Annotated in this window: 54 protein-coding genes; 32 read left to right on the top strand and 22 right to left on the bottom strand. The window is 73.1% G+C overall.

The window, feature by feature from the left end:
* Nucleotides 1–13 precede the first annotated feature (13 nt).
* The 5 genes from ABZ714_RS02205 to ABZ714_RS02185 all read left to right on the top strand — a co-directional run bounded on the left by ABZ714_RS02205 (nt 14) and on the right by ABZ714_RS02185 (nt 3,653).
* Nucleotides 14–607 carry a hypothetical protein gene (locus ABZ714_RS02205; protein ID WP_358823200.1) on the top strand — a complete coding sequence of 198 codons (594 nt, stop codon included), beginning with the start codon at nt 14–16 and terminating at the stop codon, nt 605–607.
* A gap of 14 nt (nt 608–621) precedes the next feature.
* Nucleotides 622–948, top strand: coding sequence for a hypothetical protein (locus ABZ714_RS02200; RefSeq protein WP_358823199.1), 327 nt, complete (start codon nt 622–624; stop codon nt 946–948).
* Nucleotides 949–1,053: 105 nt separating this feature from the next.
* Entirely contained in the window at nt 1,054–1,731 is a 678-nt protein-coding gene (locus ABZ714_RS02195) for a hypothetical protein (RefSeq protein ID WP_358823198.1), read from the top strand.
* Nucleotides 1,732–1,824: 93 nt separating this feature from the next.
* A complete protein-coding gene (locus tag ABZ714_RS02190) occupies nt 1,825–2,313 on the top strand; it encodes a MarR family transcriptional regulator (RefSeq protein ID WP_358823197.1) in 489 nt (162 codons plus the stop codon).
* The gene (locus ABZ714_RS02185) at nt 2,310–3,653 is read left to right on the top strand and encodes an MFS transporter (protein ID WP_358823196.1); all 1,344 of its coding nucleotides are present in this window, start codon (nt 2,310–2,312) and stop codon (nt 3,651–3,653) included. Before ABZ714_RS02190 ends, ABZ714_RS02185 begins: the two co-directional genes overlap by 4 nt.
* A gap of 103 nt (nt 3,654–3,756) precedes the next feature.
* Here the strand turns inward: ABZ714_RS02185 and ABZ714_RS02180 are convergent, their stop codons facing one another.
* The 5 genes from ABZ714_RS02180 to ABZ714_RS02160 form a co-directional block, all read right to left on the bottom strand.
* Nucleotides 3,757–4,950, bottom strand: a complete 1,194-nt coding sequence (locus ABZ714_RS02180; RefSeq protein ID WP_358823195.1) for a serine hydrolase domain-containing protein — start codon at nt 4,948–4,950, stop codon at nt 3,757–3,759.
* A complete protein-coding gene (locus tag ABZ714_RS02175; RefSeq protein ID WP_358823194.1) occupies nt 4,947–6,296 on the bottom strand; it encodes a serine hydrolase domain-containing protein in 1,350 nt (449 codons plus the stop codon). Before ABZ714_RS02175 ends, ABZ714_RS02180 begins: the two co-directional genes overlap by 4 nt.
* Complete coding sequence (locus ABZ714_RS02170; protein ID WP_358823193.1) at nt 6,293–7,570, bottom strand: serine hydrolase domain-containing protein; 1,278 nt, start codon at nt 7,568–7,570, stop codon at nt 6,293–6,295. Before ABZ714_RS02170 ends, ABZ714_RS02175 begins: the two co-directional genes overlap by 4 nt.
* A 117-nt stretch (nt 7,571–7,687) precedes the next feature.
* Nucleotides 7,688–8,905, bottom strand: a complete 1,218-nt coding sequence (locus ABZ714_RS02165) for a serine hydrolase domain-containing protein (RefSeq protein ID WP_358823192.1) — start codon at nt 8,903–8,905, stop codon at nt 7,688–7,690.
* 4 nt (nt 8,906–8,909) lie between these two features.
* The gene (locus ABZ714_RS02160) at nt 8,910–10,214 is read right to left on the bottom strand and encodes a serine hydrolase domain-containing protein (protein ID WP_358823191.1); all 1,305 of its coding nucleotides are present in this window, start codon (nt 10,212–10,214) and stop codon (nt 8,910–8,912) included.
* A 198-nt stretch (nt 10,215–10,412) separates the two neighbouring features.
* Here ABZ714_RS02160 and ABZ714_RS02155 point away from each other — a divergent pair, with 198 nt between their 5' ends.
* A complete protein-coding gene (locus ABZ714_RS02155; RefSeq protein WP_358823190.1) occupies nt 10,413–12,281 on the top strand; it encodes a bifunctional metallophosphatase/5'-nucleotidase in 1,869 nt (622 codons plus the stop codon).
* A gap of 173 nt (nt 12,282–12,454) precedes the next feature.
* Here the strand turns inward: ABZ714_RS02155 and ABZ714_RS02150 are convergent, their stop codons facing one another.
* Nucleotides 12,455–12,697: a helix-turn-helix transcriptional regulator gene (locus tag ABZ714_RS02150; RefSeq protein WP_358823189.1), complete on the bottom strand. Its 243-nt coding sequence runs from the start codon at nt 12,695–12,697 to the stop codon at nt 12,455–12,457.
* Complete coding sequence (locus ABZ714_RS02145; protein ID WP_358823188.1) at nt 12,697–13,281, bottom strand: DUF2975 domain-containing protein; 585 nt, start codon at nt 13,279–13,281, stop codon at nt 12,697–12,699. The genes ABZ714_RS02150 and ABZ714_RS02145 overlap by 1 nt, the downstream gene beginning before the upstream one ends.
* A 348-nt stretch (nt 13,282–13,629) precedes the next feature.
* Between ABZ714_RS02145 and ABZ714_RS02140 the strand changes: the two genes are divergently transcribed.
* Nucleotides 13,630–14,070 (top strand): hypothetical protein, encoded by a 441-nt coding sequence (locus tag ABZ714_RS02140; RefSeq protein ID WP_358823187.1) that lies wholly within the window; start codon nt 13,630–13,632, stop codon nt 14,068–14,070.
* Between the two features lie 47 nt (nt 14,071–14,117).
* On the opposite strand, the gene ABZ714_RS02135 is transcribed toward ABZ714_RS02140, so the two are convergent.
* The 4 genes from ABZ714_RS02135 to ABZ714_RS02120 all read right to left on the bottom strand — a co-directional run bounded on the left by ABZ714_RS02135 (nt 14,118) and on the right by ABZ714_RS02120 (nt 18,704).
* The gene (locus ABZ714_RS02135) at nt 14,118–15,539 is read right to left on the bottom strand and encodes a HAMP domain-containing sensor histidine kinase (RefSeq protein WP_358823244.1); all 1,422 of its coding nucleotides are present in this window, start codon (nt 15,537–15,539) and stop codon (nt 14,118–14,120) included.
* A gap of 104 nt (nt 15,540–15,643) precedes the next feature.
* On the bottom strand, nt 15,644–16,417 hold the full coding sequence (locus ABZ714_RS02130; protein WP_358823186.1) for a response regulator transcription factor: 774 nt from the start codon (nt 16,415–16,417) through the stop codon (nt 15,644–15,646).
* Between the two features lie 109 nt (nt 16,418–16,526).
* A complete protein-coding gene (locus tag ABZ714_RS02125) occupies nt 16,527–17,525 on the bottom strand; it encodes a trypsin-like peptidase domain-containing protein (protein WP_358823185.1) in 999 nt (332 codons plus the stop codon).
* 201 nt (nt 17,526–17,726) lie between these two features.
* Nucleotides 17,727–18,704 (bottom strand): AraC family transcriptional regulator, encoded by a 978-nt coding sequence (locus tag ABZ714_RS02120; protein WP_358823184.1) that lies wholly within the window; start codon nt 18,702–18,704, stop codon nt 17,727–17,729.
* Nucleotides 18,705–18,890: 186 nt separating this feature from the next.
* Between ABZ714_RS02120 and ABZ714_RS02115 the strand changes: the two genes are divergently transcribed.
* The gene (locus ABZ714_RS02115; RefSeq protein ID WP_358823183.1) at nt 18,891–19,208 is read left to right on the top strand and encodes a DUF1330 domain-containing protein; all 318 of its coding nucleotides are present in this window, start codon (nt 18,891–18,893) and stop codon (nt 19,206–19,208) included.
* 133 nt (nt 19,209–19,341) lie between these two features.
* On the top strand, nt 19,342–20,250 hold the full coding sequence (locus tag ABZ714_RS02110; protein ID WP_358823182.1) for an NAD(P)H-binding protein: 909 nt from the start codon (nt 19,342–19,344) through the stop codon (nt 20,248–20,250).
* A gap of 434 nt (nt 20,251–20,684) precedes the next feature.
* Here ABZ714_RS02110 and ABZ714_RS02105 read toward each other — a convergent pair whose 3' ends face one another.
* Complete coding sequence (locus ABZ714_RS02105; protein ID WP_358823181.1) at nt 20,685–21,707, bottom strand: LacI family DNA-binding transcriptional regulator; 1,023 nt, start codon at nt 21,705–21,707, stop codon at nt 20,685–20,687.
* Nucleotides 21,708–21,894: 187 nt separating this feature from the next.
* The gene (locus tag ABZ714_RS02100; RefSeq protein ID WP_358823180.1) at nt 21,895–22,671 is read right to left on the bottom strand and encodes a response regulator transcription factor; all 777 of its coding nucleotides are present in this window, start codon (nt 22,669–22,671) and stop codon (nt 21,895–21,897) included.
* Nucleotides 22,672–22,887: 216 nt separating this feature from the next.
* Between ABZ714_RS02100 and ABZ714_RS02095 the strand changes: the two genes are divergently transcribed.
* From ABZ714_RS02095 to ABZ714_RS02080, 4 genes are all read left to right on the top strand, one after another.
* Nucleotides 22,888–23,745 (top strand): alpha/beta fold hydrolase, encoded by an 858-nt coding sequence (locus ABZ714_RS02095; RefSeq protein ID WP_358823179.1) that lies wholly within the window; start codon nt 22,888–22,890, stop codon nt 23,743–23,745.
* A gap of 119 nt (nt 23,746–23,864) precedes the next feature.
* Nucleotides 23,865–24,119 (top strand): MoaD/ThiS family protein, encoded by a 255-nt coding sequence (locus tag ABZ714_RS02090; RefSeq protein WP_358823178.1) that lies wholly within the window; start codon nt 23,865–23,867, stop codon nt 24,117–24,119.
* A 10-nt stretch (nt 24,120–24,129) separates the two neighbouring features.
* Nucleotides 24,130–26,316, top strand: a complete 2,187-nt coding sequence (locus ABZ714_RS02085) for a hypothetical protein (protein ID WP_358823177.1) — start codon at nt 24,130–24,132, stop codon at nt 26,314–26,316.
* 152 nt (nt 26,317–26,468) lie between these two features.
* Nucleotides 26,469–27,221 carry a DUF2993 domain-containing protein gene (locus tag ABZ714_RS02080; protein ID WP_358823176.1) on the top strand — a complete coding sequence of 251 codons (753 nt, stop codon included), beginning with the start codon at nt 26,469–26,471 and terminating at the stop codon, nt 27,219–27,221.
* 67 nt (nt 27,222–27,288) lie between these two features.
* Here ABZ714_RS02080 and ABZ714_RS02075 read toward each other — a convergent pair whose 3' ends face one another.
* Entirely contained in the window at nt 27,289–27,945 is a 657-nt protein-coding gene (locus ABZ714_RS02075) for a TetR/AcrR family transcriptional regulator (protein ID WP_358823175.1), read from the bottom strand.
* Between the two features lie 228 nt (nt 27,946–28,173).
* Between ABZ714_RS02075 and ABZ714_RS02070 the strand changes: the two genes are divergently transcribed.
* The 4 genes from ABZ714_RS02070 (at nt 28,174) to ABZ714_RS02055 (ending at nt 30,360) form a co-directional block, all read left to right on the top strand.
* Nucleotides 28,174–28,257, top strand: coding sequence for a putative leader peptide (locus ABZ714_RS02070; protein WP_350807544.1), 84 nt, complete (start codon nt 28,174–28,176; stop codon nt 28,255–28,257).
* 305 nt (nt 28,258–28,562) lie between these two features.
* Nucleotides 28,563–29,408 (top strand): sulfurtransferase, encoded by an 846-nt coding sequence (locus tag ABZ714_RS02065; protein ID WP_358823174.1) that lies wholly within the window; start codon nt 28,563–28,565, stop codon nt 29,406–29,408.
* Nucleotides 29,409–29,462: 54 nt separating this feature from the next.
* Nucleotides 29,463–29,750 carry a DUF1416 domain-containing protein gene (locus ABZ714_RS02060; protein ID WP_004986406.1) on the top strand — a complete coding sequence of 96 codons (288 nt, stop codon included), beginning with the start codon at nt 29,463–29,465 and terminating at the stop codon, nt 29,748–29,750.
* Between the two features lie 283 nt (nt 29,751–30,033).
* On the top strand, nt 30,034–30,360 hold the full coding sequence (locus ABZ714_RS02055) for a DUF3099 domain-containing protein (RefSeq protein ID WP_358823173.1): 327 nt from the start codon (nt 30,034–30,036) through the stop codon (nt 30,358–30,360).
* Between the two features lie 25 nt (nt 30,361–30,385).
* On the opposite strand, the gene ABZ714_RS02050 is transcribed toward ABZ714_RS02055, so the two are convergent.
* Nucleotides 30,386–30,748, bottom strand: coding sequence for a DsrE family protein (locus ABZ714_RS02050; protein ID WP_358823172.1), 363 nt, complete (start codon nt 30,746–30,748; stop codon nt 30,386–30,388).
* A 96-nt stretch (nt 30,749–30,844) separates the two neighbouring features.
* Here ABZ714_RS02050 and ABZ714_RS02045 point away from each other — a divergent pair, with 96 nt between their 5' ends.
* From ABZ714_RS02045 to ABZ714_RS02020, 6 genes are all read left to right on the top strand, one after another.
* Entirely contained in the window at nt 30,845–31,687 is an 843-nt protein-coding gene (locus ABZ714_RS02045; protein WP_358823171.1) for a hypothetical protein, read from the top strand.
* Nucleotides 31,684–32,421, top strand: coding sequence for a hypothetical protein (locus tag ABZ714_RS02040; RefSeq protein ID WP_358823170.1), 738 nt, complete (start codon nt 31,684–31,686; stop codon nt 32,419–32,421). The genes ABZ714_RS02045 and ABZ714_RS02040 overlap by 4 nt, the downstream gene beginning before the upstream one ends.
* The gene (locus ABZ714_RS02035) at nt 32,418–33,299 is read left to right on the top strand and encodes a hypothetical protein (protein WP_358823169.1); all 882 of its coding nucleotides are present in this window, start codon (nt 32,418–32,420) and stop codon (nt 33,297–33,299) included. Before ABZ714_RS02040 ends, ABZ714_RS02035 begins: the two co-directional genes overlap by 4 nt.
* 285 nt (nt 33,300–33,584) lie before the next feature.
* Complete coding sequence (locus ABZ714_RS02030) at nt 33,585–34,157, top strand: FABP family protein (RefSeq protein ID WP_358823168.1); 573 nt, start codon at nt 33,585–33,587, stop codon at nt 34,155–34,157.
* A 168-nt stretch (nt 34,158–34,325) separates the two neighbouring features.
* On the top strand, nt 34,326–34,862 hold the full coding sequence (locus ABZ714_RS02025) for a transcriptional repressor (RefSeq protein ID WP_358823167.1): 537 nt from the start codon (nt 34,326–34,328) through the stop codon (nt 34,860–34,862).
* A gap of 82 nt (nt 34,863–34,944) precedes the next feature.
* Nucleotides 34,945–35,937, top strand: coding sequence for a folate-binding protein (locus ABZ714_RS02020; RefSeq protein WP_358823166.1), 993 nt, complete (start codon nt 34,945–34,947; stop codon nt 35,935–35,937).
* Nucleotides 35,938–36,098: 161 nt separating this feature from the next.
* On the opposite strand, the gene dtd is transcribed toward ABZ714_RS02020, so the two are convergent.
* Nucleotides 36,099–36,536, bottom strand: coding sequence for a D-aminoacyl-tRNA deacylase (gene dtd / locus ABZ714_RS02015; RefSeq protein ID WP_358823165.1), 438 nt, complete (start codon nt 36,534–36,536; stop codon nt 36,099–36,101).
* A gap of 152 nt (nt 36,537–36,688) precedes the next feature.
* Here dtd and ABZ714_RS02010 point away from each other — a divergent pair, with 152 nt between their 5' ends.
* From ABZ714_RS02010 to ABZ714_RS02000, 3 genes are read left to right on the top strand one after another with little or no spacing between them, the layout of a single operon-like run.
* Entirely contained in the window at nt 36,689–37,405 is a 717-nt protein-coding gene (locus tag ABZ714_RS02010; protein ID WP_358823164.1) for a hypothetical protein, read from the top strand.
* Between the two features lie 52 nt (nt 37,406–37,457).
* Nucleotides 37,458–38,459 carry an asparaginase gene (locus ABZ714_RS02005; protein ID WP_358823163.1) on the top strand — a complete coding sequence of 334 codons (1,002 nt, stop codon included), beginning with the start codon at nt 37,458–37,460 and terminating at the stop codon, nt 38,457–38,459.
* 23 nt (nt 38,460–38,482) lie between these two features.
* Nucleotides 38,483–39,808: a GNAT family N-acetyltransferase gene (locus ABZ714_RS02000; RefSeq protein WP_358823162.1), complete on the top strand. Its 1,326-nt coding sequence runs from the start codon at nt 38,483–38,485 to the stop codon at nt 39,806–39,808.
* A 155-nt stretch (nt 39,809–39,963) separates the two neighbouring features.
* On the opposite strand, the gene ABZ714_RS01995 is transcribed toward ABZ714_RS02000, so the two are convergent.
* Complete coding sequence (locus ABZ714_RS01995; RefSeq protein WP_358823161.1) at nt 39,964–40,131, bottom strand: hypothetical protein; 168 nt, start codon at nt 40,129–40,131, stop codon at nt 39,964–39,966.
* Between the two features lie 323 nt (nt 40,132–40,454).
* On the opposite strand from ABZ714_RS01995, the gene ABZ714_RS01990 reads away from it, so the two are divergent.
* From ABZ714_RS01990 to ABZ714_RS01965, 6 genes are all read left to right on the top strand, one after another.
* Nucleotides 40,455–41,453, top strand: coding sequence for a winged helix-turn-helix domain-containing protein (locus ABZ714_RS01990; protein WP_358823243.1), 999 nt, complete (start codon nt 40,455–40,457; stop codon nt 41,451–41,453).
* Nucleotides 41,454–41,569: 116 nt separating this feature from the next.
* Nucleotides 41,570–42,340 carry an HAD family hydrolase gene (locus ABZ714_RS01985; protein ID WP_358823160.1) on the top strand — a complete coding sequence of 257 codons (771 nt, stop codon included), beginning with the start codon at nt 41,570–41,572 and terminating at the stop codon, nt 42,338–42,340.
* A gap of 483 nt (nt 42,341–42,823) precedes the next feature.
* A complete protein-coding gene (locus tag ABZ714_RS01980; protein ID WP_358823159.1) occupies nt 42,824–43,909 on the top strand; it encodes a phosphotransferase in 1,086 nt (361 codons plus the stop codon).
* 180 nt (nt 43,910–44,089) lie between these two features.
* Nucleotides 44,090–44,824, top strand: coding sequence for a TetR family transcriptional regulator (locus tag ABZ714_RS01975; RefSeq protein ID WP_358823158.1), 735 nt, complete (start codon nt 44,090–44,092; stop codon nt 44,822–44,824).
* 165 nt (nt 44,825–44,989) lie between these two features.
* Nucleotides 44,990–47,080 carry an AAA family ATPase gene (locus ABZ714_RS01970; RefSeq protein WP_358823242.1) on the top strand — a complete coding sequence of 697 codons (2,091 nt, stop codon included), beginning with the start codon at nt 44,990–44,992 and terminating at the stop codon, nt 47,078–47,080.
* A 670-nt stretch (nt 47,081–47,750) separates the two neighbouring features.
* On the top strand, nt 47,751–48,860 hold the full coding sequence (locus ABZ714_RS01965) for a selina-4(15),7(11)-diene synthase (protein ID WP_358823157.1): 1,110 nt from the start codon (nt 47,751–47,753) through the stop codon (nt 48,858–48,860).
* A gap of 206 nt (nt 48,861–49,066) precedes the next feature.
* Here the strand turns inward: ABZ714_RS01965 and ABZ714_RS01960 are convergent, their stop codons facing one another.
* The 5 genes from ABZ714_RS01960 to ABZ714_RS01940 form a co-directional block, all read right to left on the bottom strand.
* Nucleotides 49,067–49,486 carry a VOC family protein gene (locus ABZ714_RS01960; RefSeq protein ID WP_358823156.1) on the bottom strand — a complete coding sequence of 140 codons (420 nt, stop codon included), beginning with the start codon at nt 49,484–49,486 and terminating at the stop codon, nt 49,067–49,069.
* Nucleotides 49,487–49,496: 10 nt separating this feature from the next.
* A complete protein-coding gene (locus ABZ714_RS01955; protein WP_358823155.1) occupies nt 49,497–49,988 on the bottom strand; it encodes a helix-turn-helix transcriptional regulator in 492 nt (163 codons plus the stop codon).
* Nucleotides 49,989–50,069: 81 nt separating this feature from the next.
* Nucleotides 50,070–50,666 (bottom strand): DinB family protein, encoded by a 597-nt coding sequence (locus ABZ714_RS01950; protein WP_358823154.1) that lies wholly within the window; start codon nt 50,664–50,666, stop codon nt 50,070–50,072.
* Between the two features lie 65 nt (nt 50,667–50,731).
* Nucleotides 50,732–51,655, bottom strand: a complete 924-nt coding sequence (locus tag ABZ714_RS01945; RefSeq protein WP_358823153.1) for an aminoglycoside phosphotransferase family protein — start codon at nt 51,653–51,655, stop codon at nt 50,732–50,734.
* Between the two features lie 195 nt (nt 51,656–51,850).
* Entirely contained in the window at nt 51,851–55,114 is a 3,264-nt protein-coding gene (locus ABZ714_RS01940; protein WP_358823152.1) for an FG-GAP-like repeat-containing protein, read from the bottom strand.
* Between the last annotated feature and the right edge of the window lie 156 nt (nt 55,115–55,270).

Genomic DNA, 55,270 nt, shown 5'->3' with positions numbered 1-55,270 from the left:
TCAGGGGCGCGTCGTGCCCTGGATAACCCCCTGGTCCGGGGGCCCGACCCTGCCCGAGCCGCTGGTTCTCGCGCCCGGTGGGCGGGGGATCGCGTACGCGGACGAGGGCGTGCGCGACCGGACGTACGACGGTGTACTCCTCGGCCGGGGACGGGCCCGGCGCTCCATGGGCGGCGGTGGGCGGCCCCTCTACGACCAGGTCGACCCCCGCCGCCAGCACCACGCCGCCGATCTGCTGCTCTGCCAGGTCTGCGGGCGCCGGCCGCCGCCCTCGCCGCGCGGGCTGTTATGGCTGCTCCCCGGGGCGGCGGACCGCCCGGCGGAGGACGAGCTGGTACTCGGGCCGCCCCTCTGTCCCGATCCGTGCGCGCTGCTGGCCGTCGCTCAGTGCCCGGCCCTCGCGCGGGGGCATACGGCGGTACGGGTCCGCTATCCCCGTCCCTGGGGCTACCGGGGCGTCCTGCACACCCCGGCCCTCCGGCCCGCCGGGGAGCCCGTACAACTGCCCCACGAGGACCCCCGGCTGCCCTGGCTGCTCGCCGATCTCGCCGTGACCCGGCTGATGGGGTGTGCCGTGGTCGACCTGGCCGCCGAAACCGCTCAGTGATCCGGAGGAGAACCTTGCGCACCACCCATGTCACCGGCGGCTACGACATCGAGCCCCCGCTCCCCCCGGAGTCGGCCGCCGTCACTCCGTACGGTCCCGGTGTTCCCGAAGCCCCGCCGTACGGCTGCGATCTCGTGCTCCGGTACGACGAATCCGGCTCGGCGGCCCGGCTGGTGGCCAGGCGCGGGGAGACGTACGGGCTGCTCGGTCAGGTCCGGGCCGCCGTCGCCCGGTTCCCCGGGCACTCGTTCACCGGGGCCCTCCACTGTGCCGACCGTACGACCGGGGACGGTTGGCAGATCGCGGTCGCGGGGCGACGCGTCGCTCTGCTCCGGTTTTGAGCCAGTGGCGATATCCCGCCGAACCCCCACGGAACCGTTTACCCCGCCAAGCCTTAATCGCGTAACCACGGACAGCGCGCTCCCCCCTCTGGTAGGACAGGGAGAGTGACCGCACAGGACGAACATGCTCCCCCGGTCGAAGATCTCGTGTGCTGGGTCGGGCTCGGCCCCGGATGGGTCGACCTGACACTCACGACGGGTGTCCGCACCGAGGCGGAGGCGCTGGCCAGGCGGGCCGTGGAACTCTACGGGCCGCGCGGGCTGAGGATCGAGGAGCAGGTGCTCTTCGACGATGTGGCCGACCGGGCGATGGCGTTGAACGCCGAAGCGCCCGTGATGGCCGCCGCCTTCTATACAGGCACCGGCGAGGCCCTCGCCGACTTCGTGATCGACATCTATCTCGATCAGCAGGAGCCGGGTATCGCCGACGGTGACGCCGCGGACGACCCGGATCCGCCGCGACCCGGGCTCGACGAGGCCAGGACGCTGCTGCTGGACTGGGCCGGCGGCGGTACCGCGGGAACGCCCGAAGTGACGTATCCCGATCTGCCCGCCGGGCCCGCCGTACGGGTCCGTTCCCAGGTCCGGACCCGGCAGCTCCTCGGCCTGGTCCGGCACGACACCGGGTCCCTGACGTACGCGGTGCTCCCGCCGGGCGTCCGCAGTCTGGCGCTCGCCTCCTTCACCTGGCGCAATATGGCGCAGACCGAGAAGGTGACGACCCTGGCGGACGAGCTGATGTCGACCCTGCGCGTGGTGCGCCGAGGGCAGCCGCTGGGCTGACCGGCCGACTGGTGACCCGCCCCCTGACCCATGCAGGGGGCGGGTCATTCTTATGACCGGAAGTAAATCTCACAGCGCTGTTATATTAGCGCTGTGACAGTTCCCGATCCCACCGAACTGCCCGACCCCTGGCACGCCCTGCACGAGCTGCTGGCCGCCATGGACGCCGAGATCGAGCAGGTCTACACCGAGCACGGCATCCAGGGCGTACGGCCCCGGTTCGCCTATCCGCTGATCCGGCTCGCGCATACCGGGCCGCTCACCATCCGCGAACTGGCGGAGTCCCTGAACCGCTCGCACTCGGCGATCAGCCAGACCGTCGCCGCCATGCGCAAGGAGGGGCTGGTCAGCTCCGAGCCGGGGCCCGACGCCCGGACCCGGCGGATCGCCCTCACCGAGTACGGCCGGTCCCTGGTGCCGCTCCTGGAGGCCGAGTGGCGGGCCACCCACGCCACCGTCGCCGAGCTGGACCGGGAGACCCCCTACGCGATGACCGCCGTCGTCGCCGACGTACGGCGGGCACTGGCCCGGCGGCCCATGCGGCGCCGGGTCCTCGACCATCTCGTGGAGCCGCCGCAATGAGCGGCAAGAGCGGGGGCGTACGGTTCGTCGACCTCCGGCCCCTGCGGACCAGCCGCCCGTTCCGCGACGTGGTGATCGGACTGACCGCCTCCCAGCTCGGCGGCCAGATCGCCAATGTGGCCGTACTCGCCCAGGTGTGGGAGCTGACCCGCAGCCCGCTGGGCACCGGGGCCATCGGGCTCGCCACCGGGCTGCCGATGGTGGTGTTCGGGCTGCTCGGCGGGGTGCTGGCCGATTCGGTCGACCGCCGGGCGGTGGTACGGGCCACCACCGTCGGGCAACTCCTCGCCGCCGCCGGGCTGTGCGCCCAGGCGCTCGCGGACAACCGCAGCGTGCCGGTGCTCTTCGCCCTGATCGCCCTCTCGGCCGCCTGCGGCGCGCTCGGCGCCCCCGCCCGGCGTACCTTCGCCGTCCGGCTGCTGCCCGCGGACCAGGTCCCGGCCGGGCTGGCGCTCAACAACATCTCGTTCCAGACGGCGATGCTGGCCGGGCCCGCGGCGGCCGGGCTGATCATCGCGCAGGGCGGCTTCCCCGCCGCCTACGCCGTCCAGGCCGCGGCCGTCGCCGTCGCGGCGCTCGCCCTGATCCGGCTGCCCGCGATGCGGCCGGAGGGCGTCGCGGCGGCGGGCGGCCGACGGCGGGCCGAGCCCGGCGGCTGGGGGATCGTCCTGCGCAGGCCGACGCTCTGGGGCTGCCTCGCCACCGACCTGGCCGCGACCCTGCTCGCCATGCCGATCGCGCTTTTCCCGCTGGTCAACGAGGCCCGGTTCGGGGGCGATCCACGGACCCTCGGCCTCTTCCTGTCGGCCGTGGCGGCCGGCGGGGTCACGGCCGGGCTGCTCTCCGGCACGGTCACCCGGGGCCGCCGCGCCGGTCGGACCCAACTGCTCGCGGCCGGGGTATGGGGACTCGCCCTGGCCGGATTCGGACTCGCCGGGCCGCTGTGGCTGGCCCTCGGCTGTCTGGCCGTCGCCGGGGCCGCCGACACCACCTCGGTCATCAGCCGCAGCTCGGTACTGCAACTGGAGACCCCCGACGCCTACCGGGGCCGGGTCTCCTCGATGGAGCACGTCATCGGCGTCGCCGGTCCCGAACTCGGAAACTTCCGGGGCGGGGCGGTGGCATCGGCCACCTCCGCGTCGTTCTCCCTGGTCACCGGCGGGCTCTCGGCGGTGCTGGTGATCGCCCTGGTCGCGGTGGCCAACCGGCCGCTCCGGGAGTACCGCCTGCCGGGACCGGCCGGGCCGGGACCGGGCGAGCGGATCCCGGGCGACGCCGAGGTCGCCGGCGAGGCCGCCGGCGAGGGCAAGTCCGGCCCCGAGCCCGTCGGCTCCCCCTGAGGACCGGGGGGAGCCGACGGGCCGTACCGGGCCCGCGCCCGTGACGGTGTCAGTTCACGGGTGCCCGCCCGGCGGCCGGGGCCGCCGTCTCCGGAGGCGCTTTCTAGGCCGCCGCCTCCGGGGCCGTACCGCAGAACTCGGCGTCCAGCAGCCGGCGCGGCTTGTCCCGGCCCCAGTCGGCGTTGACGTGGTACGCGAGGGAGTGCCGCCCGTCCTCGGTGGCGACCATCCGCGCGATATTGCCGCGCAGCCGGCCGCCGTGTCCCCAGAGCGTCGTGCCGCAGCTCGTGGTGAACGTCTCCAGGCCGAGCCCGTAGCCGGGCCCCGTACCGCCGGGGTCCCGTACCAGCGTCTTCATCGCCTTGAGCTGCTCCGGCGGCAGCAATCTGCCCTGGAGCAGGGCCCGCAGGAAGCGGTTGAGATCGGCCGCGTCGGAGATCACGTCTCCGCCGCCCCACGCCTGGGAGCCGTTCATCGCGGTGACGTCGTGGACCGGTCCCGGCTGCGCGTCGGTGAGGGTGGAGTAGTTCCTGGCACTGGGCTTCGGAACGCTGGTCCTCGGACCCGGGTTGGAGGTGGCGTCCAGCTCCAGCGGCTCGATGATCCGCTCCCGGATCTGCCGCTCGTACGACGTCCCGCTCACCTTCTCGATGATCAGCGCCGCGAGGACGTAGTTGGTGTTGGAGTACCGGGGTGTCCCGGCCGGAATGTCGTACGGCGCGTTGCGCAGCGCATAGCCGACCAGGGTCATCGGAGCCAGATAGTCGTACCGGTTCGCCAGGAAGCCCTCGCCGCCGCCGTACCGGGTGTGGAACTCCGGGTCCTCCAGGTGGTTGAAGATCCGGCTGGTGTGGTTGAGGAGCTGGCGGACGGTGACCCGGCGGCCGTCGTGCCCGTTGCCGCGCACCACACCGGGCAGCCACTTCTCGACCGTGTCGTCCAGGTCCAGTTCGCCTTCGGCCTCCAGTTGGAGGAGCACGGTCGCGGTGAAGGTCTTGGTGAGGGAGGCGGTCCGGAACCGGTCGTCCGCGCCCCGCTCCCGGCCGGTCCGCAGATCGCCGGTCCCGGCCGCGTGCCGCCACAGGCCGTGCCCGTCGACGGCCGCCGCCGTGATCCCTGGCGGCCCGCCCGCGACCACCGCCTGTTCCATCGCGATCCGGGTCGCGGTGTGGGGGGCGCGGTCGGCCGCCGGGCGCGGCTCGGCCCCGGCCGGGGCCGCCGCCAGGGCGGTGGCCGCCGTCGCGCCGGTGACCACGGCGATCACCGCCGTACGCCATCGGCGCGGAGCCGTTCTCATGAGCCGACCGCCCTCGCGACCCGGTCGGCGAGCGGCGTCCTGAGGGCCGGGGGCGGCTCGGTGGCTCCCGTATCGGCCCCCGTATCGGCCGCCGCCTTCGGGGCCGTACCGCAGAACTCCGCTTCGACCGGCGGCATCAGACCGTCGAACCGCCAGTCGCCGTTGGTGTTGAAGGTGAGGGAGCGGCGGCCGTCCTCACCGTGCATGGACATCGTCAGCGACCCCTTCCAGCCGCCGGTGTGGCCCCAGACGGCCGTGCCGCAGCTCGTCGTGTACTGCTCCAGGCCGAGGCCGTAGCCATAGCCGATCTCCATGGGGTTCGGGGCGGGGGTCTTCATCGCCTTGAGCTGCTCCGGGGGCAGCAGCCCACCCTGGAGCAGGGCCCGGAAGAACCGGTTGAGATCGGCGGCGTCGGAGATCATGTCCCCGGCGCCCCAGACGGAGCTGGCGTTGGAGCTGGTGATGTCGTAGATCCGGGGTCCCGGCAGATGCGTCAGCGTGCTGTAGGCCCGGCTGCCGGGCTCAGGCCGGGTGCTCCGGTCACCGGGGTTGAGGGTGGCGCGCAGCCCCAGCGGCTCGATGATCCGTTCCCGGATCTCGTCCTCGTACGCCTCACCGGCCACCGCCTCGATGATCAGCGCCGCGAGGACGTAGTTGGTGTTGGAGTACTGATGGACGCCGCCCGGCTGCTGGGTGGGCGGATTGCGCATCGCGTAACCGACCAGCTCCTCCGGTTCGTGCGAGGCGTGGCGGTTCTTCAGGAATCCCTGACCGGCGGCGTATCCGGAGTTGAACTCCGGGTCGCCGAGATAGTCGAAGATCCCGCTGGTGTGGTTGAGGAGTTGGCGGACGGTGATCTTCCGGCCGTCGTGGCCCTCGCCGTGGACCAGGCCGGGGAGCCACTTCTCGACGGTGTCGTCCAGGTCGAGCCTGCCCTCCGCCTCCAGTTGGAGCAGGACCGTGGCGACGAAGGTCTTGGTGATGGAGGCGATCCGGAAGCGGTCCTTCTCGCCCCGCTTCTCGCCGGTCCTCAGATCGCCGAGGCCGATCCCGGCCCGCCAGACGCCATTGGCGTCCTGGGCGGTGGCCGTCACTCCGGGCAGTCCGTCCGTGACGATCTTCGTCAGGGCGGCCCGGGTGGCGGGCCGGTCGGTGGCGTTTGTCGTACCGGTGCCGGTGCCGGTGCCGGCCCCGTTTGTCGTACCGGCGGCGGTGGTGCCGGTGGTGGCGCTCCCGGCGGTCGCCTGGGCGGGGGCGGCGGCCAGGGCGGTGGCCGCGAGTGCTCCGGTGACCAGGGCTATGGAGGCCGTACGGCGCCGGGGCCGGGGTGCGGGGGTGGAGGTCATGACCGGTCTCCGGTCCGTAGGGCGGCGCTCTTGTCGGGAGCCCCGGCGGCGGCGGGCTTCGGGGTCGTACCGCAGAACTCGGCCTCGACCGGGGCGTAGAACGCCGGGGTGTTCCAGTCGCCGTTGCTGTTGTACGACAGCGCGTGGCGGCCGTCCTCGGTGGCGACCGCGAGTGACGTCGAGCCGATCCAGCCGCCGCTGTGGCCCCAGACGGTCTTGCCGCAGCTCGTGGGGAAGGCCGCCAGGCCCAGTCCGTAGCCCGAGCCGGGCCACTCCGGGTCCGGGACGATGGTCTTCATCGCCTTGAGCTGCTCCGGCGGCAGCAGCTTGCCCTGGAGCAGGGCGCCGAGGAAGCGGTTGAGGTCGGCGCCGTCGGAGATCATCTCGCCGTCGCCCCAGGACTGGGAGGCGTTCTGCACGGTGGCGTCGATGAGCGCGCCCGTCGGCTCCTCGGCGAGATAGCTGTACGCCCGGCTGCTGGGGCGCGGCATCAGACTGCTGTCACCGGGGCTGCTGGTGGCCCGGAGCTTCAGCGGCTTGAAGATCCGGTCGCGCAGCTCCTTCTCGTACGTCCGGCCGCCCGCCTTCTCGATGATCAGGCCCGCCAGGACGTAGTTGGTGTTGGAGTACGTGTGCCCGGCGCCCGGCTGGTGGGTGGGCGGGTTCTTCATCGCGGACCGTACGGCCGCCCAGGGGCTCCGATAGTCGTACCGGTGCTTGGCGAAGCCGGGCACGGAGAGGTACTTGGCCCGGTAGTCGGCGTCGGCGAGATAGTCGTAGACCCCGCTGGTGTGGTTGAGGAGCTGGCGGACGGTGATCTTCCGGCCGTCGTGGCCATGGCCCTGTACGGCGCCCGGCAGCCATTTCTCGACGGTGTCGTCCAGGTCGAGCTTGCCCTCGGCCTCCATCTGGAGCAGGACCGTGGCGACGAAGGTCTTGGTGATGGAGGCGATCCGGTACCGGTCGTTCTCGCCCCGCTTCTTGCCGGTGCGCAGATTCCCGGTGCCCGTGGCGTGCTTCCACACCCCGTTCGCGTCGGTGGCGGTGGCGGTGACTCCCGGGTGGCCGTTCGCGACGATGCTCGCCAGGGCGGTCCGGGTGGCGGCGCGGTCGGTGGCGTTTGTCGTACCGGCGCCGGTGCTGCTTCCGCTTGTCGTACCGGTGGTGGCGGGTCCGGCCTGGGCGGGGGCGGCGGCCAGGGCGGTGGCCGCGAGTGCTCCGGTGACGAGGGCGATCGCGGCCGTACGGCGTCTTCTGGCGATGGTCGTGGTCATGATCGGTCGGTTTCCTTCCGTACAGGGCACGGCCGGTCCCCCGCACCGGCCGTGCCCGCTGTTGTCGGTCTGTCTGTCGGTACTGCCAGTGGTGCCGGTATGACCGGAGATTCCGGTCTACCGGGCCGGTGGCGGCCCCGGGTCGATCCCGCAGAACTCGGCGTCGGCCACCCGGCGGAAGCTCTGCCGGGTCAAGGACCAGTCGCCGTTGAGGTTGAGCGCCACCCGGTGGCGGCCGTCCTCGGTGGTCATCGCGTAGGAGAGGGAGCCGGGACCGATCCCGCCGTGGCCCCAGACGGTGGCCCCGCAGCTCGTCGGGACCTTCTGGAGGCCGAGCCCGTAGCCGCCGGGTGTGGTGGTCCGCATCGCCGCGAGCTGCCGGGGCGGCAGTAGTTCGCCGCCCAGCAGCGCGCCCGTGAACCGGTTGAGATCGGCCGCGGTGGAGACCAGGTCGCCGGTGGCCCAGCCCGGGGACGCGTTCAGCTCGGTGACGTCGTACACCTTGGTGGTGTTCGGGTCGGGCGAGAGCTTGGAGTACGCCCGGCCGCTCGGCTTCGGCAGCCGTACCGAGTCCCCCGGGTGGTAGGTGTGGCGCAGCTTCAGCGGCTTGATGATCCGCTTCCGGACCTGGTGTTCATACGTCGTACCGGTCGCCTTCTCGATGATCAGACCGGCCAGGACGTAACCGGTGTTGGAGTAGCGGTAGCCGGTGCCCGGCTCGAAGTACGGCGGATGCGCCATGGCGATCTTGACGAGTTCGGCGGGGCGGACGGAGTCGTAGCGGGTCTCCAGGAAGCCTTCGTGGACATAGGCCCGCTGGAAGTCCGGGTCCAGCATGTAGTCGTAGATCCCGGCGGTGTGGTCGAGGAGCCGGCGGACGGTGATGTTCCGGCCGTCGTGGCCGTTGCCCCGGACCACGCCCGGCAGCCACTTCTCGACCGTGTCGTCCAGACCGAGCCTGCCCTCCGCTTCCAGTTGGAGCAGGACCGTGGCGGTGAAGGTCTTGGTGACGGAGGCGATCCGGAAGTGGTCGTCCTTGCCGCGGTCCCGGCCGGTGCGCAGATCGCCTGCGCCCGCCGCGCTCTTCCACACCCCGTTCGCGTCCGTCGCCGTGACGGTGACCCCGGGCACGCCCTCCGCGACCAGCAGTTCGATCGCCCGCTGGGTGGCCGAACGCGCGCCCTTACGGTCGCCGTGTTCGCCGTGTCCGCCGTGTCCGCCGTGTCCGCCGTGGTCACCGGCCCGGGCCGGGGCGGCGGCCAGCGTCCCCGCCGCCACCGCCCCGGTGATCAGAGCGACGGCCGTTCTCCGGCCGGTGGTCCTGATCATCGGCATCGGGTCAGCCTCGCCCGCCGAGGACCGCGTCGGCACCGGCCCCGGACGACTTCCGGGCCGCCGGGGCGCCCGGCCCCGGTGCCGTACCGCAGAACTCGGCGTCGACCACCCGGGCGTAGGCTTCCGGGGTCGCCCCGAATTCACTGTTGGCGTTGAACGCCAGCTGATGGCGGCCGTCTTCGGTGGTCACCGCGTCGGAGATGCTGCCGGGGCCGCCGCCGCCGTGGCCCCAGAGGGTCTTGCCGCAGCTCGTGCCCGTCTTGTAGAGCCCCAGCCCGTACCCCTCGGGGGTGGTCGTCTTCATCGCCTTCAACTGCTTCGGCGACAGCAGGTCGCCCCGCATCAGGGCCTTGTAGAAGCGGTTCAGATCGGCGGCGCTGGAGATGATGTCGCCGTCGGCCCAGCCCTGGGAGCCGTTCACCACCGTGACGTCGTACACCTTGGTGGCGTTCGGGTCGGGCGAGAGCTTGGAGTACGCCCGGCTGCTCGGCTGCGGCATAAAGGGTGAGTTGCCCGGGTTGTGGGTCTCTCGGAGCTTCAGCGGGTTGATGATCCGCTTCCGGACCTGGTGCTCATACGTCGTACCGGTCGCCTTCTCGATGATCAGACCGGCGAGGACGTATCCGGTGTTGGAGTAGCGGTGCTCGGCGCCCGGCTGGAAGTTCGGCGGATGCGCCATGGCGACCGCGATGTGGTACGCCGGGGGCACGGTGTCGTAGCGGTGCTTCAGAAAGCCCTCGAAGAAGTACTTCCGCTGGTACTCGGGATCGGCGGTGTAGTTGTAGATCCCGCTGGTGTGGTTGAGGAGCTGGCGGACGGTGATGTTCCGGCCGTCGTGGCCGTTGCCCCGGACCACGCCCGGCAGCCACTTCTCGACCGTGTCGTCCAGATCGAGCCTGCCCTCGTCCTCCAGCTGGAGCAGGACGGTCGCGACGAAGGTCTTGGTGATGGACGCGACCCGGAACCGGTCGCTCTCGCCGCGCTTCTTCCCGGTCCGCAGATCGCCGACGCCCGCCGCGCTCTTCCACACCCCGTTCGCGTCCGTCGCCGTGACGGTGACCCCGGGCACGCCCTCCGCCACCATCGCCTCGATCGCCCGCTGGGTGGCCGAATGTGCACCCTTGCGGTCGGCGCGCTCACCGGCCTGGGCCGGGGCGGCGGCCAGTGTGCCCACCGCCACCGCGCCCGCGATCAGCGCCGCCGCCCCCGTACGGGCCGCCCGCCGCCGCGACCGTGTCGCCCCGGTCTCCGTGGTCGCAGTGTTCCCTGTGGCCCCTGTGGTTTCCGCCCCGGTCACCGTCACCGTCATCCGCGCGCTCCCTGCTGGTGTGGCCGCCGATCGGCCATCGGGGGAAATGACCACACAAGGGGCGCCGATGGTTGATTGGAGAACCACGATGGCCGAGTTGTGACCCGTAGCCCTCTGTCCAGCTACGCGCGTTGACCCTAGGCTGCCGGGGCGGCCAAGCCGTTGAGCCGTGCCGATCGAGGGGAATCCGAGGGAAAGATGTCAGCCACTCCACAGGAGCCGGGAATCCGCGTCCCCGGCAGACCGGACCGGGCCCGCCGGAGCCGTCGTACGCGCCGGGCGCTCGGTGCCGTCGCCGGACTCGCCACCGTGGGCGCCCTGCTCGCCGCGCTGCCCGCGGGCACGGCGGGCGCCCATGAGCGCGACCGCGACGACAAGGGCGGCAAGGGCCACGGCCACGGCCGTACGGTCGACGTCCAGTTGCTCTCCTTCAACGACATCCACGGCAACCTCCAGCCCCCCTCGGGCTCCGGTGGCCGGGTGACCCACACCAACCCCGACGGCACCACCCGCACCATCGACGCGGGCGGTGTCGAATATCTGGCCACCCATCTGCGGGAGGCCCGCAAGGGCGAGAAGTACACCGTCACCGCCGCCGCCGGTGACCTGATCGGCGCCACCCCGATGCTCTCCGGGCTCTTCCACGACGAGCCCACCATCGAGGCGCTGAACGGGCTCGACCTCGATGTCTCCTCGGTCGGCAACCACGAGTTCGACGAGGGCGCCAAGGAGCTGGCCCGGATCCAGAACGGCGGCTGCCACCCCACCGCCGGCTGCTTCCAGCCCGGCCGGGAGTTCGAAGGCGCGGAGTTCCCCTATCTGACCGCCAACGTCACCCATGAGAAGTCGGGCCGGCCGCTGCTGGACCCGTACTACATCTGGGAGCACAAGGGTGTGAAGATCGGCTTCATCGGGGTCACCCTCGAAGGGACCCCCGACATCGTCAACGCCGAGGGCATCAAGGGCCTGAAGTTCGGCGACGAGATCGAGGCCATCAACAAGTACGCGAAGGTGCTGGAGCGCAAGGGCGTCAAGTCCATCGTCGCCCTGCTGCACGAGGGCGGCTTCCCGGCCTCCAACTCGTACAACTACAACTGCGACAGCCCCGGCCCCGGCGACGGCATCTCCGGCCCGATCACGGACATCGCGAAGAAGGTCAGCCCGCAGGTCGACGCGCTGGTCACCGGGCACACCCACCAGGCGTACGCCTGCACCATCCCGGACCCGGCGGGCAAGCCGCGCACGGTGACGTCGGCGGCGTCGGCGGGACGGCTCTACACCGAGACGACCCTCACCTACGACCGGCGGACCAAGGACATCGTCCGGACCTCGGTCGACGCCACCAACCACGTCGTCACCCGCGACGTGCCCAAGGCCCCGGACATGACCCGGCTGATCGACCGCTGGAACGCGCTGGCCGCGCCGATCGCCAACCGGCCGGTCGCGCACATCGGGTCGGACATCGACAACCCGCTGAACGCGGAGGAGCGCCCCCTCGGCAATCTGATCGCGGACGCCCAGCTCGCGGCCCTCTCCCCGGCCGACAAGGGCGGCGCCCAGCTCGCCCTGATGAACCCCGGCGGCATCCGGGCACCCCTGGTCCACAAGGCGTCCGGTGCCGAGGGCGACGGGGTGGTGACCTATGGCGAGGCGTTCACCGTCCAGCCCTTCACCAATATGATGAATGTGGTCGATCTGACCGGCGCCCAGCTGATTACCGCACTGCGCCAGCAGGTCAGCGGCTCCAACCAGGCGGCCCCCAAGATCCTCCAGGTCTCCAAGGGCTTCACCTACACCCTGGATCTGACCAAGGCGGGCGCGGACCGGATCGTCGCCGACTCCGTCCGGCTGAACGGTGAGCCGATCGACCCGGCGAAGACCTACCGGGTCGCGATGAACGAGTTCCTGACCGGCGGCGGCGACGGCTTCGCGGTCTTCAAGGAGCACAAGAACAAGCTGGTCGGCGCGTCCGACCTGGATGTCTTCATCGGGTATCTGACGGCCAACGGCACCCCGTCGGCCCCGCTGGCACCCCCGGCGACGGGCCGGATCACCATAGTCCGGTGATCGGCGGCTCCCGCTGCTGAACGACCGCTCCTGATCGACCGCTACGGCCCCGGGCACTCGCCCGGGGCCGTACGCGTGCCCCGGGCCGGTTCGGGTCGGGCCCGGGGCGGGGTGGGTCGGTTCGGGGTGGCGCGTGACAAGTACTTGTGCCGGGCCCGGTGGATCCGGCGGTCTCAGGCCGGGCCGTCGGGCCCGTGCGGGTCGTGGGTGATGAGATCCCCCGGCTGGCAGCCGAGGACGTCGCAGATCCTCGACAGGGTGGAGAACCGTACGGCCTTGGCCCGGCCGTTCTTCAGTACCGAGAGATTGACGACGGTGATACCGACCCGCTCGGAGAGTTCGGTGAGGGTCATACCGCGTTCGGCGAGGACCCGGTCGAGATGGATCCGGATCGCATGGGGCTCGTCTTCCGCCATCAGATGGTCCCTTCGAGGTCCTCTCGCATCCGGACGCCCTCCTGGGTGACCTTGCCCATGACCACCGCGGCGAGCCCGGCGAGCGTCAGCACCATCGGCCCGGAGAACTCGGGCCCGGAGTCCACGATCGGCGCCATGCTGTGGACCAGCCAGGAGTGCGACCAGCCGTCGACGAGACCCGTCAGCGGCGTCCCCACGGTAACCAGCCAGCCGAGGGCGGTCAGCCCGTTCGCGGCCCTGGCGGTGAACGGCCCCTCCGTCGCCACGATCTTGAGCAGCCGGGAGAAGAACAGCAGGGCGATCGCGCCGAACAGCAGCCAGGGGACGGTACTGCCGAGATCGGCGGCGCGCTGGGCCAGTGCGGGCGCCTCCTGGCAGAGCCGGGCGGCGCTCCCCCCGGCCTCCACGCCGGGATTGACCGGCAGTTCGTCGGCGAGGGTGAAGTTCTGCCAGAAGCCGGTCCCGACGCAGACGTCGCCGTTGTCGCCGAGCCGGGTGAGCGACTTGCCGGTGAAGACGAGCCCGCAGAACACCGCCAGGGCCAGGGTCGCCGAGGACAGGGCCTTGGTGAGTCGGGTATTCATCGCAACGCCTCCATGGTCATCACACTCAGCACCGAGCACCTATCGATTCTCGATATGCAGACTCTAGCTCGGCATATCGATAATCGACAAGTCATCGGCGACGGGTGATGGCATGTGTGCGATGAGTGACGGCGGTTGGGCGGGATGGGGATCTCCGGGGCCTACGGGAGGCGTGCCGGACCTTCCCCCGGCCCCGGCCGCCCCGCCCGGAGCCGTACGCGTACCCGGGACGGGGCCACGGGGCCGGGGGAAGGGGCCGCCCATGGGCCCGTTCCAGGCATTCGGCGCCACGGGTGCCTGCCGCGCACTAGCATGGCGAATCGCCGCCGGGGGACAGGAGCGTCGCGGATGCGTAAGGCCGGAAACCTCTTACTCGGCATGGCCGTTCTGAGCCTCGCGGTCACGGGATGCGCCTCGGACGACGGGAAGTCCGCGTCGGACGAGCGGCCGGAAGCGCCGTGTACGAACTCGCTGTGCGAGTCCTACGAAGCGGGCTACGCGGTCGGCGAGAAGGCGCTCGGGGAGAGTGCGGAGGTTACGCTCTCGCCCGCCCAGCGGGACCGGCTGCCCCGGTACGACGGTTCCCGGGACAGCGCGTTCGCGGCGGACGGTGCCGTCGCCGACATCTTCTGCGAGCGGGCGGCCGACGACTACACGGACACCGACGCCGTGACCACCGACATCCCGGAGCACGAGGAAGCCTTCACCACCGGCTGCACGGACGGTGGCGCTCCGTTCCTCAGCGGCAAACCGAACCGGTTCCACTACGAGCGGCCCCCGGCCGGATAGCCGCGCGCCGGGCCCGCCCGGGCCGACGGCGAGAGCCGCGCCCGGTACTACCCGGCGCCGGGCGTCTCCGACGGGGGTGGGGAGGCAGCGCCCGGGAGGCGGAGCACTGCCGAAGTGCCGCCGCCCGGGGCCGGTTCCAGGCGGATGTCGCCGCCTGCCGCCGCGACCGTACGGGCCACGATCGACAGGCCGAGGCCCGAGCCCGGCAGTGCCCGTGCCGACGGGGAGCGCCAGAAGCGTTCGAAGACGTAGGGGAGTTCGTCCGCCGGGATCCCGGGGCCGTGGTCGCGGACCGTCAGCCGGCCGTCCCGCAGGACGATCGCGACCTCCGCGCCCGGCGGCGAGAACTTCACCGCGTTGTCCATGACGTTGACCAGCGCCCGCTCCAGCGCCGCCGGTTCCGCCCGGACGTACCAGGGCGCGAGATCGGCGGTGAAGGTGAGCTCGGGGCCGCGCAGCCGGGCCCGGTCGAGGGCGGTGGCGGCGATCTCGTGCAGGGCGACGACCCGGGCCGGGCCGCCGTCGCCGTTCGGCACGTCCGGCCGGGACAGCTCCTGGAGGTCCCCGATCAGCGCCGCCAACTCCTTCATCTGCGCCTGCACACTGGCGATCAGCGCCCGGCGGTCCTCCGGCGGGATCGCCCGCCCGGTCCGCTCGCTTCTGGCCAGCAGATCGATATTGGTCCGCAGCGACGTCAGCGGGGTACGCAGCTCATGGCCCGCGTCGGCGATCAGCCGCGCCTGCCGGTCCCGGGACGACGCCAGGGCCTCGGTCATCGCGTTGAAGGACCGGGAGAGCCGGGCGATCTCGTCGTCGCCGTCGGCGGGGATCCGTACCGTCAGATCCTCCGTACGGGCCACGTGCTCGACCGCGTCCGTCAGCCGGTCCACGGGCTGGAGCCCGGTCCGCGCCACCCACAGCCCGGCCGCGCCCGCGCCCAGCACACCGAGCCCGGCGAGCCCGGTGAGCAGCAGCGCCAGCCGGTTCAGCGACGCGTCGATCTCGTCCAGCGGGCGGGAGACGGAGACCGCGATGTCGCCGGTGGCCAGCTTCATCGCCGTGGTGTGCGTCCGGACCTCGCGGCCGGAGTCCGTGACCCCGCTGTGCAGCGCGCTGTCCAGCCGCCCGTCGGCCACTCCGATGTCGAGCTTGGTGACCTTCACCGGCTGGCTGTAGTCGGTGACGCAGCGGGAGCCGTCGGGGGCGACGATCTGGGTGTACGCGAACGACTCCTGGTCCTCGTCCACGGGGACCGGCTCGGCGGTGACCGCGCACTTCTTCAGGGCCTCGACCACCAGCTTCTGCGGCGCCCTGGTGTTCTCCAGGGACCGGTCCAGTTCGGCGTTGAGCTGGGCCCGGGTCAGGACCCAGGAGACGACGGCGACGGCCGCGACGGCGACCGCCACGGCGACCGCGACGAGCAGGGCCAGCCGGGAACGCAGGGGGAGGCGGCGGAACCGCCGGACCAGGCCGGGCCGGGCCCGCCCGCCGGGTACGGAGGGTCCGCCGGGCGGTGGCGCGGCAGGTGCCGCGGGCGGTTGCGCGGGCGGTACGGGCGGCGGCCCCGAGTAGCTCACCCCTCGCCTCCGGGCGCCCGCAGTACGTACCCCACGCCCCGTACGGTGTGCACGATCCGGGGCTCCCCGCCCGCCTCCGTCTTCCGCCGCAGATACATCACATAGACATCCAGGGAATTGGAGCTGGGCTCGAAGTCGAAGCCCCAGACCGACTTGAGGATCTGCTCCCGGGTCAGTACCTGCCGGGGATGCGTCAGCAACAGTTCGAGCAGGGTGAACTCGGTCCTGGTCAGCTCCACCGGCCGGTCGGCGCGGTACACCTCGCGGGTGGCCGGGTTCATCGTCAGATCGCCGAAGCGCAGGACGTCCCCCGGCTCCCCGGACCCGGTGGCGTCGCCGGGCGCGGGCGCGGGGGCGGCGTACGAGCTGCGCCGCAGCAGGGCCCTGATCCGGGCGAACAGCTCGTCCAGCTCGAACGGCTTCACCAGATAGTCGTCGGCGCCCGCGTCGAGCCCGGTGACCCGGTCGCCCACGGTGTCCCGGGCGGTGAGCATCAGGATGGGCACGGTGGAGCCGCCCGCGCGGATCCGGCGGGCGGCGGTCAGCCCGTCCATCCGGGGCATCTGGATATCGAGCACGATCAGATCCGGCCGGTACTCCGCCGTCTTCGCGAGCGCGTCGAGGCCGTCCACGGCGACCTCGGTCCCGTACCCCTCGAAGGCGAGGCTCCGCTGAAGGGCCTCGCGGACGGCGGGCTCGTCGTCCACGATCAGTACGCGTTCGGTGGTGTCGCGGTCGGTGTCGCGGTCACGGTCGCGGCTCTCGGTCATACCGTCAGCGTCGCACGGCCCGGCGGACACCCCGGGACCGGGCGCGCGGGCGCCCCCGAGGGCCCCGGCCCCGGACCCGTCGTGTCCCGGCCCGGGTACGGCCGGCCCGTCAGGCACCGGCGCGCAGCTCGGCGAGGGTGCTCTTCACCGTGTCGACGGGGATCGCGAAGCCGAGCCCGACGCTGCCCGCCGCCGCCGACCCGCTCGCGGCGCTCGGCGCGTACATCGCCGAGTTGATGCCGATGATCCGCCCGTTCATGTCGATCAGCGCGCCGCCGGAGTTGCCGGGGTTGAGGGACGCGTCCGTCTGGATCGCCTTGTACGTGGTCGTGGCGCCGCCGGTCTCCCCGTTGAACTGCCGCCCGCCGAACTCGAAGGGCCAGCCGCGCTCCTGCTGCCGGGGCTGCTCCTGGTCCTTGGCGACGGTCACGTCCCGGTCGAGCGCTGAGACGATACCGCTGGTCACCGTGCCGGTCAGGCCCTCGGGGGAGCCGATGGCGACGACCTCGTCCCCGACTCGTACCGCATCGGAATCGCCCAGCTGAGCCGCCTTGAGGCCGCTCGCGCCCCGCGCCTTGATCAGGGCGAGGTCCTTCTCGGGGGCGGTGCCGACGACATCGGCGAGATAGGTCTTGCCGCCGTCGAGCCGGACCCGGACGGTGTCCGCGCCGCCGAGTACGTGGTTGTTGGTGACGATCTCCCCGTCCGGCGTGATAATCACACCGGAGCCGGTGGAGTTCCCGCCTCCGCCGTTCGCGGTGATCTCCACGATGCTCGGCGACACGGCCTCCGCGACCCCGGCGACGGTCCCGGTGGAGACCGAGGAGATCCCGGTCCCGGCGACCGAGCCGGACCGCCCGGCCGTCGCCCGGTCCCCGGTGGTCCGGTCCACCAGCGCCGACACTCCGCCGCCGACGGCCGCCGCCGCGATCGCCACGGCGACCATCAGCGCGACGGGCCGCCGCGCCCGGGGCCGCGCATGCGACTGCGGCTGCGACTGCTGGTCCGGCCGGGACCGGGACTCCTGCTGCCACTGCGGGGGCGCGGCGGGCGGCGCGGGCCAGGCGGACGGGGGAGCGTCGGTGCGGTGGCGGTAGTCGTCGGTCATGTCATCGACTCTCCCCGCCGAGTCTGAGAAGGATCTGAGGGCTCGGTGAGAACGGGAGCAGAGTTCCGTATGCCCGGTATAAGGAACGACGGCGGTACGGGGGCGCCGGGCCCGGGCCCGTACGGTTCCGGGGCCGGGCTCTTACGGCTCCGGGCCCGCGACCGCCGTCAGCCAGTCGGCGCCGTCAGCCCGCCGGTGCCGTCAGGCCGCCGGAACGCGGGCCAGCGCGCGGTGCTCCGTCGGCCGGAGCCCCATCGTCCGTTTGAAGGCGACACTGAGCGCGTACGCGTTGGCGTAGCCGACCCGGTGCGAGACCGCGTCGACCGTCGCGTCCGTCGTGGCCAGCAGATCCGCCGCCCAGCAGATCCGCCACTCGGTCAGATAGGCCATCGGCGACTGCCCCACGAGATCCGTGAACCGCCGGGCGAACCTGGCCCGGGACGCCCCCGCCTCCGCGGCCAGCGCCCCGACCGTCCACGGCCGGGCCGGATCGCCGTGGATCAGCTTCAGGGCCCGGCCCACCACGGGATCGGCGTGCGCGCTGTACCAGGCCGGAGCATGGGCGCCGGGGAGTTCGAACCACTCCCGCAGCGACGACACCAGCAGCAGATCCAGCAGCCGGTCCAGGACCGCCTGCTGCCCCGGGACGTCCCGGGCGATCTCCTTCTCGATCATCATCAGGGTGGGGCAGTCGTCCGGCCCGGACGGAACCAGGGCGATCCGGGGCAGCGCGCCGAGCACCCGCCGGGAGACGCTGCCACCGGCCTGGTAGGAGCCCTTGAGCAGGACCGCGCCGGGGTCGTCGAGGGACCGGCCGGAGCCGTCGGGGCCGCCGCCGAGGGGGTCCGAGCCGCACCACGGCAGATCGCCGAGGACCAGCGCGCCCTCCGGGGTCGTACACCGGTCGTCCCCGTGGACGAGCGCCTGCGGCGGGGTGCCGGGGGAGTCGGCGACGGTGTACGGCTCCGGGCCGGTCACGATCGCGATGTCGCCGCGCCGCAGCGGTACGGGGTCGCCGTCGTCGGGCACGATCCACGCGTCGCCGACGAGGGCACTGAGGACCGAGACCGGGGCACGGTCCAGGAACCGCAGCCCCCACGGCGGATCGAGTACGGACTGGTTGAAGATCGCGCCCCGGGGCCGGACTCCGTGCAGCAGGCTCGACAAGGCGTCATCCATGGCATCAGATCGTACGGTCGGCTGCGGCTGCGGCTGCGGCTGCCGTGGCGGTAGCGGTCGCCGGGTGGCCGTATCCGGACCTTCCCCGGACCGTCCGCTTCTGGCTAGCCTCGGCCGGGACGGCGGATGGACCGTCCGCGCGTCGTTTCCCACGGAGACAGAGCACGCAGAGGACAGGGGGAATCCATGCCCGCATATGTCATCGCCACCATCGATGTGGACGACGAGGCGGCCGCCATGGCGTACGCGCCGGTGGCGGCGGAGTCCGTCATCCGCCACGGCGGACGCTATCTCGTCGCGACACCCGTACCCGAGCCCGTCGAGGGGAGCTGGGAGTCCGGACGGCTGGTGGTGATCGAGTTCCCGGACCTGGAGCGGATCCACACCTGGTACGACTCGCCGGAGTACCGGCGGGCCCGGGAGATCCGGGAGGGCGGGGTCCGGCTGGGGCTGCTGTTCGTGGAGGGCTCCCCGCCGGAGGGATTCCAGCCACCGGCCGAGTAGTCGGGAAAGGTCCTCGCGGGACGGCCCCGGGCGAGACGATCGGACATCGAACCGAGAGGACCAACCATCGACCGTCCCCTTCCGGGCCGGTGTACTGGCGGACATGACGACATCTGCGACATCCGCATCCGCTGTGACCTCAACCTCCGTACTCGTACTCGGCGGCACCGGGAAGACCGGCCGCCGGGTCGCCGACGAACTCCGGCGGCGGGGCCGTACCGCCGTGGTCGCGTCCCGGTCCGGGGGCGCTGAGGGCCGCCCCGGTACGGACCACCTCCGTACGGTCCGCTTCGACTGGGCCGACCCCTCGACCTGGGAATCCGGCCTCGACGGCGTCGACGCGGTCTACGTCGTCGACTCCCAGGGCCCGGACGCCCCCGCCGAAGTCCGCTCCTTCGTGGAACTGGCCGCGCGGTCCGGCGTACGGCGACTCGTCCTGCTGTCCGCCCGGGTCTGGGGCGAACTGGACATGCCGGGTGCCCTGGACACCGAGAACGCGGTCCGCGAGGCCGCCGAAGGCACCGGGCTCACCTGGACGATCCTGCGCCCCACCTGGTTCTCGCAGAACTTCACCGAGCTCGAATTCTTCGTGACCCCGCTACGCGACGGTGAACTGCGGCTCCCCACCGGCGACGGCCGGGAATCGTTCCTCGACCTCGACGACCTCGCGGAGGTGGCGGCCGTCGCGCTCACGGAGGACGGACACGCGGGCCGTACGTACACCCTGTCCGGGCCGAAGGCACTCGGCTTCGGGGAGGCCGTCGCGGAACTCGCCGCCGCGACGGGGCGCCGGATGCGGTTCGTCCCCGTCACGGAAGACGAGTTCCGGGCCGAACTGACGGCGGGGGACGTGGAGGCGCCGCCGGAAGGAGCCGACATCTACCTCACCCTCTTCCGGCACATCCGCGAGGAGCGGGGGGCGGCGCCGGTGGACGGCGTCCGCGAGGTGCTGGGCCGGGAGCCGAGGGACTTCTCCGGCTACGTCGCGTCGGTGGCCCCCGCGCACCCGGTGGCCCGCGGCGCCCACGACGCGCACGTCTGAAGCTGCCGCCTCTTCCGGGGCCGGTTGCGCCGCTGATCCCTTCCCTGTGCGGCCCGCGCCATCCGCCCAGCCGGGCGGGCGTCGTACGGCGGCGGCGCGCGATCGTGGGTTTGTCGCGCAGTTCCCCGCGCCCCTGAATGCTCTTCCCGGCGCCGCCCTTGAAAGAGTGGGACCGCCTCTCCGCGAGGGCCGTCAGGAGGGCAACCTAGGGGCGCGGGGAACCGCGTGACAAGCCACCCACGGTCCGCAGGCCGGGGAGAACCTGCGGGCGCCGGGCGCGGCCCGGGTAGTTCCGGGCGGCGCCCCGGAGGGCCGAGGCGCCGGGGTCCCCCATCGCCGAAGGCATAGGGGGCGGAACTGCGCGAACAGCCACCGGCGGTCCGCGGGCCGCCGACAACGCGCGGTCGCCGGGCGCGGCCCGGCACCCCCGAAGCTCAGGCGCAGCCGCAGGAGCGGCGGATGACCAGGCCCGAGGGGAACTGGCGGACCCGGTCGCGGCGCGAGCCCGGGACCCGGAGGCTGTCGTCCAGGACCAGATCCACCGCCGCCCGCGCCATCGCGGGCCGGTCCGACGAGACCGTCGTCAGCGGCGGATCCGTCAGATGTGCCTCTTTGACGTCGTCGAAGCCCGCGACCGCCAGCTCTCCGGGGACGTCGATCCGGAGTTCGCGGGCGGCCCGCAGGACCCCGATCGCCTGGTCGTCGGTCGAGCAGAAGATCGCGGGGGGCCGGTCGGGGCCCGAGAGCAGTTTGAGGGCGATCTGGTAGGCGTCGTACCGGTTGAAGGGGGCCTGGAAGAGGCGGCCCTCCACGTCCCGGCCGGATTCCAGCATGGCCCGGCGCCAGCCTTCGACGTGGTCGGTGACGGGGTCGCCGACGGGCGGTGTGGTGTCGGGGCCGCCGAGGCAGGCGACGTAGGCGTGGCCGTGTTCCAGCAGATGCCGGGTGGCGAGTTGCGCGCCGCCGATGTCGTCGGTGACGACCGCGACGTCGTCGATCGCCTCGGGGCGTTCGTGGAGCAGGACGACCCGCGCCTCCCACGCCTCGATCTCGGCCGCCGCGCTCTCCGTCAGGCCCTGGCTGACCAGGATGAGTCCGGAGACCCGCATGCCGAGGAAGGCCCGCAGGTAGTGGACCTCGCGTTCGCGGCGGTAGTCCGAGTTGCCGACGAGGACCATTTTCCCGCGTTCCGCCGCGGCCTGTTCGACGGCGTGCGCCATCTCCGCGAAGAACGGCTGCCGGGCGTCGGGGACCACCATTCCTATGAGGTCGGTCCGGCGGGAGGCCATGGCCTGGGCGACCCGGTCGGGCCGGTAGCCCAGTTCCTTGATCGCGGCGAGAACCCGCTCGCGGGTGGCCGGTGCGACCGGCCGGGGTCCGTTGTTGATGACGTAGCTGACGACGGCGGTCGATGTCCCCGCCAGTCGCGCAACGTCGTCCCGCGTCACCTTGGCCACGCGCCGCAGTCTACGCGGGGTGACCCGCTTCCGGGCAGGTCGTTCGCGTTATCTCACAACGTGGAGCGGAGGGTTGCGGGGAGGGCTCCGGGGAGCCTCACGGTTACTCTCCGGTACCGGTACCGGAGAGCGTGCGGGGGGTCCGCCGGCGGTACGGCCCGGGGCCGCCGGGGAGAGCCCCGCCGCGTCACTCCGCCTTCGCGACCGTGCCCGGCCCCGTACGCGATCCCGCGCGCGCCGTCACTCGCTCCGGCCGCTCCGCCGCCTTCTCCGCCGCCGCCTTGTCGGGCGACTTCTCCGGCGTGACGAACCGGTATCCCACGTTCCGTACGGTTCCGATCAGCGACTCGTGCTCCGGGCCCAGCTTCGCCCGCAGCCGTCGTACATGGACGTCCACCGTCCGCGTACCGCCGAAGTAGTCGTACCCCCAGACCTCCTGGAGGAGCTGGGCCCGGGTGAAGACCCGGCCCGGGTGCTGGGCCAGATACTTCAGCAGCTCGAACTCCTTGAAGGTCAGATCGAGGACCCGGCCCTTCAGCTTGGCGCTGTACGTCGCCTCGTCCACCGACAGATCACCGTTGCGGATCTCCATGGGGGAGTCGTCGAGCCCGATCTGGCGGCGGCCGGTCGCCAGCCGCAGCCGGGCCTCGACCTCCGCCGGGCCGGCCGTGTCGAGCAGGACGTCGTCCACGCCCCAGTCCGCCGTGACGGCCGCCAGGCCGCCCTCGGTGACCACCAGGATCAGCGGGGCGCCGAGCCCCGTGGACCGCAGCAGCTGGCAGAGCGACCGCACCTGCGGCAGATCGCGCCGGCCGTCGACCAGGATCACGTCCGCGCCCGGGGTGTCGACCAGGGCCGGTCCCTCGGCCGGGGCCACCCGCACGTTGTGCAGCAGCAGCCCGAGGGCGGGCAGGACCTCGGTGGACGGCTGGAGGGCGTTGGTCAGCAGCAGCAAGGAACTCATCGCCGCTCACCCGCTCCCCGGTCCGTCCCGTTCGTACAGCTGTCGTGCACGGTTCGCTCGCCCATGTCGTCGGTTCCTCCTCGGTCCCTGCGAGGACGTGGTTTCGTGCGGCTCCGGCGGCCCCGCCGGTTCACCTGCCTGTAACAACAGGCCGAAAACGCAAAAGGACCCGGGGGCTGCGTCGCCCGGATCCTCGTTCCCAGGAGAATAGCCCACATGCGTTCCGAGCCGGAGGGCCGATCTCACCCAGTGGATGTCGACCCGATCACGTCCGGAGTCCGGCGCGCCCTGCTCCGAACCTCCGATGATGTCCGTATTGAGGCCATTTATCAACCGGGTCGTGGGACGCGGGCGGGCCGGGAGACGGGACGTACGCCCGCGATCGTCGTGGCCCACGGTTTCACCGGCTCGGCCGACCGGCCCGCCGTCCGCCGGGCCGCCGCCGCGTTCGCCGCCCACGCGGCCGTCGTGACCTTCTCCTTCCGAGGTCACGGCCGGTCCGGCGGCCGTTCCACGGTCGGCGACCGGGAGGTCCTGGACCTCGCGGCGGCCGTCGAATGGGCCCGCGCCCTGGGCCATCACCGGGTCGCCACCGTCGGCTTCTCCATGGGCGGCTCCGTCGCGCTCCGGCACGCGGCTCTCTACTCCGCCGCACGCGGGGGGCGTACGGAAGCACGGACCGATGCCGTCGCGTCCGTAAGCGCCCCCGCGCGCTGGTACTACCGGGGTACGCCGCAGATGCGCCGGGTCCACTGGGTGATCTCGCGCCCCCTCGGCCGGGCCGTCGGCCGCTACGGCCTGCGGACCCGGATCCAGCGCCGGGAGTGGGACCCCGTCCCCCTCTCGCCGGTCGAGGCGGTCCCGCTGATCGCCCCCACTCCGCTGCTGATCGTGCACGGCGACCGCGATCGGTACTTCCCGCTCGACCACCCCAGGTCGCTCGCCGCCGCCGGACCGGCCGAGCTGTGGCTGGAACCGGGCATGGGCCATGCCGAGAACGCCGCCCCCGGCCCGCTGCTGGAGCGCCTCGCGGACTGGCTGGCGGACCGTGCGGCCCGCTCGGATGGCTCATGATGGAGAACCGCGCGACGCGCGCGCCGGAGGTGGGCGCGCGGCGCGGACGAGGTGTACGCAGAGCCGGCTGAGATGGCAGAGACGGCTGAGGGACGAGTGAGGGACGAGGGGAGCGGCGCATGCCCGCCGGAACCATCCGCTACTGGGCGGCGGCGAAGGCCGCCGCCGGGGTGGCGGAGGAGCCGTACGCGGCCGGGACGCTGGCCGAGGCGCTGGACGCGGTCCGCGAGCGCCACCCGGGCGAGCTGTCGCGGGTGCTGAAGCGCTGCTCGTTCCTCGTCGACGGCGACCCCGTCGGCACACGTGACCATGAGACCGTACGGCTTGCGGAGGGCGGCACGGTCGAGGTGCTGCCGCCGTTCGCAGGAGGGTGATCCGGAGAGTATGAGCAGCGATCAGCACTACCCGTACGATCCGCAGGATCCGCACCGGCGGCGTGAGCCGGAGGAGGCGCCCTCCTACGGATATCCGCAGCCCGCGCAGCCGCAGCAGCCCGCGCAGACCTGGCAGGGCGACACCTGGGACACCCAGTACCAGCCGGGCCTGCCCCCGGCCGTACCGTCCGGGGCGGGCCCGGCGGAGCAGACGGCGTATCTGCCGCCGGTGCCGGGTGCCGGTCCGAACGGGCCGATTACGGGTCCGGGTCCGGTCCAGGGCTACGGCCCCGGGGCCACCGGAGGCGGTGTGCCCGGTTTCGGTACGGGCCCCGCCGAGGAGACGGCCTACCTGCCCCCCGTACCGCCTGCGGGCCCGGCACCCTCCTACGGCTATCCGCAGACACCGCCGTCCGCTGCGGCGGAGACGGCGTATCTGCCGCCCGTGCCCGCCGACCCCGGCTCCGGTTACGGCGCCCCCGGTGGTCCCGGCGGTCCCGGGTCGGCCGCCGAGCAGACGGCCTATCTGCCGCCGGTACCCGGCGGTCCGGGGTACGGGCCCGGTTACGGCGGCCCCGGCGGACCGGGTGCGCCCGGTACGTCTGCCGGGCAGGCGCCGTACGCGTCGCACGGCTCCGGTTTCGGCCCGCCCGGCGGCCCCGGGCCGGCCGCCGAGCAGACGGCCTATCTCCCACCGGTCCCGGGCGGCCCGGTTAACGGTCCTGGTTACGGCACGCCCGGTGGTCCCGGGCCGGCCGCCGAGCAGACGGCGTATCTGCCGCCCGTGCCCGGCGGCCCCGGTGGACCCGGCATGTCCGCCGGACACGGACAGCAGCCGATGCCCGGTGGCCAGGGGTACGCACCCCACCCCGGCGCGCCCGGAACGCCCGGGGCGCCCGCGGGACAGGCGCCGTACGCGCCGCCGACGCCCGGGGGCCAGGCATACGGCTCCGGCCCCGCCGCGCCCGGAGCGCCTGCCGCGCCCGGTGGTCCCGGGTCCGCCGCCGAGCAGACGGCGTATCTGCCGCCCGTGCCCGGCGGCCCCGGTGGACCCGGTATGCCCGCCGGACACGGACAGCAGCCGATGCCCGGTGGCCAGGCGTACGGCTCAGGCCCCGCTCCCGCCTCCGGGCCCACCCCCGCATCCGCACCCACGCCGCCCGGTGGTGGCCGACGGGCCCGGCGCCGGGGCGCGAACCCGCCCGCGACGAACCCGCCCGCGACCCCGCCGGGGAACGCGCCCCCGCACGCCCCCGGGCCGGAAGCCGCCGCCGAACAGACGGCGCTGCTGCGCCCCGTCTCCGGCAACGCGCCCGGTCCCCGGCAGGGCAGCGGCGCGTACCCCCTGCCGCCCGAAGCGCCCGGAGCCGTACCCGCGCCCGGCGCGCGCGCCGCCGACACCTCCGGCTACAGCGCGCCCACCACCACCGGCAACGCCCGGATCACCGACGCCCAGCGGGCCAGGGCCGAAGGCCGGTCGCCGATCATCGCGCCCGGGATCCAGCCCGCCGCGCTCACCGCCGGACTCGGACTGCTGCTCGCCGGAGGCGCCGCCCTCGGCCCGTACGGACTGCTGATCCCGCTCGTACTGCTCCAGGCCGTCACCGCCGCGGGCTGGTTCCGGCTCAACGGGATGTGGCCCGCGCGCCAGGGCATCGCCCTCGCCTTCGCGGGCGGCCTCGTCGCCGACGGCGTACTGCTGGCCGCCGGGCGCGACGACGGGCCCGCCGCGATCCTCGGCACTCTCGGGGCCTGGGTCCTGATCACCGTCGTCCTCCAACTGCGCAGCCACGCCTCCCCGGACGAGCGGATGTACGGCCTGATGGCGACCGTGGCCGCCGCCGCGTTCACCATCGTCGCCACCGGATATCTGGCCGCCGCGCCCGACGCGGTGATCGTCGGCGGGATCGCGGTCGCCGCCGCGACCTTCGTCCGGGCCCTGCCGACGCCGTGGGCCGACCCCGGCGCCCTCGCCGTACTGGCCGCCGCCGGTGCCGGGGCCGCCGCGGGCGCGCTGACCGACTACGGGGTCAAGGCCGTGGTCCTCGGCGCGGCGGCCGGGCTGCTCGCCCTGGTGGGCCTGCGGGTCGCCAGCTACGACTACCCGTCCCGGTTCGTCCACTTCACCGCCGGTGTCGCCCTGCCGCTGGCCCTGGCGGCGCCCGGGGTCTATCTCGTCGGGCGAGTCCTGGCCTGATTTCGCGGTCCGGCGGGAGAGGTGAGCCGTACCACCTCTCCCGCAGGAACCATCCCCCACGGCTGTACGTCGATCACTAACAGGCCCTGATCGTCCGGGCCCGTCAGCCATCAGCCGGTGTCAGCCGGATCATGAGGAGGGGGCACCGGATCATGCGCGCGCTGCGAATATCCCTGATCACGGCGGTCGTCCTCGGCGGTCTGTTCGTCGCCGCCGACCGTATCGCCGTGAACTACGCCGAGTCCGAGGTCGCGGACAAGGTCCGCACCAGCCAGGGACTCTCGAAGACACCCGACGTCTCCATCAACGGCTTCCCCTTCCTGACCCAGGTCGCCGGGAAGAGCCTGGACGAGGTCGAGGTCAGCCTGAAGGGCGTCGAGGCCACCGCCGACGGCCGCCCGGTGAAGATCACCGAGGTCAAGGCGGAGCTGGCCGATGTGAAGTTCGACAGCAACTTCTCGTCCGCCGTCGCGGGTAGGGCCGACGGCTCCGGCCGGGTGACGTACGAGGACCTCACCCGGGCCGCGCCGCAGGGCGCCACCATCGCCTACGCGGGCCCCGAACGGGCCGCGCAGGGACAGGTGAAGGTCGTCGGACCGCTGATGGACCTGCTCAAGGGGTCCGGCGGGTCGAGCGGCGGCAGCGGACTCGGCGACCTGCTCAACCAGGAAGTGACCGTCTACAGCAAGGTCCAGCTGGTGGACGGGAAGACGGTACGGCTCACCGCGGAGAGCCTGCCCGGCGGGATCCCCATCCCCGGGCTGCACGGACTGCTCCGTGACGTACTCGACTACGACCTCACCCTCGAGGGCCTGCCGACACCGCTGAAGCTGGACCAGGTGTCGGCGTCGGAGCAGGGCCTCGACTTCTCGGGCAAGGGCCGCGACGTCTCCTTGATCGGCTAGCCCTGTTTCCCGGCGCCGGGGAGTGGGGCCCGCGCCTGATGCCCTTCCGGGCAACGGTCTCGGGGGGTCAGGCGTCCGGCCCCGGCGGGACGGTCGAGGAGATGAGGCGGGCGAGGTGGGTGCCCGCCAAATGGAGCGGGCGGGCGCCGCGCGCCACTTGGGACGCGAACTCCGCTCCCTCCAGCGTGCTGATCACCGTGCACGCCAGATCGTCCGCCTCGCCGTCCGCGACCCCCGCCGCCCTGAGCTTCGCGGCGACCAGGCCCTGCCACCGTTCGAAGGCCGCGTCGGCCGCCTCGCGGATGTCGGGGAGCCGGCCCGCCGTGCCGAGGGCCGTCGCGGTGACCGGGCAGCCGTCGGCCCAGTCCGAGGCGGCGAGCCCCTCCGCGAGGCTCGTGGTGAGCGCGACGATCGCCGCCGCCGGATCGTCCTCCGCGTCGAGCATCTCGCCGAGGATCTCCGCGAACTCCTCGTCGCCGCGCCGGACCGCCGCCACCGCGAGTTCCTGTTTGCCGCCGGGGAAGAAGTGGTAGACGGAGCCCAGGGTGGCCGCCGCCTCCTGGGAGATCTGCTTGATCGCCGTGGCGTCGTACCCCTGCCGCTGCATCAGCAGGGACGCCGCGCGGATGATCCGCTCCCGTGTCCCGGGCGCCTCCGGCTCCCCGGTCGCGCCGGGAGAGGAGGCCGGGTCCGTCGTCGCGTCGTGCCGAGCCCTGGTCTTCATCCGACCCACAGTACAGGCGCTGGATAGAACGTCCACTACAGCAATCCGGCCCGTCGGCCGCATGGTGAGACGAGCCTGACCGGCGGGCGGACATCGGCCATCGGAGTGGTCGGCGGCGGACCGCCGCCACCTCGGATGACCTTGGCAAATTCCGCATGGCGGACGATCGAGTCTCAATATGCGACACACCGGTGACATCCCGGCCGAGTCGTCCCTACGATCGGACGCATGAAGCAGCGACAGGCGGATCTCACGAAGCGGCGGGCAGTAGACCTGTGCCGCGTCGCCGCCATGCTCTGTCGCGCCGTCTGAGCGGGAGCCCGCTCCCGCGCCCCTGGCCCTTCGACCGCTGAACCGCCGATCAGGGCCGCCGCCGACTGTGCGGTCCCCGTACCGCGCCCGTTCCACCGACCGTCGTACGCCGCCCGGCGCCCGTCGCCGGGCATCGAAGCCCCGGGAGAGCACCCCGCAAGGCCCGACCGCCGTTCGCCGGCCACCGGTACGCCGCACCACGCACCGCACAGTCCACCGCATCACCGACCGGCCACCGCACCACAGCGCGATGCCCGGGCCACCTTGGCACCACACCGCCGCAACTGCCCCGGAGGAGAAGGAACATGAGCCGCAGCGACGTCCTCGTAGACGCCGACTGGGTCGAGGCCCACCTCGACGACCCGAAGGTCGCGATCGTGGAGGTCGACGAGGACACGTCGGCGTACGACAAGAACCACATCCGGAACGCCATCCGGATCGACTGGACGAAGGACCTCCAGGACCCGGTCCGCCGTGACTTCATCGACCAGGACGGCTTCGAGCGCCTGCTGTCGGCGAAGGGGATCGCCAACGACACCACGGTCGTCCTCTACGGCGGCAACAACAACTGGTTCGCCTCCTACGCCTACTGGTACTTCAAGCTCTACGGCCACCAGGACGTCAAGCTCCTCGACGGCGGACGCAAGAAGTGGGAGCTGGACTCCCGCGACCTGGTCGACGGCTCCCAGGTGCCCGACCGCGCGGCCACCGAGTACAAGGCGCAGGCGCAGAACACCGCCATCCGCGCCTTCCGGGACGACGTCGTCGCCGCGATCGGCACCCAGAACCTGGTCGACGTGCGCTCCCCCGACGAGTTCAGCGGCAAGCTGCTCGCCCCGGCGCACCTCCCGCAGGAGCAGTCGCAGCGCCCCGGCCACGTGCCGAGCGCCCGCAACATCCCGTGGTCCAAGAACGCCAACGACGACGGCACCTTCAAGTCGGACGACGCGCTGAAGGCGCTCTACACCGACGAGCAGGTCGATCTGGCGAAGGACACCATCGCCTACTGCCGCATCGGTGAGCGCTCCGCTCTGACCTGGTTCGTCCTGCACGAGCTGCTGGGCGTCGAGAACGTCAAGAACTACGACGGCTCGTGGACCGAGTACGGCTCCCTCGTCGGCGTGCCGATCGAGCTGGGCGCCGCCAAGTAATCCGCCCCGGCGGACAACAGACCGTACGTCAGCAGGATCAGTAGGAGAGCTGTTATGTGTGGAGCCAAGGCCGGAGGGCCCGACGCCTCGACGATCAAGCCCGGTGAGACCACCATCCAGGGCCAGGTGACCCGCGACGGCGAGCCCGTCACCGGTTACGTCCGGCTGCTGGACTCGACCGGCGAGTTCACCGCCGAGGTCCCGACCTCGGCCACGGGCCAGTTCCGCTTCTACGCGGCCGAGGGCACGTGGACCGTACGCGCCCTGGTGCCCGGCGGCACCGCGGACCGTACCGTCGTCGCCCAGCAGGGCGGCCTGGCGGAGGTCGCCATCGCCGTCTGACGTACCGGGTCACCGGCCTCCGGGCCGGTGACCCGTACGCCGCCCGGCGCCGTACGCCACACGGCGCGGAGCGGGCCGGAGGGCCGCACCCCAGGGGTTGGACGCCACTGGGCCGGGTGCGGCCCTCCGGCCTGTCCGCGCCGTGTCCGCGTCGTGTCCGTGCGGCGCCGGGTACCCGCCGTGTACCCGCCGGGTCCGTGCGGCGCCGCGCGCCCGGTTCTCCGGCCGCGGATGTCCGGTACGGCTCCGGCCCCGCGCGGGCCGTCCGCCGTACCCTTGAGTCGTGTACGCACGGCGGCGACGCGCCTATTTCCTGCTCATGGGCGGATGTCTGGTCCTCTTCGTATCCGCCTGGGCCCTCGTGCGCCTCTGGTCCGTCCCGGTCGCCGTCGGGATGTGTGTGGTCGCCATGGTCATCCCGCCGATCGCGGCGATGATCGCCAACCGCCGGGGCCCCGACGACCGCTGGTGGGACGACCCCTCCGGCGACCCCCAGTCCGACGAGTGGTGGGACGAACTCGACGGCAAACGCCGCCCCGGCGACTCAGCCGCCGAACGGGAGCGGGAGCGCCGCCGCCGCGAGGAACACGGCGACGACGGCCCGTACTGATCCGGACACGCGCGCCCCGGGAGCCTCAGTAGACGAGGGCCTGTACGCCGTCGCCCATCGCCTCTTGTACGAAGACCTGCGCTCCCGCGATCCGTACGCCCTCCAGCACGTCCTTCTCGGTGATATCACGCCGCGCCGCGCACTGTGTGCACAAGGTCACGCTCCCCGCCGCCAGCACCGAGTCGATCAGCTCCGGGAGCGGCGCCGCGTGCGGCAGCTCGAACTCGGCGGCCTTACCGGGCAGGGCGAACCACGCGGATTCCCCGGTGAGCCAGAGGGAGATCTCGACCCCGCTGGCGGCGGCGACGGCGGCGACGGTGAACGCCTGCGAGCACCGCTCGGGCGCGTCGGCACCGGCGGTTACCTTGATCACGAGCTTCTTGGCCATGCCGGAACTGTAGTCGGGGCCAAAATCCATGTGCCGGGGGCGGGACATCACCGCTATACCTCGGCATCGAAACACAGCGATGGCCCTGGGGGGTTCGTGGAGTACGAGGAAAGCGGCGCGCCGTCCGGAAGACCGGGCGCGCCGGGCGCGCCTGAGGCATCGGAGGCATCGCGCGCGCCGATCGACGGCCGGACGACGGACGGCCGGACCGGCGGCCGGAGCGACCGCGGCGCCGGGGGCCGGTCGAGGGTTCGGGCGACCACGGTCGTCATCGCGGTCGCGGCCGTCCTCGGTACGGCCGTGGGCACGGCGGTCGGCTACACGGTCCAGGCGGGCCGGGAGCCCGCCCCGCTTCCGGCGCTCAGCGCGCCGGGGCTCGCGTACCCGCCGAAGCCGCTGCCGGGGGCGGTCTCCCGGCCGCCGCTGAAGGCCGCCGAGGACCGCCGGGTCACCACCGAGGGCGATCTGCCCCGCCTGCTGCTGCCGAAGCCGGGGAAGACCGCGGGCCGGGGCGCGCTGATGATCCGGGACGGCTGGCTGCCACCCGTGCGGTACGCCGAACGGTTCGGTGATCCGCAGCACGTCTTCACCGGTCTGCTCCACAACGGCGTGCGCCGGATCGCGCACCGCGCCTGGATCGATTCCGGCGGGCGGTTCGTCGAGGTCTCCCTGCTCCAGTTCCGGGAGCACCTGGGGGCGACGGCCTACACCTCGGGCTTCCGTGAGGATCTGAACGAGCTGAACGACGGCCATCCGCTGCGCGGCACCGGCGACGGCAAGTACTACGTGATGGGACCCGGCGACTGGGCCGACGGCCACTCGGCGTCCGCCGTCGGCTACGTCGGCGACATCGCCGTCCACATCGAGGTGGAGAGCGAGTCCCCCGTCCCCGCGGCGTTCATCCGCGACCTGGCCGAACGACAGCTGGAGCGTCTGTGACCACCTCCTGGAAGCGGACCCTGCTGCCCGCCGGGCTCGTCGTCGCCGTACTCGGCGGCGCGGTCGCGTACACGGCGGACACCGCGGGCTCGGCCGACCGTACGGTCCCGACCCGGCTGTGGGGGAAGTTGCCCGCCTCGTCGGCCCAGCAGAAGCCCGGCTCCGCCCCGGTCCGGACCGGCCCCCTCGGCAAGCTGCTGCTGCCGGTGCCCGACGGCTTCGTCGAAGGCCCCCAGCCGGATCCGGCCCAACCGGCCACCGAGCTGAACAAGAAGCAGGCCGAGGCCCGGATGCGCGTGGACGGCGCCGGACTGACCGGCCAGGCGCGCCGGGAGTACGAGAAGCGGATACCGGAGATGGGGCTCCTGGGGCTCGCCTCCCGCTCGTTCATGTCCCCGAACGACGCCGCCGTCATCGACGTGGCTCTCGTCCGGCTCGCGGACCCCGCCCGGGCCGGACTGCTTTACGAGGTCCGGGTCGACGCCATGAAGCGGAAGCCCCTGACCGAGAAGCGGCTGGGCCCGGGGCTGGGGAACGCGGTCTGCTACGCCGGTCCCTCGGTCAAGGACCCGGAGCCGGAGGATCTGCACGGCGTCATGTGCGTCGCCCAACGGCACGGCCTTCTGGTCCTCGTCACCGCCGTCGGTGCGGAGGACATCGGGGAGAACACCGCCGTGACCGAAGCCCTGCGGCACCAACTGGAACTGATCGCCTCACCGGGGAAGAACGTATGACCGAGCCCGCCAAGCCCGCTGTCGCCGCCGAGTCTGCCGCGTCTGCTGCGCCGACCGTGTCCGCCGAGCCCGCCGCATCTGTCCTTGCCGAGCCCGCCGAGCCGGTGGAGCGGCCCGTTCCCGCCCCGCCGTCCCGGCGGCTCTCCGCTCCCGCGCGGTGGGCCGTCGCCGGGCTCGTCCTCGCCGTGTTCGGCACGGGCAGCGCCGTCGCCGTCGCCACGGCCGACCGGGCGGACCTGCCCGGTCTCGCCACGCGGCCGGACGGCCGCTGGGAGTACCCGCGGCTCGCCCTGCCCGCCCTGCCCGACGGCGTCCCCGGGCCGTACCACCCCGACAACCAGTACAACGTCCACCACGCGGACGTACGGGACCTTCTGCTGCCCGCCCCGAAGGGCGCCGTCGTCGACCCGAAGCTGGCCGGTGGCTGGGGGACGTCCCAGCAGTACGCCGCCGAGTACGCGCCCGACGAGCGGGCGGAGGTCACGCTGGCGCTCCGCGAGACGGGCGTACGGCATATCGCGGCCCGGGGCTGGCGGATGCCGGACGGCACGGTGACCCGGATCCAACTGCTGCGGTTCCCCACCGGCGGGGCCGCCGACTGGTTCCTCGGTTCGCGGCTGCTGGCGGGCGCGGAGCCCGGCCGGCCGCTCGCGGGCGGGGTGACGCTGGAGGCCGATCCGGTGTGGGAGGCCACGTCGGGTCCCGAGGGCACCGAGGCGTTCGCCTACCGGGAGCAGGGGGCCGTACGGCCCGGGGTCCGGCAGGCGTACGTCCTGGCGGGCGACACGGTCGCCTTCGTCCGCCAGGAGCGCGCGGCCGGGGTCGCGGCCGTCCCCTTCCACCAGACGCTGGTCCTCCAGAACCAGCTCCTGGGCTGAGGCCCCGGGCGGTGCCGGGGCCGGGGCCCGTCCACCCGGACGGGCCCCGCACAGGGGCCGCCGGGGCCCGACCCATTAGGCTGGGGCCCGGTAGGTCCGCCGTATTCGCTCACGCTCGAACGAGGAGCACTCCGTGCTTATTGCATTCTTCGAGGCCCTTCTGGTCCTGGTCTGCGTCGGTGTCACCGCCTTCGCCGTGCTGGCCGTGAAGAAGCTGTACCAGGGTCAGCGCTGACCGACCCCGCCCCCTTCCGGAACACCCGCTCCCACCACGGATAGCCGCTCATGATCGAGATTCCGTCCGACCTCAACCCGGACCTCGTCCCCCTCGCCTTCCTCCTCGGTACCTGGGAGGGCGCGGGCGTCTCCGACTTCCCGGGCTCGGAGAAGTGCAACTTCGGCCAGTCGGTCACCTTCTCCCACGACGGCCGGGACTTCGTCGAGTACTCCTCGCACAGCTGGGTGCTGGACGCCGAGGGCAACAAGGTCCGGCCGCTGGAGAGCGAGCACGGCTACTGGCGGATCGACAAGGACCGCAAGGTCGAGGTCGTGATGGTCCGGGACCAGGGCGTCGTGGAGATCTGGTACGGCGAGCTGGCCGACAAGAAGCCGCAGATCGACCTGGCGACGGACGCGGTCGCGCGGACCGCCGCGTCCGGCCCGTACAGCGGCGGCAAGCGGCTCTACGGCTATGTGAAGGGCGACCTGATGTGGGTGGGCGAGAAGGCCACCCCCGAGGTGCCGCTGCGGCCGTACATGTCGGCGCATCTCAAGAAGACGGTCACCCCGGAAGAGGTCGCCGACTGGGCGAAGAACCTGGGCGACCTCCCCGACGACGGCATCGCCTTCTTCAAGTAGGCCCTCAGCTGCTCCAGGACCCCTCCGAGTCTCTCGGAGGGGTGCCGTGCTCTCCGCACCCGGCGGCCCCGGCCCGCTCCGGCAGGTCCGGGCCATGACCGGCCCCGCCGTGACCGGATCGCGGTCATGGACGCGGTGATCGCCGCCGCCCTCCCTACACTGGGGGGCGTGGTGACCACCGACTGGCAGAGCGATCTGCGCAAGCGCGGCTACCGGCTGACCCCGCAGCGGCAGCTGGTGCTGGAAGCCGTCGACACCCTGGAGCACGCCACGCCCGACGACATCCTGTGCGAGGTGCGCAGGACCGCGTCCGGGGTGAACATCTCCACCGTCTACCGGACCCTGGAGCTGCTGGAGGAGCTGGGCCTGGTCTCCCACGCCCACCTCGGCCACGGTGCCCCCACCTACCATCTCGCGGACCGGCACCACCATCTCCATCTGGTCTGCCGGGACTGCACCGAGGTGATCGAGGCCGATGTGGACATCGCGGCCGACTTCACCGCCAAGCTCCGCCGCGAATTCGGGTTCGACACCGATATGAAGCACTTCGCGATCTTCGGCCGCTGCGGATCCTGCACGGCGGCGAAGGAGGCCGCCGCGGATTCGTCCGCCGGGGATGCGTCCGGCGAGAGCGCGAACAAGAGCGCCGGCGCGGGCGCCGGGGCCGCCCCGGCGAAGCCGAAGGGCGCCGGTAAGCGCTCCTGACGCCCCCGTCCCGGCCGCGCGGCGGACCGGGCGGCCGGGCCGCGACTCCGGGTCTTCGTCCGTGGGGTCGTAGGCTTTTCCCATGGCCGATGTGAAGACTCCGAAGGCTCCCTCCAGCCCCCTGCTGTCCCGTCCCGGCGCCGTCGCCGCCGAAGGGGCCGACGAAGGCGTGGCCGCGCACTACGGCGACCTCTTCCGCGAACAAGCCGCCCTCGCCGACGGCTCCGGTCTGGTCGACCTCTCCCACCGGGGTGTCGTCGCCGTCACCGGCCCGGACCGGCTGAGCTGGCTGCATCTGCTGATCACCCAGCACGTCACGGACCTGCCCCCCGGGCAGGCCACCGAAGCGCTGATCCTCTCCTCCAACGGGCATATCGAGCACGCGCTCTACCTGGTCGACGACGGCGAGACCGTCTGGGCCCATGTCGAGCCCGGCACCCGGGGCGAGCTGGTCGCCTATCTGGAGTCGATGGTCTTCTTCTACCGGGTCGAGGTGGCGGACCGGACCGACGAGTACGCCGTGGTCCATCTGCCCGCGGGCTCCATCGCCCCCGTCCCGGACGGCGCCGTCGTCCGCGAGACCCCGTACGGCCGGGACCTCTTCCTGCCCCGGGCCGAGCTGGAGCCTTACGCCGACGCCAACGGGCCGCTCGCCGGGATCCTGGCCTACGAGGCGCTGCGGGTCGAGGCCCACCGCCCCCGGCTCGGCTTCGAGACCGACCACCGCACCATTCCGCACGAGCTGGGGCTGATCGGCTCGGCCGTCCACCTCCAGAAGGGCTGCTACCGGGGGCAGGAGACCGTCGCCCGGGTGCAGAACCTGGGCAAGCCCCCGCGCCGGCTGGTCTTCCTCCACCTCGACGGCAGCGATGTCCGTCTCCCCGGACCCGGCACCCCGGTCCGGCTCGCCTCGGACGGCGAGGACGGCCGCAAGCTGGGCTTCGTCACCACCTCGGCCCGCCACCACGAGCTGGGGCCGATCGCCCTGGCGCTGGTGAAGCGGAACGTGCCGGTCGACGCGGAGCTGATGGCCGGGGACACGGCGGCGGCCCAGGAGACCGTGGTCGAGCCGTAAACCGTACGGACCGTACGGTTCCGGGCCCGTACGCCGTACGGTCCCGGGGCGGCGGCCGTACGGAGAGCCCGTACGGTCCCGGGCCCGTACGCCCGTACGGAGGCCGTACGACTCCGGAGCCCTACGGCCCCTCCGTACGGGGTGTCCGCAGGCCGTACGGCTCAGACTTCCAGCAGGACCGTGAACGGGCCCTGGTTCGTCAGCGACACCCGCATGCTCGCGCCGAACCGGCCCGTCTCCACCCGCGCCCCCAGCTCCCGCAGCCGGGCCACCACCTCGTCCACGAGGGGTTCGGCGACCGGTCCCGGGGCCGCCGCGTTCCAGGTGGGACGGCGGCCCTTGCGGGCGTCCCCGTAGAGGGTGAACTGGGAGATCACCAGCAGCGGCGCGCCCACGTCGGAGCAGGACCGCTCGTCCGTCAGGATCCGCAGCGACCACAATTTCCTGGCCAGCCGCTCCGCCTGGGCGGGTGTGTCGTCGTGGGTGACGCCCACCAGGACGCACAACCCCTCGCCGACGATCTCCCCGACCGTCCTGGTCCCCGACTCGTCCGTCACGTCGACGCTCGCGCCGTCGACCCGCTGTACCACCGCACGCATACCGCCCAACCTATCGGGGCTGAACGGGTGCAGAGCACCTGCGTGGAACGGTTCCCCAATGGCACGATGCACAAAGGCGGCGCGGCCCCCGCCCCGGCCTTCCGGGGACCGGGGGAGACCTCCGCGCCGGTTGAGGGGACGGAACGACGCGTATGAGCACTTCGGGCACCGGGCACACGACGGCCGACCCGGCCGGGCCCACCGGCCGCGCACCCCACTCCGACCCCCCGCCGCAGCTCCCGGGCCTCGCCGGTCCCGCCCGGCCGCCGCAGCAGCGCGAGGCGGTGGAGTGCCGGACCGCCGACCTCTTCCCCGACCCCCCTCGGTACGAGCTGTCCGCCCTGCGGCTGCCGGAGCTGCGGACCCTGCTCCGGGGCTCGCAGCGCGACGAGGCCGACCTCAGCTACATCCGGCGGCTGCTGCACGGGCGGATCGACATCATCCGGGCCGAGGTGGCCCGGCGGACCGGCCACCGTCCGCCGCCCGGCGGCGGCCCGGCGGACGGTACGGACCGCGACCCCGGCGGCCGGGACGAGGGCCGGGACCCGGGGGTCGTGGACCGGCTCTCGGAGATCCTCGCCGACGCCCCGTCCGCCCACCGTTCGTCGGCCCGCCATGTGACGGTGTCGACCCCGCACCGCGAGGAGTACCGGCGGCTCGCGGCCGACATGCTCGCCGATGTCGAGCTGTCCGATCTCGGGGCCCGGACGGACGACGAGCTGGTGGCCGCGATGGGACGGCTGGCCGGATACGAGCGGCGGGTATCCCTGCGGCGACAATTGTTGCAACGTACAGCCGACGATTGCGGTGCCGAGATCGCCCGCAGGTACCGTGAAGGCGAGGCACAAGTAGACGACCTGCTGACCTGAGGCGATCCCTCCGGCGGCGGGTTTCCCCACCGCATCGGAAGGCCACCCCGCGATGAGCACCAGCCCCGTTTCCCCCGTCCCCCGGATATCCCCCGGGGCCGGTGGCTCCGGGGCCGTCGCGCCGGTACTGGCCGAGATCGTACGGTCCGGGTTCGTGGAGGGACGGCACCGCGGCTCCCTCGTCGTACTGGCCCCCGACGGCACGGTCGAGACGGCGCTCGGCGATGTCACCGCCCCCGTCTTCCCCCGCTCCACGGGCAAGCCCATGCAGGCCGTTGCCACCCTGCGGGCCGGGCTCGACCTCTCCGGCGAGCGGCTCGCGGTGGCCGCCGCCAGCCACTCCGGGGAGGACTTCCACCTGGCGCTGGTCCGGCGGATGCTGGCCGAGTACGGCATCGCGCCCGGCGAGCTGCGGACCCCGCCGGATCTGCCGCTGGACCCCCGGGAGGCGGAGAGCTATCTCGCCGCCGGGCGGGTCCGCGAGCCGATCACGATGAACTGCTCCGGCAAGCACACGGCCTGGCTCGCGGCCTGCGGTCTCAACGGCTGGGACCGGGCGGGCTACCTCGACCCGGACCACCCGATCCAGCGGCTGGTCCGGGAGGCCGTGGAGGAGGCCGCGGGCGAGTCCGTCGCGGCCGTCGGCACCGACGGCTGCGGGGCGCCGCTGATGGCGGTCAGTCTGACCGGTCTGGCCCGCTCCTTCCGCTCCCTCGTCATGGCGGACGAGGGCACGGCCGGGCGGCGGGTCGCGGACGCGATGCGGGCCCACCCGGAGTACGTGGCGGGCACCCGGCGGGCCGACACCTGGCTGATGCGGGAGGTGCCGGGGGCGCTGTCGAAGATGGGCGCCGAGGCGGTCCAGGCCGTGGCCCTCGCGGACGGCCGGGCCCTCGCCTTCAAGATCGACGACGGGGCTTCCCGGGCGCTCGGACCCGTCCTGGGCCGGGCCCTGGAACTGATCGGCGTGACGGGTCCGGTGGTCGAGCGGATCCGCCGGACGCCGCTGCTGGGCGGGGGCGTCGAGGTCGGAGAAATCAAGGCGACTTTCTGACGGGCGGTGCCTAGCGTGAAGGCATGACCCCTGACGACGCCACGACTCCCCCCACCACTCCTGCCGCCGCCGACTCCGCCGACTCCGCCGCCGCCTCCGGGCGGGGCGACGGCATCGAGATCCGTAATGTCACCGAGGACGAGTTCCCCGACTGGATCAGGGCGGTCGGCGTCGGCTTCCTGGCCACCCCGTCGGCGGCGGAGACCGAGATCGAGGGCCGCCGGGGCGGGGCCGACCTGGCCCGGACGACCGGCGCGCTGGACAACGGCCGGTTCGTCGCCACGTACCGCTCCTTCCCCCAGACGCTGGCGGTGCCCGGCGGCACCCTGCCGTCGCACGCGGTCACCAATGTCACCGTCTCGCCGACCCACCGCCGCCGGGGGCTGCTCAGCCGGATGATGACGGCCGACCTGGCCGCCGCGAAGGAGGCGGGCACCCCGGTCTCGACGCTGATAGCCGCCGAGTACCTGATCTACGGCCGGTTCGGCTACGGGCCCGCCACCAGGGCCACCGCGTGGACCGTCGAACTGGCCAGGACCGGACTCGACGGCCGCTGGTCCGGCCCCCGGGACGGCGGCCGGGTCGATCTCGTACCTCTGGAAGAGGTCCGCAAGACCGGCCCCGAGCTGTACGGCCGCTTCCTCGCCGGGCAGCCCGGCGCGGTCTCCCGCGACGAGCGGTGGTGGAAGCTGGCCACCGGCGAGATCCAGGTACCGAGCATGCCGTGGGCCGAACCGTTCTGGGCGGCGTACCGCTCGGCGTCCGGAGAGCTGGAGGGCCTGGTCGCCTACGTCTCCGACCGCAAGTGGGACGACGCCAAGCAGCCGGACAACACGGTCACCGTGCAGCAGTTGTTCACGGTCTCCGCGGCGGCCGAGCGGGCGCTGTGGGAGTACGTCTGCTCCCTGGACTGGGCGAGCCGGGTGCGGTCGGGGGAGCGCGCCCCCGACGACCTCTTCCCGGACTTCCTGCCGGACCCGCGGGCCGCCCGGATCCAGACCCAGGCGGACTTCCTCTGGCTGCGGATCCTCGACATCACCCGGGTGCTGGAAGGGCGGACGTACGAGGCCGAGGGCTCCCTGGTCCTCGGCGTACGGGACGGACTCGGCCTGGCCGAGGGCCGGTTCCGGCTGGAGGCCGGCCCGGACGGGGCGAGCTGTGTCCCGACCGGGGACGCCGCCGAACTGACCCTGGACGTCCGTGAGCTGGGCTCCCTCTATCTGGGCGACGGGTCGCCGGTACGGCTGGCGGCCCTGGGCGAGGTCCGGGAGGAGCGCCCGGGTGCGGCGGCGGTGGCGGAGCGGCTGTTCCGGACCGCCCGCCGCCCGTGGTGCCCGGACGTCTTCTGAGGTTCCCCCAGGTCATCGGGTTCGTCCGGACAACTTCGGAAAGTTGTCCGGACGAACCGGTGCCGGACGGACCTGTGCCGGGTGGTCCGGCGGCTCGGCCGTCCGGCCGTCCGGCGGCTCGGTAGTTCGGCGATCCGCAGGTCCGGCCATGGGCTTCAGGCGCCGGGGGAGAGCGCCGGGCCGATCAGCAGCAGTCCGCCGATCCCGGTCCGGGTCGCGTTCTCGGTCCGGACACCCCAGACCAGCAGGGTGAAGCCGAGGGCGGCGACGACTCCGTACCGCCATTGCACGAGTTGTTCGATCCCGATGGTGAGCAGGGTCATGGCCGTCACTCCTTCTGAATCCTGCCGAGGCGGCGCCGAGACCCGTACACCGTCGTACTCGCGTGGCCGGCCCGCCGGCGGGGGACACCGCCGGGGCCGGGGGTTGTCACGGGCTCCGCTGTGGTTGCTCAACTACCAGACAAATTAGTCTGGTTGACCTGTCCGGGCAATGTTCCCGGCCGGGCGGATCGCAAACTCATTCGGTTGTCTGTCTTGTGTCGGCCGTCCGGCTGAGTCCAACTCCCAACCCGGTTCGACGGGTGGCGGTCCACGCGGACCATCTGCCTCCGTACAGCGGTGGGTTGTAAGGTTGTGCTGTGACGATGGACGGGGCGATCCCGAGGGAAGCCACCTACCGGTACCGGCGGGTGGCCGACAAGCTGCGCAAGGAGATCAACAAGAAGACCTACGGACCCAACGAGCGGCTGCCCACCCAGTACGACCTGGCCAAGCGGTACGGCGTCTCCCGCTTCACCGTCCTCCAGGCGCTGGAGATGCTCCGCGACGAGGGCCTGATCGTCACCCGCCAGGGCAGCGGCACCTTCGTCAAAGGCGGGCCGGGCGCCGAGGGTGAATCCGGGCTCGGGGCCGAAGGTCTGGACGAGAGCGACGTCTTCGTCTCCGACCGGGTCTCACCGGTCATCCTGGAGCCCTATCTGGCGGAGGCGTTCGAGGCCCCCGAAGTCACCCTCGACGTCTGCTCCATGACCACCGAATCCCTCGCGACCAGGGTCTCCGACCAGAAGGAACGCATCGTCGCGGGCCGGATCCGGCCACCGCGCAGCATCACCGCCCGGCTGCTGCTGCCGGACACCCGCTCGCCCCATCTGGCGATGCCCCGGCCGGTCGACGGCGGCGACGACCCGAGGGTCCGCACCAGGCTGCGGGGGATCCTCCAGAGCCATGTGACACTGCTCCGGTCGTCCCTCTACGAACTGCTCGACCGCGGCTTCGTCGAGGAGGTGTCGGTCGAGACCCGGCTGGTGCCCTTCTCGCTCCAGATCAAGCTCTACATCCTCAACCGCCGACTGGCCCTCCAGGGCTTCTACCCTCCGACCGAGGGCACGGTCAGGGTCCCGCCGAACTACGACACGGTGACCATCCTCGACTCGTACGGCACCGGGGCCTCCCTCTTCCCCTTCCGCGACTCGGCGCCGGAACAGTCCGGCATCGTCCAGGCCGCGCAGAAGTACTTCGACGCGACCTGGCAGCTGATGGGCAAGGAGCCCGCCGACGAACCGTACGGCGATCCGGCGGGCGTGACGGGCGGTGCCGGGGGTACCTCGGGGAGCGGGGCCGGGCCCGGAGGCGGGGGCGCTTAGACAGGGGCGGCGAATCAGGTCGCGCCCGTGACCCCGCCCGTGTCCGTACCGCCTGTTCCCGTATCCGCGAAACCGTATCCGCGAATCCGTATCCGAGAGACCGAGACAGTCCCGCCATGCCCTCCGAGCCCTCCAAGCCCCCGGCACCCGTCCCGTACGAAGCTCCGTACGAAGCCCCGCGCGAAGCCCTGTACGAGGCACTGGACCGTGCCCGCTGTGTCGTCCTCGACCTCGACGGCCCCGTCGCCGACGTCTTCGGCGGCCGGCCCGCCTCCGCCGCCGCCCGGCTGATGCTGGAGACCGCCGAACGCCGGGGCTGTGTGGTGGAGGGGCTGCGCGACAGTACCGACCCCATCGCCGTACTGCGCGGCTACACCCGGGAGTCGGAGGAGCGCGAACGCGCGGGGGCCGCCGACGGCTGGGACAAGACCGTCGCCGCCCTCCACGACCTGCTCGACCGCTACGAGCGGGAAGCGGCGGAGACCGCCGGACCCACCCCGGGCGCTGCCGAGTTCATCACCGCCTGCCACCGCTCCGGGCGGCGGCTGGCGGTCGCCACCAACAACCACGCGGGCGCCGCCGAACGGATCCTCGAACGGATGGGCGTCCTCGCCCGCTTCGACGGCCCGATCGTCGGCCGCTCCCGGGACGCCGGGCTGATGAAACCCCACCCGTGGGCGCTCCGCACGGCCCGCGCCGACGGCGTCCCCGGCGACGCGCATCTGATGATCGGCGACGCGGTGACGGACCTCCGGGCGGCGGCGGAGGCGGGCTTCTCGTTCTGCGGCTACCACGCGACGCCGCGGGGCCGCGCGCTCCTCCGGGCGTCGGGCGCGCGCCTCGTCGTGCCGGCGATGACGACGCTGGTCCCTTTCGTCGCCCCTTGAGCCGAGGCCCTTCCGGGCGCCGCCCCGAACCACCCGGGCCGCGCCCGGCGCCCTGATGTTGTCGGCGGACTGCCACCCGTCTGTGGCTTGTCGCACAGTTCCCCGCGCCCCTCATGCTCTCCCGCTTCTCGCCCCTGAGAGGGGTCCCGCCTCTCTCCGAAGGCGGTCAGGAGGGCAACCAGGGGCGCGGGGAACTGCGCGAGCAACCAGCCACGGTCCGCAGGCCGGGGAATACCTGATGGCGCCGGGCGAGACCGGGTATTCAGGGGCGCGGGGAACTGCGCGAGCAACCACCGACCGCGCGGGCGGGACTCCGGGGCCCGCGCTCCTGAGGGGCTCCACCGCGACCCGGTCGCAAGGGTGAGGCACCGGAGGCAGCTGCCTCGTTGTGCCCTTCCCCCGCCCCCTCTCCACCAGGCACGATCGCAGTGCGCCGTACACGAGTACGGGAGGAGGTCGCCCATTCCTACCGGGCCGGGGCGGATGAATGTCGAGTCGGTGTCGGGAGTCCGCGATCGCGCGGCCCGCCTCAGCGCCGCAGGGGCGCTGATCGAGGGCCCGCTCCAGGGGTACCACCACGAGACGTATGTGTTCCCGCTGCCGGACCCCGACGGCAGCGGATGGGCCGGCACGGTGCGCTGGAAGTGCCGTGAGCCGCGCCTGGACGTCCCCAGGTTCGATCTGCGCAGCTTTGTCCGGGAGGGCGCCCTGGTCCGGGCGCTGGCCGGGCGGGTCAGCAGTGTCCCGGAGACGATCGAGGTGGCCGAGGTACGGCTGCAGCGGTTCATCGAGGGCGCCACCCTGGGGACGTACCGGGGTCCGGGTACGGCGGTCGCCGAGCCCCATCTGGACCAGATCTGGCAGCTCTTCCGCGAACTCGCGGCGATCACCCCGCGGTCCCTCGCGGTGGAGCGGCTCGGCCCGGCGGAGGAGTGGGCCGCCGACGGCGACTGCGCCGCTTTCGCCGTATCGCTGATGCGGTTCACGGAGGAGCGGGTCTATTTGGCGCATCTTCCGGTGTACGGGGAGCTGTTCGCGGCGCTCGGGGTGACGGACCGGGGGCTGCGGCGGCTGGTGGCGCGGGCGTCGGCGCTCACCGCGCGTCCGTTCTGTCTGCTCCACGGCGATCTGCACCGGGAGAACCTGGTGGTGGACGGCGACGGGCGGCTCTGGACCATCGACTGGGAGCTGGCGATGTTCGGCGATCCGCTGTACGACCTGGCGACCCATCTGCATCTGATGCGCTACCCGGCCCGCCAGGAGGCGGCGGTCGCGGCGCGCTGGGCGACGGCGGTGGAGTCGGTCAGACCGGGCGCGGCCCGGGGCTGGCGCCGGGATCTGCCGCTGCTGCTGGACTACAAGCGGGTGCAGTCGGTCTATACGGATGTCATCCGGGCGGCGGGGGCGGCCGGGGCGGCGGCGGGCGGATCCGGCGCGTCGCCGGGGGCCGCCCGGCGCGTCCGTACGGTACTGGCCCGCGCGGGGGAGCCGTTGGGTCTGGCGGAGATACCCACGGTCGGGTGGATCGCCGAGGTGCTGACCGCCTGGCGTGCGGGGCCGCCCGCCTGAGCCCGCGCGGTACCCGGACGTGGGATCCGGGGCGTGGCGTCCGGTCGCGGCGCGGGGATCGCGTACCGGGCCGGAGCCGTACGGACCCGTACGGCACGTCTTAGGATGGCCGCCGCCCCCGGACGGCCCCGCCCCGGCCCGGGGCGCTGAACTGCGGCGGACGGGTGCGGAGGCGGGCGGATGGGCCGGGCGGGCGCGGGCGCGGAGACGGAGACCGGGGGAGCCGGGGCCGAAGGGGAGTGGTCCCCGGGGCTGCGCGAGCTGAAGAAGGAGCGCACCCGCCGGGCCCTGTCGGACACGGCGATCGCGCTCTTCGTCGAACGCGGCTTCGACGCGGTGCCGGTGACCGAGATCGCCGCCGCCGCCGGGGTGTCCAAGCCGACGCTGTTCCGGTACTTCCCGGCCAAGGAAGACCTCGTGCTGTACCGGTTCGCCGACCACGAGGGCGAGTCCGCCCGGGTGGTGGCCGCCGCGCGCCGGTCGGGGGTGCCGCCGCTGGAGGCGCTGCGCCGCCATGTCCGGTCGGGGATCGAGCGGTCCGACCCGGTGACCGGGCTCGGCGACGCCCCGGACATCCCGGCCTTTCTGCGGCTGCTGTACGGGACCCCGGGCCTGGTCGCCCGGTTGTACGCGTACCAGCGCCGCTCCGAGGAGTCGCTGGCGGCGGCCCTGGGCGAGGGGCCGGGGGCCCGGCAGGCGGCGGCTCAGATCGTGGCCGTACTGCGGGTGCTGGCCGAGGAGAACGGGCGGCGGATCGCGGCGGGCGAGAGCGTGGCCGGGATCCGGCCGGACGCCCTGGCGGCGGTGGACACGGCGTTCGCGCGGCTGCGGAACGGCCTGGGGGACGAGCCCGGGCATCCGGAGTCGCCGGGGCATCCGGAGCCGTCGGAGCGGGCCGAGTCGCCGGAGCCGTAAAACGTAACCGAGTTAAAAACTAAACCGAGTTGCATTAGGCTCGGCGGAATGACACCGCCCGAGCCGTCCGCCGTGCCCGCTCCCGCCTCTGTCCCCGAGTCCGCCGAGTCCGCCCTCGACCGTGAGCGGGCCCATCACGACCGGTGCCGGGACGCCCTGACCGCCATGGCCGGTGACGCCGCCGAACGGGTCGTCACCGGGGAGCACGCCTTCGCCTCCGGCGCCGACGCGGAGGTGCTCGGCTGCGAACTCCGCAGCCGGGCCCGTGAACTGGCCGAGGACCCCGGCGGCCCCCTCTTCTTCGGGCGGCTCGACTTCGCCGACGAGCCCGCCGCCGGTGACCACCGGGGCCAGCGCTACTACCTGGGCCGCCGCCGGATCACCGACCCCGGTCCCGGTCCCGAATCCGATACCGGGACCGCGCCGCCGCTGGTGATCGACTGGCGCGCCCCGGTGGCCCGCACCTTCTACCAGGCCGGTCCCCGGGCCGCGTACGGCGTCCGGATCCGCCGCCGGTACGGCTGGGCCCCGCTCGCCACGGGCCTCTCCGGCGAACTGACCGGCTTCGAAGACGAACACCTCGACACCGCCACTGTCGCCGGCGATGCCGGGCAGCCGCTCAGTCCGCTCGTCACGACCGAACTGGAGCGCCCCAGGGTCGGCCCGATGCGCGATATCGCCGCCACCATCCAGCCCGAACAGGACGACCTGGTCCGCTCGGACCTCGCCGACACCGTCTGTGTCCAGGGCGCCCCCGGGACCGGCAAGACCGCCGTCGGCCTGCACCGGGCCGCGTACCTCCTCTACACCCACCCCCGGCGGCTGCGCCGCGGCGGACTTCTGGTCATCGGCCCCAACCGGGCCTTCCTGGGCTACATCGAGCGGGTGCTGCCGTCCCTCGGCGAGACCGGGGTACGCCAGTCGACGCTCGCCGAGGAGATCACCCGCCGCCCGACCCCGGCGACCGCCGCCCCCGTCCCGGACGAGACCCCGGCCGCCGACGACACTCCGGCCGCCGCCGCCGTGAAGCACGACGTACGGATGGCGGACGTGCTGCGCCGCGCCCTGTACGCCCGGGTCGGCGGCCCGCTCCCGGACGGTCCCGGCGCCGGGCTCGTCGTCCCCGACGGCTCGTACCGCTGGCGGATCCCGGCCGAGACCCTGACCCGGATCGTCGCGGAGGTCAGGGCCGAGGAGCCGCCGTACGAGACCGGACGCGAGCGGGTCCGGGACCGGGCCGTCCGGGAGATCCGGCTCGCCGCCGAACGCCGGGCGGGCCCGCGCGGTACCGGATGGGTCCGGCGGATCGAACGGTCCCGGCCGGTCGGCGCGTTCCTCGACGCGGTATGGCCGAGGACGACGCCGGAGGAGGTGCTGACCGCGTTCCTCGCCGATCCGGCGGACCCGGCGCTCGCCCCGGAGGAGCGCGCCGCGATCCACCGCCCGGCCCCGGCCCGTACGGGGGCCGGGACCAAGGTCCGGCCGCCGGTCCGGACCCCGGCCGACCTCGTCCTCCTCGACGAACTCGCCGGGCTGATGGCCCGTCCCGAGGGCTACGGCCATGTCGTCGTCGACGAGGCCCAGGACCTGTCGCCGATGGAGTGCCGGGCGGTCGCCCGCCGTACCGCCTTCGGATCGCTGACCGTCCTCGGCGACCTCGCCCAGGGCACCACCCCCTGGGCCGCCCGTTCCTGGCCCGAGCAACTGGCCCTGCTGGGCCGCCCGGACGCGAAGGTGACGGCGCTGACCACCGGATACCGGGTGCCCGGCGCCGTACTGGAGTACGCGAACCGGCTGCTGGGCTCCCTCATGGTCGACGTACCGCCAGCCCGGTCGGCCCGCCCCGGCGGCGAACTGACGGTCCGGCGGGTGGCCGAGCTGACCGCCGGGGTGGTGACGGCGGTACGGGACGCGCTCGCCCGGGAGGGTTCGGTCGCCGTGATCGCGGACCGCCGGGACACCGCCCGGCTGCGTACGGCACTGACGGCGGCCGGGCTCGGCGGCGGGTCCGGGGCCGGGGCCGGGTCCGGGTTCGGGGACGGCTCGGCCGGCTCGGACGAGCCGGACCGTGTGGCCGTCCTCCCCGCCGACCTCGTGAAAGGTCTTGAGTACGACCATGTCGTCGTCGCCGAGCCCGCGGCGATCGCGGCGGCGGAGGAGCGGGGGCCGCACCGGCTCTACGTGGTCCTCACCCGGGCCGTCTCCCGGCTGACCGTGGTCCACGCCCGGCCGCTGCCGCGCGAACTGGCCGACTGAGGACGAGGAGCGCTCGGGGCTCACCGCCGCCGGGCGCTGCCGGGCCCGCCCCCGCAGCCGCCCCGCCTCCCCCGCCGCCCGGCCCGGTGACGGCCCGTAGCCCCCGCCGTCCGCCGGAGCCCCGCCCGCCCCGCCGCCCTCTCCCTCCGGGGGCGGGATTCCGGACACCCGGTCGACCGGTGGCGGCCCTTCCGTACGGCCGTGCGGTACGTGCGTGTCACATGTACGCCCGACGCCAGCCACCCGCGGCTCGAAGTGGCCGTCTTTACTACGCCAATCAGAGCGACTGTCCACGGCGCGCGGCGCAAATCGAACCCTTCGCAACCCTCCCGCAACCCCCTGGCGGTTACCGCCGTACGACCCCGGGCAGTCCCCCGGCACAACGCGACTTACCGACCGCCCGAACGGGCCCCACCAGCGATTTCGCCCGGCGGCCCGCCGTGCGGTCGCCCGGTCCCGGGAGGCGGTTCGGGGCCGTCGCCCGGCCGGGTCGCGCCGTCGAAGCCTCTACGCACTCCGGGAATGTGGCGGAAAGAACCCATTGGACGATGCCCGGCCCACAAGTACTATGCGCCGTCGTTGATCCATACAGCTAACGCCCCGCGCACTTCCGCGTCCCGTGTGTGATCGTTCGCCGCCAATCGTCGTCTCCGCAATGAGGTGATCCAGGGTGGGACCCCAGTTGACCGTTCCGCCGATCTACGCGCCGATACCTCCGGCGATCCATCCCAGACACGCCGTCATCGACGCGCGCACGGCTGCCTGGGCGGAGTCGTTCGAGATCGGCTCGCCCGAACTGCGCAGCAGACTCGTCCGGCACGACATCGGCACCTTCTGCGCCCGGATCCTGCCCGAGGGGAGGGAGGAGGTGGTGAGCCTCCTCGCCGACTTCGTGCTCTGGCTGTTCGGCGTGGACGACGGCTACTGCGAGGAGAGCGACCTGGGCCACCGGCCCGGCGATCTCGTCGGGGTACTCCATCGGCTGCTGCGGGTCGCCCAGGACCCCGAGGGGCCCTTCCTGCTGGCCGACCCGCTCGCCAACGGGCTGCGCGACCTGCGGGCCCGGATCGACAGATTCGGTACGTACGCCCAGGCCACCCGGTGGGTGGACGCCCTGCGCGAGTACTTCTTCTCGGTGGTCTGGGAGGCCGGCCACCGCCGGGCCGGTACGGTGCCCGGACTCGACGACTACACCCTGATGCGGCTCTACGACGGCGCGGCCACGGTCGTGTTCCCGCTGCTGGAGATGGGCCACGACTACGAGCTGACGCCCCAGGAACGGGACCATCCGGCGACCCGGGCCCTCTGTGAGATGACGTCCTTCATCATCAGCTGGGACAACGACATCTTCTCGCACCACAAGGAGGTGTCCGGCAAGGGCTTCTACCTCAACGCCCTGCGCGTACTCCAGCACCAGGACGGGCTCTCCCCGGACGCCGCGCTCGCCACGGCCATCGCCCAGCGCGACCGGGTGATGTGTCTCTTCCTGCGGCTCCACGAGGACCGGGCCGGGACCGCGAGCCCCCGGCTGCGCCGCTATCTGTCGAGCCTGGGGCACTTCGTCCGGGCCACCCAGGACTGGAGCGTCAGCTCCCGCCGCTACACCACCCCCGAGAACCCGGCCGATCTGCCGAGCAGCTTCCGCAGCACCCCGACGGACGCGGGCACCGAGCCGCTGGACATTCCGGTGATCCGGTGGTGGTGGTCGCTGCTGCCCGATCCCGAAGGAGCCCGGGATGACGAGACGCCGTTACGCAGGCCCGCCGTCGCGGGCCGCTGACCGATCCGCTGCCGAGCCCCGGGCGGGGCCGCACCGTGCGGCCCGCACCCCCGTCGCGGGCCGTACGCGGCGGGCCCGTCACGGGGGTGGGTCCGTATCCGGTGGCCGGTCCGAACCGATCGGCGCGGCCCGGAAACGGCCCCGGCTCCCGTGGCCCCGGCTCCCGTCGTCCGGGTTCCCGCCCTCCGGGGCCTGCCGTTCGGGTCCTACCGCCCGCCGCGCGGCTCGGTGAACCGGATCATGTTCCCGGCGGGGTCCCGGAAAGCGCAGTCGCGGACGCCGTAGGGCTGGTCCATCGGCTCCTGCGCCACCTCGCCGCCCGCCGCCCGGATCTTCTCGAACGTGGCGTCGCAGTCGGCGGTACGGAAGATCACCCCGCGCAGCAGCCCCTTCGCCAGCAGCCCGGCCACCGCCTTCCGGTCGTCGTCCGACGCGCCGGGGTCGGCCAGCGGCGGTTCCAGCACGATCTCCACATCGGGCTGCTCGGGGGAGCCGACGGTCACCCAGCGCATCCCCTCGAAGCCGACGTCGCCCCGGACCTCCAGGCCGAGGGCGTCGCGGTAGAAGGTGAGGGCCTTGTCGTGGTCGTCGACGGCGATGAAGCACTGCGAGAGTTTGATGTCCATGCGTTTCACGCTACGGCCGGGATCCCGCGGACGCTTCTCCGATCCTGACCGGTTGCCCGGCGGGGGCCGCCGCCCCGGCTCCGGCTCCCGCCCCGGTCCCGGCACGCCGTACGGGCCGGGTGCGGATCTTGGCGTAACAGGCGGGTATGTTCGCGCCCGCGCCGTGGTCCCGCGCCCGGTAGGCGCTCGGACTCTCCCCGACCAGCTCGGTGAAGCGGGAGCTGAACGACCCCAGGGACGTGCAGCCCACGGCCATACAGACCTCGGTCACCCCGAGATCCCCCCGCCGCAGCAGCGCCTTGGCCCGCTCGATCCGCCGGGTCATGAGATAGCTGTACGGCGTCTCGCCGTAGGCCGCCCGGAAGCTCCGGGAGAAATGCCCGGCCGACATATGGGCGCCCCTGGCCAGCGCCGGGACGTCCAGAGGCTGCGCGTAGTCGCGGTCCATCACGTCACGGGCGCGGCGCAGCCGGACGAGATCGGCCAGGGGAACACTGGTCATGCCGTCCACGGTAACGACCACGACTGACAATGACCGAAACGCCGGTAAAGCACCGCTTCGACCCGGGTTCCGCTACGTCTCCTACGCCTGCTCCGCCTTCCGCGCGGTCCACTCCAGCCGCTCGCGGTACCGCTCCCACCACGCGGCGTCCCCGTCCGGCACCCCGGCATCGGCCGGGAGCATCCCCACGGAGCCGTCGATCAGCTCCCGGAGGATGTCGGCGTGCCCGGCGTGCCGCTGGGTGTCGGCGACCACCCGGACCAGGGCATGCCGCAGGGTGACCTCGTTCCGTTCCCCGGGCCACCACGGCACCCGTCCTACGGTGTCCAGCGGCAGCGCCGCCACGGTCGCGTCCGCGTGCGCCCACGCCCGCCGGTAGAGCCCGGTGACGAACGCGCGGGACTCGTCGGCGGCGGCCCACATATCGGCATTGGCCTCGGCCCCTTCCGCGACCCACGGCAGCGGTTCGCCGGACGGCCGCCCGAAGGTGTCCCCCAGATAGCCCAGCTCCACGGTGGCCGCGTGTTTCACCAGCCCCAGCAGATTGGTCCCGGTCGGGGTCATGGGCCGCCGGACGTCGTACTCCGGGAGCCCGTCGAGCTTCCACAGCAGGGCTTCGCGGGCGTCCCGCAGATAGCGGAGCAGATCGGCCTTGTCGGCATCCGGAGTGATAGTCATACGAATAGTCTTCCGCCCGTCGATCATCAACTGCCGGTCCTCTCCTGCCAGTCACGCCCCGCCGGTCACGTCCGGGCCGCTCCGCGCTCGGCGGCGTCGGCGAGTACCGACCGCAGCCGGGTCAGGCACTCGGCGACGAAGGCCGGGTAGGTGTTCCAGTAGTACGGGACACCGCTGACGGCGACCGCGACGGCCCAGGCGCGGGCGCGGAGCCAGGTCGTGTCGTCGAGGTCCAGGGCGTCCCAGTAGGACCGGCGCGCATCGGGCGGCAGATCCCAGACCGTGGAGTGCTCGGCGTCGGGGAAGCCGACCGAGAGCCCGCCGAAGTCGATGACCGCGTACAGGGCGCCGCCCCGGACCAGAAGGTTGCTGGGTTTGAGGTCGCCGTGCAGCCAGCCGTGCGGCGCGGTGGGGTCCGGGAGGGCGAGGGCGGCCCGCCACAGCCCCTCCAGGGCGTCGACGTCGAGTCCGTCACCCACGAGGGCCCGGCAGCCGTCGAGGGCCCCGGTGACCGAGGGGTCGCACGGGCCCAGGGTGCCGCCCCGGTACCAGTCGAGGCCGTCGGCCCGTACCGCGCCCATCGGATCGGCGCCGTGCAGCTCCCGTACGAACGCGGCCAGATCGGCCCCGAAGGCGGCCCAGTCGCCGACCGTACCGGGACCGGCCACCTCGCCGTCGATCCAGCGGTAGACCGACCAGGGCAGCGGGAAGGCGGCGCTCGGCGACCCGGCGTGCACGGGCTCGGGCACCGGCCGGGAGAGCAGCGGCGCCAGCCGGGGCAGCCAGCGCTGTTCCTTCCGTACGGCACCGGCGTTGTCGGCCGACCTCGGCAGCCGGACCAGCAGCTCGTCGCCGAGCCGGTACATGGTGTTGTCCGTTCCGGCGCCCGCGGCGGAGAGCGGAAGACCGGCCCACTCCGGCCGTTCGGCCGTCAGCAGGGACCGGACCAGGGCGGTGTCGGCGGGGATCTCGTTCTCGTGCAGCGTCACGGGCGTCCTCGGCTCGCAGGGGTCACCGGGGCAGTCTCATCGCCGGGCGGGGCGGGAGGCCACCGACTTTCCCGGGCGGCGTACGGCCCACCGCACGTCCCGCCACCCGGCCCGGGACAGCGGTACGCCGCCGACACGGCGTTCCGTGTCGGCGGCGTACCCCCTCCGGCTCTCGGCCCAGGGCCGGAATCAGAATCAGAACAGGCCCTTGAACGTGTTCCAGCCCCCGCTGCCGGCCAGTACCCGGCCGCCGTACGCCCCGGCCCCGTTCGCGGAGTACCGCCACAACTTGCCCGTGGTGTCCCGGGCCAGCAGCTCGGGCCGTCCGTCACCGGTGAAGTCGCCGGTGCCGACGACGGCCGAGTAGATGTTCCAGCCGTGGCCGATCCGCTCCCGCGCGGTCACACCGCCGGTCGCGGTCCCGTAGTAGCGCCACAGCACTCCGGCGGAGTCGATCCCGATCAGATCGCCGCGCCCGTCGCCGTTGAGATCACCGGCTCCGGCGATCCGCGGGTACAGCTTCCAGTTGGTTCCGATCCGCTGCCGGGCCTTCACCCGGTGGTCGGCCGTACCGGAGTAGTAGTACATATCGCCGGTGGACTTCTGGCGGGCGATCAGGTCGACGAACCCGTCGCCGTTCGTATCACCGGCCGAGGTGATCCGGTCGTACTGCGCCCAGCCGTTGCCGATCACGGTGTACGGCGAGCCGGCGCCGACGACCTTCCCGCAGCCGGGGCGGTAGGCCCGCAGCTGGTCGCCGACCCGGGCGAGGACGTCCCCGCACTGGTCGCCGTCGACATCGCCGTAGGGGACGAGGACGGTGTCGGCGGGGAAGGCGGTACCCGGGCCGGCCGCTCCGGGGATCCGGGCGGAGAGCCCGCCCGTACCGTTCCCCCGGTAGAGGGAGGCGGCCCCGGCGGAGTCCGTCACCAGCAGATCGCCGTAGCCGTCGGCCCCGGTCATGTCCCGCCATACGGCGGCTCCGCCGCTGACCGTGAGGGCCCCGGAGACCGAGAGGTCGGCGCCCTGCCCGTCGGCGGGCTTCACGGTCAGGGTCCAGTCGTACGCCCCGTTGGGCGCGGGCCGCCCGTTCGCGTCCCGGCCGTCCCACGACGCGTCGACCAGGCCGCGGGCCTCGCCCCCGGTCACCGTACGGACCACCACTCCGGTCCCCTTGTGCCGCAGCGCGAGCGACCAGGAGGCGCCGGGCTTCGACAACCACCACCGGGGCTTCCACACCGCCGAGCCGACCTCGACGGCGGCGGGCACGTCGGCGTCGACGGTCGCGATCCGGGAGGCGGGGACCCCCGACGGGACGATCCGTACCCGCCGGTCCGCGCCCGTGTAGGCGATATGGCCGCCGAAGCGGTCGACGGTCCAGCCGGACCTGCGTACGGTCCGGTCGCCCAGCTCGGCCGCGGTGGCGACCACCCGGCTGGGCAGATCGCGCTCGGCGGCCCCGGCCGGGAAGCCGTTGTGCAGATCGACCAGGGTGAGCCCGGCCGCGTCGGAGCGGCGGACCAGATAGCCGTCGCCGAGCAGGGTCTCGTCGGCGCCGAGCGGCAGGGTCCGCCTGGCCTGCCGGTCGTAGACCCCGGCGCCCTTGAAGTCGTTCCAGTAGTCACCGCACCGGAAGTAGACCCAGCGGCCCACGGCCTGGAGGTCGCGGGCGACACAGCCCGCGTCGAAGGACTCGCCCGCGGCGCCCGTCGCCAGGCTCTCCGCCGCCACCCGGGTCGACACGCCCGAGCCGGTGTTGTTCCACGCCCCGGCGGCGCTCCACAGGGTGTCGCCCCAGACGGAGGCCGCGACCGGGTCCCGCTTCTTCAGGACGCTCCCGGTGGCGCCGTCCTTGAAGTGCAGGACCGCCTGCCGGCCGCCCCAGGCCTGGTCGACGATCCCGTACCGGCCGGACAGGTCGACCAGCTCCGGGCTGCCGAGTCCGGAGGTCACCCGGGGGCCCCAGGCGTCCGAGCCGTTCCGGTAGAGCAGTGTGGCGTCCTGCTCGGTCGCCGCCTTGCGGCCGTGCTGTCCGTCGCCGCCCGCGAACATGGTCACGCAGTAGACGCCGTCGGTGCTGCCGCAGTCGGCGTCGCGGCCGGGCGTGATGGCGTCGACGGTCGACCGCAGCTCCTCCGGCCGGCCGGAGGTCTTGAGCCAGGTGCTGCGGTAGGCGCCGATGTAGGTGTGCGGGCTGTAGAGCCGGGAGTCGTCGGCCGTGGTCAGGATGCCGCTGCCGAGCGAAATGCCCGCGGGCCGCGCCTCCCGGTCCTCGACGTCGGCCAGCCGCTTGCGGGTGATCTTGCCGTCCGGTCCGGTGCTGAAGAGGTAGTGGCCCCAGTCCAGGGCGCCTTCCCAGGTGTGGGTCTCCGCGCCCGTCACCAGGAGCGAGCCGTCGGGCGTGCGGTGTACGGAGGTGGCGGCGACGGCCAGCAGCGCCCTGCGCTCGCCGGCGCCGTCGTGGAAGACGAGTGCATTGCCCCGGTACTCGTTGTTCCCCGGATTGGGCGGGGAGACCGTGACATGGCCACCGGCGAAGGGCCGGACGATGTCGTCGTATCCGCCCAGGTCCCGCAGATCGACGGTGGTCGGCTCCGCGCCGAGATCGTCCCGGCGGTAGACCTGGGCGCTCTGGCTGGACGGGGCACCGTGGTGGAAGACGGTGTCCCGGTCGAACGAGACGCTCTCGCCCGCCGTGGAGAGCGTCTTCAGGGAGCCGGTGGCGAGGTCGACCACCCACCACCCCTGGGACATGGTGGTGTCCACCCACTTGATGCCGCGTACGGCGACGGAACGGGCGTCGCCCTCGCTGATGGTGAGGTTCCAGCCCTCGGGCAGGCCCGTCAGCTTCCGGTCCCGTACCTCCCCGTTCACCAGGTCGAGCAGATGCAGTCCGGTGGTCTCCCGCTCGGTCCCGGTCCGGGTGACGACGGTGTCGCCGTACGTCCCGACGTACGTCTGCCCCTCGGGCAGCGGAATCGTGGCGACGGGGCCGCCGCCACCGGCGCCCCGCTGGAGCGTCACCCGGGGCGACGGGGACTCCGTATGGACGGCGACGGTGTCGGAGCCGTGCCCGAAGTCCTTCGGGTACGAGGCGAACCGGAACCCGTCCACGTCGTAGGCGAGCGGCTCCGGCAGCCGGTGGGCGAGTACGGTCGTCGCCCCGGTGGCGTAGTCGATCCAGCGGAGCCGGTCGTCGCCCTCCTGCGCGGTGAGGAAGCCCGTCTCACCGGCGTTCAGCACGATGGTGGCCCGGGGCACGAACCGCGCGCCCGGGCTGACGACCACGGGACCGGCGGAGCTGCCGCCGGTCCCGGTGGATCCGGTGCCGGAACCGGCGGCGACGGCGGTCCCCGCCGTCGCGCCGATCCCGGCGGTCACGGCGAGCGCGACGGTGAGAGCGATAGGTCTGGCCAGGCGCCGACGACGCGAGGCCCGCTGGTCCGGCGGACGAGTCATGAAAGTGGTCCCTCCCCAGGGCAACCGGCGCGAGGGGGGCAGTGGAATCGGCCAACTCCCCAGCGCGAGCAGCGCGACATTAGCAGGGTGCGAATATCGCGCGACACCCGGTTTCGAACGGGTTCAAGACCCCTGCGGCCTCGGCGCCCGACCGGA

Source organism: Streptomyces sp. NPDC006798, from assembly GCF_040635975.1.
Classification (GTDB): domain Bacteria; phylum Actinomycetota; class Actinomycetes; order Streptomycetales; family Streptomycetaceae; genus Streptomyces.
This window is presented reverse-complemented; position numbering and strand designations above follow the sequence as displayed.

Bases quoted from the DNA above. Each gene is read 5' to 3' on its own strand.
- ABZ714_RS02185 (WP_358823196.1), top strand. From the start codon at position 2,310: ATGAGCGGCAAGAGCGGGGGCGTACGGTTCGTCGACCTCCGGCCCCTG.
- ABZ714_RS02180 (WP_358823195.1), bottom strand. From the start codon at position 4,950: ATGAGAACGGCTCCGCGCCGATGGCGTACGGCGGTGATCGCCGTGGTC.
- ABZ714_RS02175 (WP_358823194.1), bottom strand. From the start codon at position 6,296: ATGACCTCCACCCCCGCACCCCGGCCCCGGCGCCGTACGGCCTCCATA.
- ABZ714_RS02170 (WP_358823193.1), bottom strand. From the start codon at position 7,570: ATGACCACGACCATCGCCAGAAGACGCCGTACGGCCGCGATCGCCCTC.
- ABZ714_RS02165 (WP_358823192.1), bottom strand. From the start codon at position 8,905: ATGCCGATGATCAGGACCACCGGCCGGAGAACGGCCGTCGCTCTGATC.
- ABZ714_RS02160 (WP_358823191.1), bottom strand. From the start codon at position 10,214: ATGACGGTGACGGTGACCGGGGCGGAAACCACAGGGGCCACAGGGAAC.
- ABZ714_RS02155 (WP_358823190.1), top strand. From the start codon at position 10,413: ATGTCAGCCACTCCACAGGAGCCGGGAATCCGCGTCCCCGGCAGACCG.
- ABZ714_RS02150 (WP_358823189.1), bottom strand. From the start codon at position 12,697: ATGGCGGAAGACGAGCCCCATGCGATCCGGATCCATCTCGACCGGGTC.
- ABZ714_RS02145 (WP_358823188.1), bottom strand. From the start codon at position 13,281: ATGAATACCCGACTCACCAAGGCCCTGTCCTCGGCGACCCTGGCCCTG.
- ABZ714_RS02140 (WP_358823187.1), top strand. From the start codon at position 13,630: ATGCGTAAGGCCGGAAACCTCTTACTCGGCATGGCCGTTCTGAGCCTC.
- ABZ714_RS02130 (WP_358823186.1), bottom strand. From the start codon at position 16,417: ATGACCGAGAGCCGCGACCGTGACCGCGACACCGACCGCGACACCACC.
- ABZ714_RS02125 (WP_358823185.1), bottom strand. From the start codon at position 17,525: ATGACCGACGACTACCGCCACCGCACCGACGCTCCCCCGTCCGCCTGG.
- ABZ714_RS02120 (WP_358823184.1), bottom strand. From the start codon at position 18,704: ATGGATGACGCCTTGTCGAGCCTGCTGCACGGAGTCCGGCCCCGGGGC.
- ABZ714_RS02115 (WP_358823183.1), top strand. From the start codon at position 18,891: ATGCCCGCATATGTCATCGCCACCATCGATGTGGACGACGAGGCGGCC.
- ABZ714_RS02100 (WP_358823180.1), bottom strand. From the start codon at position 22,671: ATGAGTTCCTTGCTGCTGCTGACCAACGCCCTCCAGCCGTCCACCGAG.
- ABZ714_RS02095 (WP_358823179.1), top strand. From the start codon at position 22,888: ATGCGTTCCGAGCCGGAGGGCCGATCTCACCCAGTGGATGTCGACCCG.
- ABZ714_RS02090 (WP_358823178.1), top strand. From the start codon at position 23,865: ATGCCCGCCGGAACCATCCGCTACTGGGCGGCGGCGAAGGCCGCCGCC.
- ABZ714_RS02085 (WP_358823177.1), top strand. From the start codon at position 24,130: ATGAGCAGCGATCAGCACTACCCGTACGATCCGCAGGATCCGCACCGG.
- ABZ714_RS02080 (WP_358823176.1), top strand. From the start codon at position 26,469: ATGCGCGCGCTGCGAATATCCCTGATCACGGCGGTCGTCCTCGGCGGT.
- ABZ714_RS02075 (WP_358823175.1), bottom strand. From the start codon at position 27,945: ATGAAGACCAGGGCTCGGCACGACGCGACGACGGACCCGGCCTCCTCT.
- ABZ714_RS02070 (WP_350807544.1), top strand. From the start codon at position 28,174: ATGAAGCAGCGACAGGCGGATCTCACGAAGCGGCGGGCAGTAGACCTG.
- ABZ714_RS02065 (WP_358823174.1), top strand. From the start codon at position 28,563: ATGAGCCGCAGCGACGTCCTCGTAGACGCCGACTGGGTCGAGGCCCAC.
- ABZ714_RS02060 (WP_004986406.1), top strand. From the start codon at position 29,463: ATGTGTGGAGCCAAGGCCGGAGGGCCCGACGCCTCGACGATCAAGCCC.
- ABZ714_RS02050 (WP_358823172.1), bottom strand. From the start codon at position 30,748: ATGGCCAAGAAGCTCGTGATCAAGGTAACCGCCGGTGCCGACGCGCCC.
- ABZ714_RS02035 (WP_358823169.1), top strand. From the start codon at position 32,418: ATGACCGAGCCCGCCAAGCCCGCTGTCGCCGCCGAGTCTGCCGCGTCT.
- ABZ714_RS02030 (WP_358823168.1), top strand. From the start codon at position 33,585: ATGATCGAGATTCCGTCCGACCTCAACCCGGACCTCGTCCCCCTCGCC.
- ABZ714_RS02020 (WP_358823166.1), top strand. From the start codon at position 34,945: ATGGCCGATGTGAAGACTCCGAAGGCTCCCTCCAGCCCCCTGCTGTCC.
- dtd (WP_358823165.1), bottom strand. From the start codon at position 36,536: ATGCGTGCGGTGGTACAGCGGGTCGACGGCGCGAGCGTCGACGTGACG.
- ABZ714_RS02010 (WP_358823164.1), top strand. From the start codon at position 36,689: ATGAGCACTTCGGGCACCGGGCACACGACGGCCGACCCGGCCGGGCCC.
- ABZ714_RS02005 (WP_358823163.1), top strand. From the start codon at position 37,458: ATGAGCACCAGCCCCGTTTCCCCCGTCCCCCGGATATCCCCCGGGGCC.
- ABZ714_RS02000 (WP_358823162.1), top strand. From the start codon at position 38,483: ATGACCCCTGACGACGCCACGACTCCCCCCACCACTCCTGCCGCCGCC.
- ABZ714_RS01995 (WP_358823161.1), bottom strand. From the start codon at position 40,131: ATGACCCTGCTCACCATCGGGATCGAACAACTCGTGCAATGGCGGTAC.
- ABZ714_RS01990 (WP_358823243.1), top strand. From the start codon at position 40,455: ATGGACGGGGCGATCCCGAGGGAAGCCACCTACCGGTACCGGCGGGTG.
- ABZ714_RS01985 (WP_358823160.1), top strand. From the start codon at position 41,570: ATGCCCTCCGAGCCCTCCAAGCCCCCGGCACCCGTCCCGTACGAAGCT.
- ABZ714_RS01980 (WP_358823159.1), top strand. From the start codon at position 42,824: ATGAATGTCGAGTCGGTGTCGGGAGTCCGCGATCGCGCGGCCCGCCTC.
- ABZ714_RS01975 (WP_358823158.1), top strand. From the start codon at position 44,090: ATGGGCCGGGCGGGCGCGGGCGCGGAGACGGAGACCGGGGGAGCCGGG.
- ABZ714_RS01970 (WP_358823242.1), top strand. From the start codon at position 44,990: ATGGCCGGTGACGCCGCCGAACGGGTCGTCACCGGGGAGCACGCCTTC.
- ABZ714_RS01960 (WP_358823156.1), bottom strand. From the start codon at position 49,486: ATGGACATCAAACTCTCGCAGTGCTTCATCGCCGTCGACGACCACGAC.
- ABZ714_RS01955 (WP_358823155.1), bottom strand. From the start codon at position 49,988: ATGACCAGTGTTCCCCTGGCCGATCTCGTCCGGCTGCGCCGCGCCCGT.
- ABZ714_RS01950 (WP_358823154.1), bottom strand. From the start codon at position 50,666: ATGACTATCACTCCGGATGCCGACAAGGCCGATCTGCTCCGCTATCTG.
- ABZ714_RS01940 (WP_358823152.1), bottom strand. From the start codon at position 55,114: ATGACTCGTCCGCCGGACCAGCGGGCCTCGCGTCGTCGGCGCCTGGCC.